The following is a 57,671-nucleotide window of genomic DNA, read 5'->3' on the forward strand; positions in this document are numbered from 1 at the left end:
GTAATCAATGATTATGATAAATATTCTGTACTGATAGAAGGTAACACAGATAATGCTCCATTAAATTCTACAAACCTGCCTAGAGATAACTGGGATCTTTCTGCATTAAGAGGAACTTCTGTTGCTAAAGTTCTTCAGACTCAGTTTGGAGTAGATCCTGCGAGAATGACAGCAGGAGGGCGTTCTGAATACAACCCTAAAGCTACAAACATGAGTGTTTCCGGTAGAGGGGAAAACAGAAGAACTGAAATCATCATTATGCCTAAGCTTGATGAATTTATGAAACTGATGGATATCGCTCCAAAGAAATAATTAAAACAATTATAATAAAAACAATAAATCCCGAAGAAATTCGGGATTTATTGTTTTTATGAAATAAGTTCATCTTTTTCAAAAGATGGATCTAAGGTTAATCAATAGATGTAATTATTTATAGCAAGCGTAATCTACATCTCTTTCTCTCAACTGCTTTATCATATACCCCACATAAAAAATCCCGAAGAGGCTCGGGATATTTTTTTTAATCAAATTAATTCTTCCTTTTTAAGAAGAGAAATAATTCTTTGCAAAAATGAATTGGATATTTCGGTCTTCGTTTTTTTTGAAGAAGAGCGTGTATTACCTTTCAGTAATACAGATTTTTGATTCTCACGGTTAGTTTGTTTCTCTTCTGCAATCATTTTTCGTAGTGTTTTTACCCTTTATCCTACACGCAAAATTATAACTATTGTGGTAGCGAAAACATCCGTATTTTCACGGTATTTTGTATGGGGTTTTCCCCGGCCGATTAATCAAATATATAGGCTTTTTTATAGATGAATTCCGGAAAAACAGAACTAACATGAAAAATGTATGCTCAATGCGTTTTTACGTAAAAAATCAATAAAAACACATGTGATTTATGTTTTTAATTATGTGATATCATGATATTTATTTAAAATAATACGTATATTTAAATCTCCATAAAAGGAAATAAATATAGAGGTATCCGAAAATCTTAAAGAGTAGGAAAATAATACTAAACAAAATAGATATGAAAAATTCAAAAAAACTTTCAAGAAGAGAAATGAAAACTGTACAAGGAGCTATTAATGGGTGTAATCCACAGATATTTTGTTCCAGTCCACAGACAAAGTGTTGCCCAGGATGGGTCTGTGCAGGTATAAGACAATATTGTATAGCCATATAATGATTTTTTACATAAAAATTAGATATGTCTAAAAAGAGAGGAATTAATTCCTCTCTTTTTTGTTTTGGATATGGAACAGAAACATGGGTTGTTCAAAAAAGAAATTTTAAAATCCTTAAATTTGTTTAAATTAAATTTTCTATGAGTTTTTTTGAAGAAAAGAATCCTGAAATGGACAGGTATTTGGAAGCACATGCTTCTTCAGAATCAGAAATACTGAAAAAGCTGAGAAGGGAAACCTATCAGAAAACAACACAGCCCCACATGATTTCAGGATATCAGCAAGGAAGACTTTTAACCATTATTTCCCAAATGCTGAAACCCAAAAATGTGCTGGAAATAGGAACATTTACAGGATATGCTACCTTGTGTCTGGCAACAGGTCTTGCTAAGGATGGAAAAATTACAACTTTGGATGTGAATGAAGATCTTGCATACCTGCCAAAGAAATATTTTGAGACGAGTGAATATGCCAGTCAGATTGAATTCAGGCTTCAGGATGCTAAAGAGTTTTTGAAAGAAACAGATGAGGTTTTTGACCTTATTTTTGTGGATGCTGATAAAGAAAATTATGCAGACTATTTTAGACTCATTAAACCGAAAACGAAATCCGGATCTGTAATTATGTTTGATAATGTCTTGTGGTATGGAAAAGTACTGGAAGAAAATCCAAAACAGAAATCTACACAGTCTATCAAAGAATTAAATGATTTAGCGGCAAAAGATGAAGATTTCGAAAATCTTATTTTACCTTTGCGTGATGGAGTAAATTTTCTGAGAAGAAAATAAATTAAAAGATTTAAAAATTAAGAAATTAAAAGATTTTACGGAATCTGATTCTTTAATCTTTAAATCATTCAATCTTTTAATCTTAATGAATGAATAAAGGAATTTGTATTGTTACAGTAGCGCCGGTCCGTGCTGAAAATTCTGACAAAGCGGAAATTGTCACGGAAATATTGTTTGGGGAAAGTGCTGATATTTTGGAGGTTAATAAAAACTGGACTAAGATAAAAATGCACTATGACGGCTATGAGGGATGGATGGATACGAAACAGATAAAGCCTGTAACAGATGAAGAGCTTGCTAACAGAAAAGTTACTATTGTTACTGAAGACTTCTCTTCCGTACTCATGAACGACGGTAAAACTTTGTTATCTATGGGTTCTGAGGTGGAATTTCCTGCTGTAGCCTCAAAAAGAAGTCATGACCTACGGGAAAGTATTGTCCTGGCTGCTCGTGAATTCATTAATGTACCCTATTTATGGGGTGGGAAAAGTTTCTTTGCCGTAGACTGTTCCGGTTTTACCCAGTTGGTTTATAAAATTCATGATATAAAATTACCCAGAGATGCTTCTCAGCAGGCTGAAGTAGGAGAAGCACTTACTTTTGTGGAAGAAACACAGCCTGGAGATCTTGCTTTTTTTGAAAATGCTGAAGGCAAGATTATCCATGTAGGTATTATGCTGGAAAATCAAAAAATTATCCATGCCTCAGGAAAGGTGAGGATTGATACGCTGGACTCTACGGGAATCTTCAATAAAGAAATGAATAAACATACCCATAAGTTGAGAGTACTTAAAAGTGTTATTTAAAATATGAAAATCTCCAGCATATTATTAATTGTAAATACGCTATTGCTTATTGTAATTTGGGCATTTACAGGAATTAAATATGCTGCATTACCAGAGGTGATTCCTACTCATTTTGACTTTCAGGGAAATGTAGATGGAGAATCTGGAAAAACTGCGATCTGGGCCCTTCCGTGTATTGCTACTTTTATTTCTGTTCTTTTTGTTGGAATATCCAGAGATCCCAATTCTACTTTACTGAATGTTCCTAAAAGTTTTCGTAATAAAGAGACTTTAGAATTGTATGTGTTTTCCCTGCAGCTTCCTGTAATGCTTTTATTTTTAGATATTATTTTAGAGAGCGTTCGGATAGCAGAGGGTAAGCAGACTGATCTCAGTAATGCTATTTTTATTATTCTAGGATTGCTGTTTACAGTGATTGGAGTAGGATTAGTGAAATCAATTCAGGAGAGCCTCACAAAGAAATCTAACGATAAATCAAATCAAAATTGAAACTGATTTACAACATATTTATTAGCCTTCTCATTTTCGGAATGAAGGCTTTCTCTTTGATTAATGATAAAACTAAAAAAGGCGTTGACGGCAGAAGACAATCTTTGGATAAAGTAAAAACTGCCTTTTCAAAAGAAGACAAGGTGGTCTGGATGCATGCCGCAAGCTTGGGAGAATATGAGCAGGGGCTGCCGGTTTTGGAAAAACTAAAAGAAAGACTGCCGGATCACAAAATTCTGGTAACGTTCTTTTCTCCGTCGGGTTATGAAAATGTTGTTAAAAAAAAGCATATAGCAGATGTGATCTGCTATCTCCCTTTTGATAAAAAACGTACTGTAAAAGACTTTACATCACAGTTTAATACTCAACTGTTTTTTACGGTGAAGTATGACTATTGGTATAATCTGCTGGCTGAGCTTAAGAGTAAAAATGCAAAGGTGTATGTGATTTCTGCATTGTTCTATGAAAGACAATCTTTCTTTACTTCCTATGGAAAGTGGTTTGTAAAACAACTTCAGCATAATGTAGATTGGTTTTTTCATCAGACTCAGTTTTCCCTTGCTCTTGCTAAAAGTGTAGGCCTGGTGAAATCTTCAGTAACGGGAGATACCAGGTTTGACCGTGTAAGACAGCTTAGGCTACGCGACAATCATGTAGATTATATTGCAGATTTTATAGGGAAAAATAAAGCAATTGTTTTTGGAAGCTCATGGCAGGCAGAGGAGAAAATTGCAGCAACGGTATTCCGAAAAAATTCCAGGTTAAAACTGATTATAGCGCCTCATGACATGAAAAGAGTGGAACATTTAAAAAGTATTTTCCCTGAGGCATTGTTGTATAGCGAAATGCAAACCTCTCAAGCCATAAATCTCAATACTCAACTCTTGATTATAGACAGCATAGGTTTATTGTCAAAGCTGTATTCCTATGCAGATATTGCTGTAGTGGGAGGAGGTTTCCATGATGCAGGGCTGCATAATATCCTGGAGGCAGCCACATTTGGTGTTCCTGTTATTTTTGGGAATCATTACAAAAAGAATCCTGAAGCAGATGACCTTATCTCTGTAGAAGGTGGGAGATCTTTTGCTGATGAAGCTACTGCTGCAGAATTTGTCTTATTTCTTACCAATGACGATAACAAAGAAGAATTGGCAGCAATGTCTCAGAATGCTGAGAAATTTGTTGACGGGAAGCCTAATGCTACAGAAATGATCCTTCAGAAAATCCTATCTTAAAAATCCCTGGCTTTTAATCTCTTTCATAATCGTTTCAATATTCTCGGGAATCTTTTCACATTCAAACCAGTTGAAATCAAGGCCATTATTGATACAGAGTTTTTGCAGGTAATGGTTTTCCAAGATTTTATTTTGGGTATCACTCAGGAGTTCATCAATTTCCATCCAGTAATCTTCATCCAGCTTTTTAGCTAAAATCAGATACTTAAATATTTTATTGATGATATAAAGATAGAGTTTGTAGACATTGTCAAACCTCTGCCGGCTGAGGTCATCATTATATTCTAAAATGGCATTGATCATCAGTAAATTAAGAGAGATGTCTCCAAATTTATCAGTGGTAATCTTTACATGCTCTGTAACTTCTGCGCTTATTTTGCGGATAATGGTCAGGAAATACTTCGCATTGCCAATATATTTTGAAGCTAAAAGAACCTTTTCGGCTACTTCCTTTTCCATTGCATTTCTTTTATCATCCGTGTTTTCAGGATCAATAAGTTCGAAATATAATTTTTTAGACAGCAGTTTGTCCTTTTTTAAAAGTCTGAAGATAAGTTTATCCTTTTCAGGGCCGGAAAAGGCACTCAGTGCTGCTTTAAATTCTTTTGAATACTCCATTAATTAAAAATTTTTGAATACTTTAAAAATCCGTTTACTGCCCAGTTGACAGTGTAATACAATGATTTTACAGTAGAAAAGCCCATAAAATCCTTATAGACCAGATATTGGTCTTTAATAATGTCCTTCTTCTTTCTGGAAACACTGTTTTCCCGCATTCTGTATTTCGCCATTGTTTTGTTGATGGGCATTCCTTCCGGAATTACTTTTAGAAGATTCAGCCACATTACGTGATCCTCACGCTTACTTTTTACGGGAAATAAAAATTTTCCCGCTCTTTTGGTGTCATACATCGTTGAAACCGGAGCTAGTCTGCATGTTTTCAGAAGGTTTGAAAAAGTAACTACCGTGTCAGCCATAAAATCCTTTAATATAGGCTTCAGATGTTCATCACATCGGGAATAATTGCAGTACACAAGCTCTGCATTATGTTCCTGCATATAATCAGTCATGGTTTCCAGATATTCCGGATACCAGTAATCATCAGAATCAAGAAAGGCAATATATCTTCCCTGAGCTCTTTCAAGACTTTTATTTCTGGCATTTCCTGCACCACCGTTTTTTTCCAGTACCAGTAATTTTATTCTGGGATCATTGTACTTTCTGAGGATTTCTACGGTATTGTCTTTAGAAAGGTCATCCGTGATCAGCCATTCCCAGTTTTCATAGGTCTGGTTAAGAACAGATTGTATTGTTTCTTCAATGAATTCTGCAGAATTATAACAGGGAGTGATGATGGAGACGAGGTCTTTCATTTGTGGTTTTAAATATATTCAAAATTATAAAAATCTTTTTTCATAAAAGTGCCAGGAGGAAACTCCTATTCCAATTACGGTCAGCATACAAATAATACCCATTACATAAGGGTTATAATCTTCAAAGAGCCCTAATGTCTGGAATACCCGGATGACAGGAAAATGAAATATGTAAATACCATACGTAAAGTCTCCGTATTTTCCGAAGTTATTCAGGAATTTAAAAGAGTAGGCAATATACAGTACAATAATACTGATCATGATAGGAGAGAATAGTTTTATTTTAAAAATAAGATCTATCCATACGGTGATCATAGCAATAATAAAAAGCGTATGCTTGTGTTGAATGAATTTATCAAAATTAAAATACAAAAGCATCCCGCCAATAAAATAACATAATGATCCGGGTAATTGTCTTGAGATGGCTGCCTTTCCTGTCATTTCAAAATAATTTAGAAATACCAGGGAAAGAAAATACAATACAATCAGACTGATATTTCTGTATCTATTGTTTTTTCCGAAGAATAAAAACATGAAGGGAACGGCAATATAGAAGCACATTTCTATTTTGAGAGTCCATAATGCACCATTTACAGCCTGATTGCCAAATACGCCGGGAAGCCATGGTGATTTAAAATTCATGAAAATCGAATTCCAGAACCAATACTTGTAGACCTGTGCATTGCCGAAATATTCAGAAAATGATAATTTACTGACAAGGCTTAGTAAGACTGTACAGAGAAATACCACCAGTAAATAGGCAGGAACAATCCTGTTGAATCTCTTTTTTGCATAGCTTTTTAAACTGGAAGATCTTTCATAACTTCTTGCAATTAAAAAACCACTGACGATAAAAAACGAAAAAACCGCGACTTCTACTGGGCTGTGTTCTAAAAATTTAAGTTGAGGAGAGACGCTTAAGGCGCCTAAATGTCCCACAAATACAATGAATGCCAGGAGAACACGGATAAAGTCAAAATTATTTTTCGTTATATCTTGCATTTTTTTCTTTCTTATCTACAAAAATAACTTTTTTAATAAAATAGAGGGCTTTTCGAAGGTTCAATATTTGTTAAATAAAGGCAATATCGTCCTTAAGTGTTTAAAAAAATGTATAAATAAAGGTTGACTCAATAATTTTTCACAAAAAATAGTAATATAAATCAAAAAAATTATAATTTTAGCCCTTGAAAAAATTGATCTATGAAGAAATTAGCACTACTATTTGCCGGGTTATCATTATTTGTAGCTACCGGATGTAATGATGATAAAGATCCTGTCATGGAGGCTCCTATTGTGGGGGTCTGGCAGCCTTTAAAGGAAGTGGTTACCACTGTGGAAGTGAATGAGCAGCCGATTTCGGATGTCATTACCTATTCTACATGTCAGAAAGAATCCAGATGGAGATTCAATACTGATGTTGTGGGTAAAAGAACTGACTGGGGAGATACAGCTACACCAGGGCAGTGTGCTATTGTTTCTGATAAAAACTTTACCTATACTTATGATAAAAGCAGTAAATCTGTGCAGATAAAGTATCAGGGAATTGTAGAACCGGTTACTGCAAAAGTGGTTACCCTGGATGATACAACGCTCAATCTTGCAGTAAGAGAAGAGACAGAGGATCCGACTGTATTTAAAACAAGAACCTATACTTTCAAGAGAATTCCTCAACCATAATAAGTATACTTCAAGATATAAAACAGATCTCATCCCAGGATGAGATTTTTTTGTTGGATATCGATTGGTAATTAATAATAAATTAAATTTTTATTTCTTTTAAAATCATTAATTTTGTGAATCTTGTTAAAAGAAAATGACATTCAATAGTTAAAGTCTAACATATAACATATATATAAAGTGTTTTACGATCATCAGCAGATAGAAAAAAAGTGGCAGAAATACTGGGAGGAAAATCAAACCTATAAAACCTCCAATAACACAGATAAACCTAAATTTTATGTACTCGATATGTTTCCGTATCCATCCGGGGCAGGGCTTCACGTAGGTCACCCACTTGGGTATATTGCTTCGGATATCTATGCAAGATATAAGAGACATCAAGGGTTTAATGTTCTCCACCCGGTAGGATATGATAGCTTTGGGCTTCCTGCTGAGCAGTATGCAATCCAGACGGGACAGCATCCGGCAATCACCACAGAACAAAATATCAACAGATATGAAGAGCAATTAAAAAAAATTGGATTTTCATTCGATTGGAGCAGAGAGGTAAGAACTTCTGATGCTTCCTATTATAAATGGACACAATGGATTTTTATCCAGTTGTATCATTCCTGGTATAATAAAAATACAGATAAAGCGGAAGCTATAGATACCTTAATCAAGCATTTTGAAGAAAAAGGTACAGAAGGACTGAATGCCAATCAAAATGATGAACTTAGTTTTACCGCAGAAGAATGGGTGAATGCTTCTGAAGTGGATAAAGAAGATATCCTATTAAATTACCGTCTTTCCTACAGAGCAGAAACAACAGTGAACTGGTGTCCTGCTTTGGGAACAGTATTGGCGAATGATGAGGTGAAAGACGGAAAGTCTGAAAGAGGAGGCTTTCCAGTATTCCAGAAGAAAATGATGCAGTGGAGCATGAGAATCTCTGCCTATTCTGAAAGATTATTACAAGGGCTTACTCAATTGGATTGGCCACAACCTCTGAAAGATGCCCAGGAATACTGGATTGGAAAATCTCAGGGTACCCAGGTGAAATTTCAGGTAGAAGGTCATGATGAAATCGTTGAAGTTTTCACCACAAGACCTGATACTATTTTTGGAGCTACTTTTATGGTGTTGGCTCCGGAGAATCCTTTAGTGGAAACAATTACTACAGCTGCACAAAAAGCAGCAGTAGATACTTATATAGAAGAAACTTCCAAAAAAACAGAAAGAGACAGGATGGCTGACGTGAAAAACGTGAGCGGAGCTTTCACCGGAAGTTATGCCGTGAATCCTTTCAGCAATGAGAAGATGCCGATCTATATTTCAGATTACGTATTGATGGGCTATGGAACAGGAGCTGTAATGGCTGTACCTGCCCATGACGAACGTGACCACAGATTTGCTAAGAAATTTAACCTGGAAATTAAAAAAGTGGTGGAGACTGAAGAAGACGTTCAGGAGAAGTCTTTTGATTCTAAAGATTCTGTTTGTGTCAATTCTGATTTCTTAAACGGACTGCATTATAATGAGGCAAAATCAAAAATTATCTCGGAAATAGAAAACAAAGGAATCGGTCATGGAACTACAAACTACAGACAGCGTGATGCCATTTTCTCAAGACAGCGTTATTGGGGAGAACCTGTTCCTATATATTATAAGGAAGGGATGCCATATACGTTACCGGTTTCTGCTTTACCATTGGAACTTCCAGAAGTTGAAAAATATTTACCTACTGAAGATGGAGATCCTCCATTAGGAAATGCAAAAGTATTTGCGTGGGATGAGGCAAACCAAAAAGTGGTCTCTACAGATTTAATTGATGATCAAACTATTTTCCCAATAGAATTGTCTACCATGCCGGGTTGGGCTGGAAGCTCATGGTATTTCCTTAGATATATGGATTCTCAGAATGACGGAGAATTCTGTGCAAAGGATCTTTCAGATTATTGGGGACAGGTAGATCTATATATAGGAGGTAGTGAACATGCAACGGGTCACTTGTTATATTCCCGTTTCTGGAATATGTTCTTAAAAGACAGAGGCTGGATCAGTCATGATGAACCTTTCCAGAAACTGATCAACCAGGGGATGATTTTAGGAATGAGTGCTTATGTATACAGAATAGACGGAACCAATCAATACGTTTCTAAAAATATTGCGGCCAATTATCAGACTCAGCAAATCCATGTTGATGTATCCTTATTAAAAGGAACCTCTGATGAATTGGATACAGAAGCATTCAAAACATGGAGACCAGATTATGCTAATGCAGAGTTTATTTTAGAAGATGGAAAATACATCACAGGCCGTGAAGTAGAAAAAATGTCCAAGTCAAAATACAATGTAGTTAATCCGGACGATATCTGTGAAGAATATGGAGCGGATGGTTTAAGACTGTATGAAATGTTCCTGGGACCATTAGAGCAATCTAAACCTTGGAATACACAAGGGCTTAGCGGAGTGTATGGTTTCCTTAAAAAATTCTGGAATCTGTATTTTAACGGCGATGTATTTGAAGTTTCTGAGGAAGAACCTACCAAGGCAGAATATAAAATTTTGCATACCTTAATAAAGAAGGTGGTTTTTGATATTGAAAACTTTTCTTTCAATACCTCGGTGTCATCATTTATGATCGCTGTGAACGAGCTGCAGAAAATAAAATGTAACAAACGCAATATATTGGAACCTTTAGCCGTTATCATTTCTCCGTATGCCCCTCACATCTGTGAAGAGCTTTGGAGTTTACTGGGACACGGTGCATCTATCGAATTTGAAAGATTTCCTGCATTAAATGAAGAATATCTTGTTGAGGACGAAATTGAATATCCGGTAAGCGTAAATGGTAAAATGAAGTTCAAAATTTCGCTTTCTGCTCAATTATCTGCTAAGGAGGTGGAAGATTTGGTGATTTCAAATGAAAAAATGCAACAGATTTTGGAAGGTAAAACCCCTAAAAAAATCATTGTAGTTCCTCACCGTATTGTGAATATCGTAATTTAAAAAAAAATTAACATTGGGAAATTAAAAAAAATGGGGTGCTAATTTTTTTGATTTTTTAACTCAAATGTTAAATTTGGAAAAAATATATAAAATATCTAAGAATAATTATTATTTTAAAATCGTATTAATTTTTCTTTATCAAAAAAAAGCAAAATGTTTAATTAAGACTCTTGCATTTTAATTAATTTTGCCTTTAATTTACACCCTGTAAAAATTTAAAACAATATAATTTAGTTAAATATGGAAATGAATGTTTCAAAAAATGATGAGCAAGTAGTTGCTAGAAAAGCGGGAGGTTTAAATCCAGCTGTTATTATTCCTATTCTATTTGCTATAGGAATTTGTATTTATTTATTCGTTCTTGGTAACCCAGGAAACTTTAAAGATGCAGACAAACTAGGTAGTGGTTCTGTAGCTTTCTCAAGTGTTGAAGGAAAAGACATTCACCCAGAGTCGTTTTTAGGTATTATCTACAAAGGAGGGGTTATTGTACCAATCTTGATTACTTTCATGATTACGGTAATTGTTTTCTCTTTTGAAAGATATTTCGTACTTGGTAAAGCTGCCGGAAAAGGAAACTTAGACAACTTCGTTGTACAAGTAAGAAGCTTATTAAACCAAAACAAAATTGATGAAGCTCTTGAAGAGTGCGACAGACAACAAGGTTCAGTAGGAAACGTAGTAAAAGAAGGTCTTACTACTTACAAAGCTCTTTCTCACGATACAACTTTAAATAAAGAGCAGAAAATGGTAGCTCTTAACAAAGCTATCGAAGAGGCTACTACTCTTGAGATGCCAATGCTTGAGAAAAATATGATGATCCTTTCTACTTTAGGTACGGTTGCTACGCTAATCGCTCTTTTAGGAACGGTAATCGGGATGATCAAGGCGTTCTTCGCATTAGGTTCAGGAGGAGGTACTCCAGATGCTGCTGCACTTTCTACAGGTATCTCTGAGGCATTGATTAACACAGCTTTAGGTATTGGTACTTCAGCAATCGCTATTATCCTTTACAACTTCTTTACTTCTAAAATTGATGGATTAACTTACAAGATCGACGAGATCTCTATGAGTATCCAGCAGTCTTTCGCTGAATTCAACTAAGAATTAGCAAGGTATTTGCATTGGCAATTAAAAGAAGTTTAATTAAAAATATTTTATAATAATGGCGAGAGTCAAACCAAAAAGACATGGAGTAGTGACGGACATGACCGCGATGTGTGACGTTGCGTTCCTACTACTTACATTCTTTATCTTGACCACTCAGTTTAAAAAACCTGACGTGGAGCAGATTAAACCGCCATCTTCAATATCAGAGAAGTTACTTCCTGACGCAAGTTTGATGACCATCAACGCTACTCCGGACGGAAAATTTTATTTCCAGCCAGTAGAGAATGCATCAGAGAGATTACAGCTTTTAGACAAAATGGGCCAAAAGTATAATATTACTTTTGACAACAAACAAAAAGCATCATTTCAGAAAGTACAAGCTATTGGGGTTCCTATGAACCAACTGAAAAGCTATCTCGATTTGTCAGATGAGGAGCAGAAAAATTTCAAGAGTCCTAAAGGGATTCCTATGGATAGTACAAATAAGCAGTTAGTTGACTGGGTACAGCAGAGTTTGAGCGTAAATCCTGATTACAAATTAGCAATCAAGGGTGATGTTACGACTCAGTATCCTAAAGTTAAAAGCCTATTTGAAGGTTTAAGAGATATTGATTTTCTTAAATTCTGGTTGATTACATCACAAGAGGGTAAACAATAATATATCATTAGAAATGGCAGAAGTACAAGTACAGGAAAAAGGCGGCAAAGGCGGCAAGGTACGTTCCAAGAAGCAGAATACCAGAGTCGATATGACTCCTATGGTGGACTTGGGTTTTCTATTGATTACCTTCTTTATGTTCACAACCACATTTAGCAAACCGAATGTAATGGATTTGGGTCTTCCGGCTAAACCGAAAGATGAAAAACAAAAACCACCTCCAACAGAGATTAAACTTTCTAACTCAATTTCTTTATTATTGGGTAAAGACAATAGGATTTTTTGGCATCAGCAGGATAATACTTCCTTAACTGATCAGAATCTTAATGAAACTTCTTTCGATAGAGAAGGGATTAGAAAAGTAATTGAGCAGGCAAAAGCAAACGCGGCAGATAAAACTAAATTTACTGTTATTATCAAACCGACTGACGATGCTGTATATAAGAACTTTGTAGATATTCTTGACGAAATGGCAATTACTAAAAGTGAGCAATACGGGGTAACCGATGTGAAGCCTTGGGAACAAGCTATTTATAATAAGAAGGTTGGTAACTCTGGAGCTCCTGCAGCACCAGCAACAAAGTAATTTAACCATAAAATTGTAAAAATCTATGGCAGATGAAAATGTATACAATCAAAATCTTACTTTAGACGAGATTGTATTTGAAAATAGAAACAAGGAATATGGTGCCTACGATCTTAGACATCAGTATCCGAGACTTCTGACAAAATCATTTATTGTTGGAACGGCATTATTCCTGGTTGCGGCATTGTCTCCTTTTATTTATCTTACCATTAAGAGACTTACTGAGCCGCCTAAGCAAGAAGTGAAGGCAGACTTGGTAGAAATTCTTCAGGAAGATAAAATTATTGAGCAGCCAAAAGAAGAAGAACCACCTCCACCACCTCCACCTCCAAAAGAAGAGGAGAAAATTGAGGTCATCCAGAACGTGGTTCCTGAGCCTGTAAAAGCTCCGAAAATTGAAACTCCACCACCACCGATTTCTAAGCAGTTGGAAACAACAACTGGTTTGAACAATCAGGAGGGGGTTAAAGCTCCGGCTTATACGCCACCACCGCCACCACCATCTACAGGTACTAAAGCTAGTACTGTGGAAGTAAAAGCGAATAATCCTAACGAGATCTACAAAGATGTAGACCAGTCTGCAGAATATCCTGGAGGTATGGGTGCATTAAGAAAGTTCTTAGGAGATAACTTCGATACTTCTCTAATGGAAGGAGGTGAAGGTACGCTTAAAGCTAAGCTTAAGTTCGTTGTAGAAAAAGACGGAACTGTTTCTGGAGTTACCATTGAAGAGAAATCTCCAAATGGCGACTTCAACAGTGAAGCGATTCGTGTAGTTAAGAAACTTAAAAAGTGGACTCCAGCGAAAAGAAATGGAGAAAGCGTTAGATCTTACTATAGCGTTCCATTTACTATGAACTTTGAATAATTAGACTTATTTATTCATAATATAAATAAAAAGAGAGGCATATGCTTCTCTTTTTATTTTTTTTGTATTTTTGTTACATGATGTTCAATTGGTTATCCCTGGTTACGGGATTGTTTTATATCGTTTTAGGAATTGTAGTCATTATCTATAAATTCTTTTTTACAATTTTGGAACCTGCTATTGCCTATGCAATGGGAACTGTTCTGATTATTTATGGAATATTCAGGATCTACAGGGCACTTTCAAAAATTAAAAAATCAAAGAATGAAGAATAGTTTTAAGATTGTAGTTGTTTTTATTCTGAGTATAATGCTCATCAACTGCAAAAAGGAAGAGAAATCTCCGTCTTACAATAAAGGTGACCTTACAATTTATACTGACGAATCTTTTCAAAGTGTTACAGAAGCATTAGCCGACGGCTATATGATCAACTATCCGGAAACACGTATTAAAGTGGCTACACAAAAAGAGGATTTAGGACTTCTTGACCTCCTGAATGGGAAGGCAAAGGTTATTGTAATGTCTAGAAACCTGACTACAGAAGAAGTGAAAACTTACGAAGAAAGAACCGATTTAAAGTTTTTACCTTCAAAGTTTGCTGCTGATGCTGTTGTCTTTGTGGTTCCTAAAAACTCTCCAAAAGAAAATATTTCAATGAATGAGATTAATGAGGGAATGCTATCTGAGAACAAGAATTTTATTTTTGATGGTACGAATTCCAGTAACTTGAATTTTGTTGCTGAAAAGCTGAAAAAACAGCCGAAAGATCTTAAGTTTTCAATTATTCCCGGGAATAAGAAAATCATAGAAGAATTAGCTCAGTATCCGGATAAAATTGGAGTAGTGGGGTTAAATACCTTTAGCCGTCCTTACGACAAAGCCTCTGAAAAGTTAAGAGAAATGGTTAAGGTGCTTCCTGTTGTACAAAATGGAAAACAGTATACGCCTGATTTTGAAAATCTTCGTTCAATGGAATACCCATTTACAAGAGTTCTTTATTTTCTGGCTAACGAAGGTAATTTTAACATTGCTAATGGCTTTATGAGATTTTCATGTACTCATTTAGGACAGAAAATTGTTCAGAAAGAAGGTTTACAGCCTTACAACGTATACCGTAGAGAGGTGCAGATGCGTTAAAAATTATTAAATTCGCAATATAGCTTCGCAAAAAGTGTTATTTTGGTCTGAAAATTGTGTATAATATAACTCAAATATTAGAAATTTAAAATGAAAGATATAATGAATATGAATGTAAAGAAGATTGCTTTTGGAGCAGCTGTGGTATTTTTTGCCGGTTTTACCTCTGCACAAACACTGCAGGATGGTATCAACAGTATAGACAGTGATAAATTTGCTCAGGCAAAAACTAATTTCACTGATATGATCACTAAAGAGCCTACTGCTGAGAACTACTTCTATTTAGGAAATACTTTCTTAAGACAGGGTGAGCCAGATTATGCTAAAGCTATTGAAAGCTTTAATAAAGGGATTGCTGCTGACGGAAAGAGTTATCTTAACAAGATTGGTTTAGCTGCTGTAAAATTAAGTAAAGGTGATAAAAGTGCTATCGCTGAAATCCAAAAAGCAGTTACTGATTCCAGAGAAAAAGATGCTGAAGTTCTATTCAGAGCTGCTGAAGCATTAACTTTATTTGAAAAAAACAGTTCTCCGGATCTTGCTATTCAGTTCCTGACCAAGGCTATTGAAAAAGCAGAGAGAAAGGGTGTGCCTGCACATTATTATTATACATTAGGAGATGCCTACAGATTGAAGAGAATGCCGGGAGAAGCAATGTCAGCGTATGATAAAGCTTTACCGTTAGCTAAAAATAAAGCATCTGTTTATACAAGAATGGCAACTTTATGGATGGCCGCTCAACAATGGCAGCAGGCTAAGCAGAATATTGATAAAGCTATTGCTGTAGATGCTACTTATGCTCCTGCTTATAAAGCATTAGCTTCTTACGATATCAGATATCAGCAAAATGCTAAGGCTACGCAAGACCTTATCAACTATACAAAATATGCTGATGAAGATCCATATACTCAATTGGAAATTGCTAAATTATATTTCACTAATGAAGATTATGTAAACTCTAAAACAGTATTGGACAAAATCTTTGATAAAATTGAAGATCCTATCAAATTCAAATTAAGAGCGTATCAGTCTTATGCTGATGGAAATTATGCTGAAGCAAAACAGAATATGGATACTTTTGTTTCTCAGGCAGAGAAAACCAGAGTATTACCTGCAGATCAAGGTTTACAGGGACTTATTGCTGCAGGATTGGCAAAAACAGAAACTGATGCTGCTAAAAAAGCTGCTTTAACTACTGAATCTCAGCAAAAAATTGCAATTGCAAAAGCTGCTAAAGATGAGACCATGAAGTGGGATCTTGAATTAGCTAACATTGCCGGAGGTGGAGGTGCTTCACAGGCAGAAGCGGATAAAGGACCAACTAATCCAACTATTGAAGGCTTGAAAAAGCAAGTTGCAGCTAATGCTCAGGATTCTGATGCTTTATTTAAATTAGCGACCGCTTATCAGGATGCTAAAAACTGGAATGGAGCAATTCTTACTTGGCAGAAAATGAGTGCACTTCTTCCGGATTGGGCACCAGCTTACTACAGCCAGGGGTATTCTTACCAACAGGCAGGAAATAATGAAGCGGCAAAAATTGCTTATGAGAAATTTATTTCTACTGTAAAACCTGCTGACCAGGAAGCTAACAAGCAGACTCTGGCTTATGCTTACTTTGCTGTAGCTTATATGAATAAAGATACTGATCTGGCAAAAGCTAAAGATTATGTAGCAAAATCTTTACAGCTGGATCCTACTTACCAGGATGCTATAAAATTAAATGCAGAAATCAATAAGTAATTTAAAATTTAAATTATAGATATTAAAACTTCCCATTCGTAATGTTTGGGGAGTTTTTGTTTTAAACCTTATATTTGAAGATATGAAAACTGATATACTTGCTTTTGGAGCACATCCTGATGATGTAGAATTAGGATGTGGCGGAACTATTGCTAAAATGGTTTCTGAAGGAAAAAAATGTGTTGTCGTAGATCTTACAAGAGGAGAACTCGGAACAAGAGGTACAGATGAAACAAGAAAAGCGGAAGCTGCAGATGCTGCCAACATTTTAGGTCTTTCCGCCAGAGAGAACCTCGGAATGAAAGATGGCTTTCTAGTCAATTCTGAAGAATATCAGATGAGGATTGTAAAAATGATCCGCAAATACCGCCCGGAAATCGTCTTAGCGAATGCAATTGATGACAGACATCCGGACCATGCAAAAGGAGCGAAATTAGTGTCGGATGCGTGCTTTTTGTCTGGGCTTAGAAAAATTGAAACAGTAGAGGAGGGTGAGATTCAGGAAGTATGGAGACCCAAGCATACTTTTCATTATATTCAATGGAAAGATATCAAACCGGAATTTGTAATTGATATCTCAGAACATCTTGATAAAAAACTGGCAGCCTGTATGGCATATAAAACCCAGTTTTATGATCCCGCTTCCAAGGAGCCTGAAACTCCAATTACGACAAAAGACTTTTATGAAAGTTTAACTTACCGTGCCCAGGATTTAGGGCGTTTATCGGGAGTGGCTTATGCTGAGGGATTTACGTCTGAGAAGTTAATTGCAATGAAAAATTTTGAAGGAATTGTTTGGTAATTAAAAAATCTTTCCTATATTTGCACTCACAAAACGGTGATTGTAGCTCAGTTGGTTAGAGCGTCGGATTGTGGTTCCGAAGGTCGGGGGTTCGAGACCCCTCATTCACCCAAGAAAAGTACACTTTTTAAAAGTGTACTTTTTTATTTTATACCTGTTTCTAAGGTTCAATGAGAGTGTTTTTTTCTTTTTTCTTAGAATATTTTTCCCACAATTCCTGCATATTCTTCACATCAGCGCTTAAAAAGGGTATTACCTGTTAGGAGTAGTTGCTTTTAGCGGGCTAATAATATAAGTAAGTAATAGATCAGGTGCAAAAGTTGGGGGTAATATAAACTTACATCAATACCCTTCTCTTTGATGTAAAGTTCTATTTTTATTACGCTTGATTTTAAGTGAGCCAAGAATGAATCGATTAGAAATCGATTTTGATTAAGCTATTTTTTTATATCGCTTATTGAGCGACAAAAGCAGCCTTTCTTGCTTTCTTAAAAATAGAGTATCCGAATTATTACTCCTTTGTGTAAATAAAGGTTATAAAGCAATCCGCATTTAAAAATTTCCCTCTGCTTTTCTTGATATTCATCATAAAATCTCAAATTGATCCAATAGCACTACAAAATTTCCCTATATTTATTCACACTAAGTTCAAATATGGAAATAAAGGTCACTGTAAGGCAGTTGGGGAAAAAACACCCTGTTCTTTCGGAACAAAAAATTGAGATCAGCTACAAAGATTCAAATATTACATTAGAGCATTTATTACAACTGATTGTTCAGCAGCAAGTGGAGGCATTCAATGCAAAATCATTTGAGCTGGAAGATCAAGATGATACTAAAATTCCTCGGGATAATTATCTCAATATTCTTACAGATACCGGAAAAGCAGGTTTTGGAAGTATTTATAACTTAAAAAAGGCTGATGTATACAAAGCCCGGGAAAATGCTATTCAGGCTTTTGAGGATGGAATGTTTGCTGTATTTTATAATGATAAGCAGCTCGAAGACCTTTCTCAAACCATAGACTTAAGCACACCTTATACCTTTACTTTCATCAGGCTTACATTTCTGGCGGGAAGTTACTGGTAATCTATTATACTAAAACATCAAAAACATGGAAATCAACGAAAAGTTAGAATCGAAAAAGGTTATAACAAATTATTATGAAAAAGTAAGAAAAGACCTGATAGAACAGTCAGAGAATGGCGTGTCTACTCACATTTTTCCGGATAGACCGTTACTTAAGAAAGAAGTAGCCGAATTAGGCTTATTGCTGAGTGGAAAACCTAATTCTTATGAGATTGTAACTTTAGGCTCTAAAACTGCCGAAAAACTTAAAGGACATATAAAATCGGATCTCTGGGAAGATCAGGACTATTATAATTTATTGGTTTATTTCTTTGGGGATAATGCAGACCTTGTGAAGCATGTATGGAATAAAATGCCCTATAAAATGTATCAGACGGGGTATTACCGCCGTTCGTTTCGGGCACCTCATCGTGAAGAATATATAGTACTGAATCAGATCAATTTAATAAGAGGGCTTTTACGCCTTCCGCAGCGGAATGCTTATGATCATGAATTTTATGACCTTTCATTAGAAGAACAGATTATATATGACAATGAAGTATCTAATAACAGCAGTCAGTTCTATATATGGTCGGCAGCTATTGATACAGGAAATACGGATATTTATCAACTGATTGAAGATATTATATTCAATAAACACACTCAGGGAAAAGTATCTTTGAATATGATCAAGGCTTTGCTCAACAGCGAGCAGAAACAGTGTTGGGAACTGGTGGAAAAACTTTTACTTGCTGCCCAACGTCAGGAAGGATTACGCCAGACGATATTAGAAGCCCTGGATGAAACAAGTGTTGGTGCTTTGGAATATATGACCCGTGTCATTGTAGAGCATAAACTTACTCGTTTTTCATCGGTTGTCCGGGCGGTAGATACCTGGACAGGTTTAGGCTGGGAAGCAGAGAAAGAATCTGTAGTGAAGAATATTGTATCATTGGCTCATACCTATTTTAAAAATCCTGAGTTGATTCCCGAAGCCATAAAAAGTAAGAATAATACTGAGGTTTATATGGCGCTTTGGGTACAGGCTGTATGGGATGTGGAAAAAACAGTACCTTATCTGCATCAGTTGTTTGACAAAGGTAATACCGAAAAAAAGTGTTTAGCAATAAAATTTGCAACAGAAACGCAGAATCCTTACATTCAGATGCCTCTGTATTATAAAGCTGTGCTGGAAGGAGATATACAGGTATTGGCATTCGCAGGTCATTCAATATCCGAATTATTAAGTGTCAATACAAAATCTAAATTTTTTATCAATAATAAAGATTATCCGGACTTTTTTGAAAAACTGCATGAGCTGACTCAAAAAACAGAGATAAAAGAGAAGAAATTTGAGGGAAAAGTATTCTCATGGCTTACTACTATTTTTAAAAAGAGTGATTTATATGCTTCTATGTTTTATCTGGTAGGAGAAGACAGTCATAAGCTGGATACTGTACTTTCTTATTTTGATCAGTTTGATCTTTCTTTACGGGAGCTGCTTACCCGAAATATTTTAGGTGATTTTTACTGTTATTCTTTATCTTATAATATTGGGAAACAAAAGAAGAATACGGTAACCCCTTTTCAAAAAGAGTTTGCCTTTAAGGTTATAAAAGACAGAGGTGAATCTCTGATCGCCTCAGGAATCAACGTTCTGCATCAGAATCCTTTACATAAAGAGGAAATAATGATTTTCTTTGATATGTTTAAAAGAAAAGGGGGAACTCTCCGTAAGACGCTTATAGAGCTGGTGCTTGCGCAGGATGACACCGAAATTACCCCATTGATTGATGAACTTACCACTAAAGGTGATATAGAGCAACGGGCTGCTTCTTTGGATATGATGCTTCAACTTCAAAAAAACAAGAGGTTGCCTGTTCAAATTACTCGCTGGAAACAGCAGTATGCCGAAAAGACAAAAGTGTCGGAAAGAGAACAGAGTCTGCTGGACCAGCTTCATCCTTCCGATGATAAGAAAATACTTTCTGCTGAAAACGGATTCGGATTTTATGATCCTTCGGTGATCTCAAAATACACATTACCAGCAGTGGAAGCCAGTTCGGTGTATGCACAGGCCATTAAAAAAGATAAATATGGATTTTCACAACCTCTTGCCCAGGTAAAAGAAGAATTAAAAAAACTTAATGATATATTTTTGCAGCATAAAGACTATGAGTATGAATCTGAAGACTGGAGTGGTTCAGTAACAGTTGAATTGATGGGAAATACTTTCCGTCAGATAAAAAACAATACCGATGGGTTTACTCCTCAGCAGCTCGCTGAAAATTATCCTTTGTCTGAAATCTGGGAACAATGGTATAAAGATTCTGGATTAGAGCCCAGAGATCTGTTTTTGCTGACCTTTGCGGATACTTGTGACCGGAAAGTATTCAGGGACTTTTTAGAAGATTATGTATTCTATAACCAGGGTGTTATTCCTAATCCTACGAAAGGAAACTATCATTGGGATAATGCGATTAATAAAATTCTTTATTTACTGCAGTATAAGTTTGTATTCGAGGAAAAAGTTGATTTCTTACTGGATGCCTGCAGTACGCTGTTTGCTCATCTTCCTGAAGATATTATTAACTATAAAGGAAAGGATAGTAAAGACTATTATTATTCGTATAAAGGGAATGGCTGGCAACAACTGAGCTTTTTTGATGTGTTTTTAAGAGCTGTACCATTGAAAAATCTTACCGAAGAACAATATCTTAAACAATGGAATTTATACCGATGGATGCAGTATAATGGATTGCCGGAAAATATAACAAATAGTGTTCCTCCCTTCCATGTATTCTGCAAAGCCTATGAATTGAAAGCCATTACCCGAGAAGAGCTCTATGAGGGAATCCTCACTGCTGATTCTGCAATCAGGGATCTTACCATCACCAAATTCTATCATCATAATGAGAAATATCTTGAGGTATTTCCGTTCTTAAAACCGATGATTGAAGAAATACAGGATAAATTCCTGGATATAGAGCTTATTCGTGGGGATGTCAACACAGCTGTTTCTCATTTTGTACAGCAGTTTCAGACGATATATGGAACACATCGTTTTATTCAGATTCTGAAAGGATTAGGGAAGTCCGGATTATATGCCAATTATATATACAGCTATACTGGGGAAAGTATGACGAAGCAGAAACTCTTTTCCTGGCTTATTTCGAATTGCTATCCTTTGGAGAATGATACACAGGAAGCATTTAACGAGATGGCGAAAAAAGAAAAGATTGCAGAACTTCGCCTGATACAGGCTGCAGTATATGCACCACAATGGCAAAAACTGATAAGTAATTATTTGGGTTGGAAAGGTTTGGATTCGGCGATCTGGTGGATGCATGCCCATACAAAAACAGGAGCTTATGAAGCACAGAATGCAAAACTGGAAAGCGAAGTTGCAAAATATTCCTCAGTAGATATTCAGGAATTTAAGGATGGAGCTGTAGATAAAGATTGGTTTACAAAAGCTTACAAAGAGCTAGGTAAAGCACGATGGGAAATGCTTTATGAATCTGCAAAATATATATCTGATGGTAACGGACACCGACGGGCGAGGCTTTATTCCGACACGCTGGCTGGCAGTTTAAAAATAAAAGAAGTAACTACAAAAGTAAAAGACAAACGTGATCAGGATTATTTACGTGTATATGGATTGGTACCATTGAGTAAAACTAACCCTGAGAAAGATGTCCTGAACCGGTACGAATACATCCAGCAATTTAAAAAAGAAAGCAAGGAATTTGGCTCTATGAAACAGTCGAGTGAGGCGCTTGCTATTCGGGTAGCATTAGAAAACTTAGCCCGAAATGCAGGGTATCCTGATCCGATAAGGCTGACCTGGGCTATGGAAACCAAACAAATTCAGGATCTTTTATCAAAAGAAACGCAGGTTACTATTGACGGTATTACAGTAGGTTTACTTATAGAAGACAATGGTAAAGCAGAACTTGTGGTGTTCAGAGATGATAAGCAGCTGAAATCTATTCCGCCAAAGATTAAAAAAGATAAAGCGATCATAGAGCTTGGGAACTACCGTAAAATCATGCGTGAGCAATGGACACGCTCCCGAAAAGGATTAGAGGAAGCAATGATCAGGGGAGATGAGTTCTTTTTTGCTGAAATCAAAAAACTTTTTGAACATCCTGTTATTGTAAAGCATTTAGAGAAACTGGTATTTATTTCCAATGATCATAAAATCGGATTTTTCCATGATGGAAACCTGATCAATACTGATGGTGAAATACAGGAGTTAAATGAGTATCATACGTTGCGTATCGCCCATTGTGTAGACTTCCATCAGCATTCAGTCTGGAATGATTACCAGCATTATTGCTTTAAAGAAAAACTTATTCAGCCGTTCAAGCAGATATTCAGAGAACTGTATGTTCCTACTCCTGATGAATTGAAAGAAAAATCTGTATCCCGTCGTTATGCAGGACATCAGATTCAGCCAAAGCAGACATTAGCTTTGCTTAAAACACGTGGATGGAAAGTAGATTATGAAGAAGGTTTACAAAAAGTGTATCACAAGGAAGGGTTTCAGGTGAAGCTTTATGCGATGGCCGATTGGTTTTCACCTGCCGATATAGAAAGCCCCACATTGGAAACGATAGAATTTCATTCTTTAAAAGATGCTAAGAATATTCCTTTTGAAGAGATCAATCCAAGGCTGTTCTCAGAAGTGATGCGTGATGTGGATCTGGTAGTATCGGTAGCTCATGTGGGAGGTGTAGATCCGGAAGCCAGCCAGTCTTCTATTGAGATGCGGACTGTACTGATGAAAGAAACTGCCCGTTTATTTAAACTTGAGAATATAAAGATTGAAGGTTCACACGTATTGATAAAAGGAAGTATGGCAGAATATAGTGTGCATTTGGGAAGTGCTGTAGTACATCAGGTTCCCGGACATTATCTCTCCATACTGCCTGTTCACTCTCAGCATAGAGGCAGGTTGTTTTTACCTTTTGCGGATGATGACCCAAAATCCGCTGAAGTATTGTCTAAAGTACTGTTATTATCTAAAGACAATGAAATACAGGGCCCAACGATACTTTCGCAGATAAAACGGGAGTACATATAAAAATACAGAAAGTACACTTTTCAAAGGTGTACTTTTTTGTTTTTCAAACTTTAAATTTGCTAAGCCATAAGCCATAAGCCATAAGCCCAATTTTTTGCACAAAAAAAGCATCCTTTTTCAGATGCTTGTGTTTTTAGATATTCTTTTTTAAACTTCGTCGTCAGAATCAATCGTAAAAGATTTGCTTTTGAAGTCTTTGTCATGTTTTTCAGAAATTACATCCTCCCCCTTTTCATTAATGATGAAATCTGTGGACTCATTAAACATCTCCTGAAAACTTTTAAAATCTTCCTTATAAAGGTAAATTTTATGCTTCTCGAATGTAGCTTCCCCATTCTCTCCGAAATTTTTCTTACTCTCAGTGATTGTAAGATAATAATCTCCTGCTTTCGTCTCGCGCACATCAAAGAAATAAGTTCTTCTCCCTGCTTTTAACACCTTAGTGAAAATTTCATTTTCATGGCGTTCCTTGTATTCACTCATTGTTAGATATTTTTTAATCTTGTTAAGAACAAATATAAAAGAATTCTTTTAATCACAAAATTTTTTTTATGATTTATTTAACAATTGAGAACGAAACGGCTAAGCGGTTACAGAATTGGCAATTTCCGTGAGGTTAATGATTTTGTCTGCTTTTTGAGCGCTAGACTCTCTGTGCGTGATAATTATGGAAGTCGCATTGCCTATTTTTTTATCAATATTTTCAAGAATATTCTGCTCGGTCTCCGTATCCAAAGCCGATAAAGAATCGTCAAAAATAATGATATTTGGGTCCTTAATTAAAGCCCGTGCAATACAAATTCTTTGCTTTTGACCTCCCGAAAGCATGACCCCACGTTCACCCACCAGTGTTTTATATTGCTCTTTAAACTCGACAATATTTTTGTGAACATCGGCAATTTGCGCATATTCTACCACTTTTCCGTGAGAGGGATGATCAATAGCAAAACCAATGTTATTTTCGATAGAATCAGAGAATAAATAGCTTTCCTGAGGAATGTATCCTATAAAATCCCTATAGTTACTGAGATTGTGTTCTTTAAGGTTTTTACCGTCAATAAGAATCTCACCTTCCGTAGGATCAATCAGCCTGCACAGAAGAAGAGCTATGGTAGATTTTCCACTTCCTGTTTTCCCCATAATAGCTAAGGATTCGCCGGCATTGATGGTAAAACTCAGGTTATCCAGTGCTTTGATTCCCGTATTTGGATATACATAAGAAACATTTCTAAACTCTATATTGCCCCGGATAGGATAATTCTCAAAGTTTGAATTTACAATTTCAGATTTCTTATCCATAAATTCATTAATCCTCTGCATAGAAGCTTCAGCTCTCTGATTCACAGAAGTAACCCAACCTACCATTGAGAATGGAAAAATTAAGGTATTTATATACATGAAGAAATCGGCAATTTTACCTATACTTAATTCTCCTGCAATATATTTTTCACCGCCAATCCAAATAACGGCAACATTCAGTAATCCGATTACAAATAAAATAATGGTAAAGAAATAGGCTTCAGTTTTGGCAAGATCCAGTGCTTTGTTCTGATAATCTGTTACCTTGATTCCGTAATTCTTCTTGATGTATTTTTCTTTTGCAAAAAATTTCACCACCCGGATTCCCGAAAAGCTATCCTGAACAAAAGTTGAAATGGCAGACTGACTTTTCTGCATCACTTTAGACTTTTTATTGATAATGGAACTTACCTTATAAATAGCAAAAGATAAAATAGGAAGCGGCAGCAATGTCCATAAAGTCATGGAAGCATCTGTTTTCACCATATAAATAGAAGTGATGACAACAAGGACAATGAGATTGGCTACATACATTACACCTGGCCCAAGATACATCCTTACGGCTACAACATCTTCACTTAACCGGTTCATTAAATCCCCGATGGTGGTTTGTTTATAATCCGTTAAAGATAAATCCTGATAATGCCGGTAGATTTTATTTTTAAGTTCATACTCAATTCTTCTGGAGGCAACAATAATCGTCTGCCTCATCATGAAGGTGAAAAATCCGGTCAACAGTGAGCATCCCACAATGATAGCAACATAAATAAGAACCTGGTTATTGAAGCCAAGGTTCCCGTTTTTAGTGAGTTCATCCACGGATTTACCTACAAACTGAACTTTATAAATATTAAAAAAGTTACTGGCAATGATAAATAGTACTCCCCAAAACAATAGTATTTTGTGTTTCCAAAAATAAGGGTTTAAGGTTTTTAGAGCTTTCATATAGTTTTACAAAATTACGAAAATGTCATCACACTACGAATTCCATCAATTTTAAATTTTGTATCTTTGCACGCATAAAAAGCTCTTTGAATGTTAGGAAGACGACAAATCCGTGAAAAATTAGTACAAACAGTGTATTCGTACTATCAAAATCCTGTAAAGTTTGATGTTTTAGAGAAAAACATGTTCTCTGGAATAGAGAAAATCTATCACCTTTACATCTACCAGCTGAATTTTTTGGTGGCACTAAAAGATTTGGCAGAGCATCAGATCGAAATCGGAAAAAATAAGTATCTGAAAACAGATGCTGATATTAATCCTAACCAAAAATTCATCAACAATCAAGTATTAAAGAAGCTGGAAGAAAATCCTGAGAGATTATTTTTCACAGGTCAGCACAAGCAATTGAAGTGGGATATGCACGATGATTTGTTGGTAAAAACTTTCCAAAGAATTACAGCAGGAAAACGTTATCAGGATTTTATGAAAGAAGATGGATATTCTTTTGAAGATGATCAGAAGTTTATCGGTAAATTATTCCTGAGATATATTGCTGAAAACGATGATTTTCATGATTATTTAGGAGATAAAGAACTTTCATGGTATGATGATATTCATATTGCCAATTCAATGGTACAAAAAACCATAGGTTTCCTGAGAGAAGATGAAGAAAGCAGAACTTTAATTAAGATGATTAAAGATGAAGAAGATAAAAGTTTCGCAGCTAAATTATTGAGAGATACTTTAAACAACTGGGAGAACAACGAGGAGAAACTGAAAGAGAGACTTGAAAACTGGGATTTGGAAAGAGTTTCTTTAATGGATAAAGTTATTTTATCAACAGCAATTTCAGAGCTTGATAATTTTCCGTTTACACCTTCAAGAGTTATTATTAATGAATATATTGAAATTGCAAAAGTATTTGCCACAGACCGTTCCAATATTTTCGTTAATGGTATTTTAGATAAATATTGTAAAGATCAAAATAGAATATAAAAATGAAAAAGACGTTATCAATTATCGCCTTATCTATCATAGGCTTGGGATTAGTTTCTTGTAAAAAAGAAAACAAAGAAATTCAAAGTGCTGAAACAGTAGCTGCTGATTCTACAGCAATAACAGCTCCTGCAACAGCAGATTCTACAGCAACTCCTGTAACAGGTGAAGCTCCTTCTGCTCCTGCTTCTAACGAACCTTCTACTTCTATTGCTTTATCTGAAAGCAACTTCGATTTTGGAAAAATCAAAAAAGGAGATAAAGTAGAGCACGTTTATGAAGTAACGAACACCGGAAAAAATCCTTTGATTATTTCTGAAGTTAAGCCTGGATGCGGATGTACAGCTCCTGATTTCACAAAAGAACCTATCATGCCAGGTAAAAAAGGGAAAATTACACTACATTTTGACTCTTCAAACTTCGACGGAAATGTTCAGAAGTATGCAGATGTTTTTGCAAACGTAGAGAAAGCTCCAATCAAACTAACGTTCACTGCGAACATCCAACCATAATTTTAAAAATATGTTGACATTATTTTTACAGACACAACCACAGGGATCTTCATCTATGATGCTGATCATGATGGGGGTAATGTTTGTAGGGTTTTATTTCTTAATGATAAGACCTCAGATGAGAAAACAAAAACAGGAGAAGAATTTCCAGGAAAATCTAAAAGTAGGAACAAGAGTTGTACTTACTTCAGGACTTCACGGAAGAATTGCTCAGGTTCAGGATGACGGTTTTGTTATCGAAACATTATCAGGAAAACTGAAATTCGAAAAAGCGGCTATTTCAAGAGAAATGACAGAAACCCGTTTCGGAGATAAAGCAAAAGCGGCTGATAAAACAGCAGACAAAAAAGAAACAGAAACTGAAGAAAAGAAATAATTCAGACTGAAAATAGACTGAATCGGCGGGTGAACGAAGTTCACCCGCCGATTCTTTTTTATAGAATACACTAAGCAGTTGATGTAATAGTTATTTGAATAATCATTAATTTTCATTTTGAAAAAAGAAATTATCTTTGCCGGATGGATCAAAACGCAAGTAAAACTGTTCTTATTTTAGGAGCCAATTCAGATGTCGCCAAACAATGTCTCAAGCAATATGTTGAAAAAGGACTTTCTGTAATTGCGGCTTCCAGGAATACCCAATCTCTGAAAGATTTTGTCTCTGAGAATAATTTGAATCAAAACAAAATCACAGTTTTATCTTTTGATGCCACAGATTTTAATTCACATCAAAAATTTTATGATCAACTCGCTGTAAAACCTCATATAGTAGTATATGCTGCCGGCTTTTTGGTAGATAATGAAAAAGCATTAGCTGATTTTAATGGGGCTAAACAAATGATGGAAGTCAATTATATGGGAGCCGTATCTATTCTCAGTATTATTGCAATGGATCAAAGCAATAATCGTCTGGAAAGAATTGTAGGACTCTCTTCATTATCCGGTGTAAGAGGACGAAAAAGCAATTTTGTATATGGAAGTACAAAAGCTGCCTTTACCCAATATCTGGCAGGGTTAAGACAGGAACTGGCTTCCAGGAAAATTATTGTCAATGCTTTGGTAATTGGATATATCAGAACAAAGATTAATGCCGGATTAGAACTTAATGAATCCTTGATGATGGAGCCTGATTACGTAGCCGGATTTATTGTCAATGCCGGTAATTCCTTTACTATTGTTCCGAATTTTAAATGGAAAATTATTTATCATATTTTGAGACTTTTGCCGGAAGGTTTAGTCGCGAAATTACCGTAATGTTTTGAATATTAGAATTTAAAATAGTCTGTGCGATGAATTTTTTCATCATTTTCTCTGCTTGTTATGTATAATAATGAGAACCTTATTTCTTTAAAAAGGGAGTTCGGTATCCTCTTTGCTATTATAAAACCCAAAATTATTTCTTCGTACTAAGATTCAATTTTTGAAATGATCATTGAGTAAGCCAAACCATTCTGTTTCGCAATCAATTTATTTTCATGGATAATACTTCTACTTTAACTCTAAAGGGTTAAGGCTTGCTTCTTTTTGGAACCTGATTATACTATGGCTCATTTTCATTTTAAATCTTGTACAGGAGCCCATAATAGATATACAAATATTAAAATAAGCAGCAGAAAAATGAACGATTTAGAATTAAGCAACATTCAGAAACACTGGGATTCTTTACTATCTTCAGCAATTTCATGGACACCAAGAATTATCACAGCAGTAATTTCTGCAGTACTGATCTACCTGATTGGTTCATGGATGATAAGAATGATTAAAAAGCTGGTTGCAAAAGCTTTTAAAAAGCGTAATATGGAAGTTTCTTTACAGCTTTTCCTTTTAAATATTATTAATTGGGGGCTTAATATTCTTCTTTTTATTGTCGTGGTTACCCAATTGGGAGTGCAGACTTCAGCTTTTGTAGCGATGATTGGTGCTGCCGGTCTGGCGATAGGTTTAGCATTACAGGGATCACTGACTAATTTTGCAGGTGGAATTCTTATTTTACTGCTAAAACCATTTAAAATAGGTGACTTTATTTCTACCAATTCCGGTGTTTCAGGAACCGTTCAGGCTATTGATATTTTTCATACAAAACTGGTTACTCCACAAAATCAATTAATTGTGATCCCAAATGGAGTAGTATCCAATAACAGCATTACCAATTTTACGCAATTAGGTTCCCGAAGAACTTCTCTGGATATAGGTGTGGCTTATGATGCAGATCTTAAACAGACCAAAGAAATATTAATGCGAGTAATCAACAATAACCAGTACGCTTTTACAGAACCTGCACCACAGGTAGTGGTAACAGAACTTGGAGACAGTGCTGTAAACTTATCCGTACGGGTGACCACCTCAAATGAAAATTTCTGGAAAATGAATGAAGAGTTGATCATCAACTGTAAAGAAGCTCTTGATAAAGCCGGAATAGGAATCCCTTTTCCACAAAGAGATATTCATGTTTACAATAAATAATTATATTTGAAAATGATAAAAAAGAGGCTGTCTCACAACTCGTGAAAACGGCCTTTTTTATGAAATTTTCCTGTACCCCTAGGGTTTTCGTTTAAACGATTCTCAACCCACATCGTCTAGTTGTGATACACCTTCTTTTTATAGTATGCCTGTATCAATCAATATTCTGCATTGTGTCCAGAGCTTTCATCATATCAATACCCTTACCCAGGGTGGGTTTAAACAAATCTCCTTTTTCCTTTATTCTTTCCAGGCTATTATCAATAGTAAAATCAGTAGGCTTCAATCCCGGTCTCAGCTCCTCCCATTCCACTGGCATGGAAACAGATGCTCCCTGTTTTGGCCTCAGACTATATGCGCTTGCCAGAGTTTGTCCGGTTCGGTTTTGGAGATAGTCCAGATAAATTTTTTTATGATCCCTTTTTTGAAGGCTTCTTTCTAAAGTAGTAATCTTCGGTAACCTGTCATTCACCTGTTTCATGAGTAGCTGCGCGAAATCTTTTACCTGGTCAAACTCGTACTTGCCACCCATCGGAATATAAATGTGAATCCCTGTACTCCCTGAAGTTTTGCAATATCCTTTTATTTTGATAGCTTGTAAAACTTCATTCACCTGAAGTGCCGTCTCAATAACCTCATCAAACGTGTTTTTTGCTGAAGGATCGAGATCCAAAACCAGGTAATCAGGATGTTCCAGATCCGGCAGAGAGCTGTTCCACGGATTGAGGTCTATGCATCCTAAATTATTGAGATAAGCTAACGTTGCCTTGTCGTTACAGTAAATATAATCAATGTACTTATCATTCGATTCGGAGTATACTTTTGTGGTTTTTATCCAGTCGGGAATATGATCCCCGGCGTCTTTCTGATAAAAACCCTGTTCTTCAATTCCATTGGGAAAACGGTTGAGGGATAATGGTCTGTTTTTTAAGTACGGTAAAATATAATCTGCTACCGATTGATAATAATCGATCACATCACCTTTAGTAATACCATCTTTTGGAAAATAGATCTTATCCTGATTAGTGAGTTTTACATGATGCTTGTTCAGTGTCATCTCAGTTTCTTTTTCAGAAGGTTCATTTCTTTTAGAAGTGGCTTTTGTTTTCATTCCTTTAGGTTTTTCGTTTTGATTGCTCAGGCTTTTAATTTCTTCAGGTTCTTTATCTTCACGAATGGCAATAAAAACCGGATGCCGGAAAATTCCGTCTTTAGTAATTTCGGAATATTTAATCTCACCTACCAGCTCGGGTCTTATCCATGTTACCGGCATATTCGTTTTAGGTATACTTTCAAAAGGTGGAGATTTTATAATCAATTTCTGAAGCCTTTCGTAAAGTTCTTTTAAAGAATTTTGATTGAATCCCGTTCCTGTATGGCCGCAATAGGTAAGCTTATGGTCAATATATTTTCCTAAAATTAAGGCTCCAAAACCCTTGCGTGAGCCTCTTGGTTCCGTAAAACCGCAGATAATAACTTCATCCGTATTGGTGAATTTTATTTTAAGCCAGTCGCTGGTTCTTTGATTTTCTATATATTGGCTGCTGGCCCTTTTAGCGATCATCCCTTCCAGCTTCAATTTTTTCATCTGATCAAAAAACTCAATTCCTTTTTCAGGGATATGATCACAGTATTTAATGGTTTCAGTTTCAATCAGGGCTTCTTTTAAAAGCTCCTTTCGCTGGATAAGAGGGAGTTCCTCTGTTGAGTGGCCATTGAGCCATAGGATGTCAAAAACCTGATAAGCAAGTGCTAAATTGGGATTATCACCAATTTGCTGTAAAAGTTGAAAACTGGGCTTTCCCTGATCGTCATAGGCCACAATTTCCCCATCCAGAATCATAGGATGCTTTTGTTTTTTGAAATCACGGGCTACGCTTTTAAATTTTGATAAAAATGAAATTCCGTTTCTGGAATAGAAGAGAGGTTCTTCATGGCTGAGATCTGCTATCGCTCTGTAGCCATCCCATTTTATTTCAAATACCCAGTCCTTATCGTTAAAAGCTTCTTCAGAAAGCTTCGCCAGCATAGGCCTGATAAAGGTTTTTAATTTTTTTTCGTTGGTTAAAGAATTAAAGCTTCTGAAAGGTTTCTCTGAAGTTATGACTTCTTTTTTGCGTTTATTTTCAGGCTTTTTTTTTCCTCTAAAAATTGGGTGACTAAAGATTTTGAGGAAGTATTTTCTTCGGCATCATAAGGACTTTCAGCAAATTCGTCTTTATGTTTAATTAATAGCCATGCATTATTTTCTGCATTTTTCATCTTAACCAAAGCAAACTCACCTTTCAGTTTTTTACCGTGTAAGATAAACTTTAATGACCCGGAATGGAGTTCTTTCAACAGTTCCTTTTCGTCAGAAAGCTTAGTGTTTTCTTCCAAAGGTTCATAAGTTCCGCTGTCCCATACTTCCACTTGCCCTGCTCCGTAATTTCCTTCGGGAATATTTCCTTCAAAATCTTTGTAGTCATAAGGATGATCTTCCACCATCATCGCCAGGCGCTTATCTTGTGGATCTAATGATGGGCCTTTAGGCACCGCCCAGCTTTTCAAAACCCCTTCCATCTCCAACCGGAAATCATAGTGAAGCCTTGTTGCTGCATGTCTCTGAATCACAAAAATCAATTTGTTTTTGCTCTTCTTTGTTTTTCCCTTAGGTTCACTGGTTTCATCGAACTTTCGTTTTTTATGATAATCTTTGAGAGCCATTATGATGCAGATTTAGATTTAGAATTATTCAGACTGGCTTTCAATTGGGCCATCAGGTCAATCACTTTACCTTCTTTAGCAGGCTGAGCTTTGTGAGCTTTTATATTTTTACCTTTCGCTTTCTGTTTAATAATCTTCATCAGATCATCAGAATACGTATCTTTATACATAGCAGGATCAAAATCCTGTGAAAGCTGTTTGATAAGGCTTACCGCCATTTTTAGCTCTGCTGGTTTCGGAGCTTTAAGAGCAGGAATTTTTAAATCGGAATAGCTTCTTATCTCCTGATCGAATCTCAGGCGGTTCAGAACCAGAATATCATCATTATATGGGCGTATCATTCCGATTGTTTCGCTTTCGCGGAGAACGAAAGTTCCTATTCCGACCATTTTTGTTTCTTCAAGTGCTTTTAGCAATAACCTGTATGCATTTTCACCATTTTTCTGAGGTTCCAGATAATAGGGAGTTTCAAAATAGACACTGTCTACTTCCACTTCCTTTACAAACTGGTCAATAGAAAGTATTTTTGTCTTTTCGGGACTTGCAGCTTCATAATCTTCTTCATCCAGAATGATGTATTTGTCATCCATGAGATAGCCTTTGACAATATTTTCCCATTTGACTTCTTTTCCCGTATTTTCGTTCACTCTTTTAAATCTAATATTGGAAAAATCAGATTTATCGAGCATATCAAGGTCCAATTTGCTGGTTTCCGTGGCAGAGTAAATCTTAACGGGGATGTTTACTAAACCGAATCCAATGGCGCCATTCCAAATTGCTTTCATTGTCTTACGTTTTTAAAAATCAAGCAATTAATATGCCGTTGAAAGCTCATGTGGTATGTGTTTGTATGCTTTTTGTCAATGACAATTGTTTTACAGATATACTTTTATACCTTTATATTTTCCAATTTGTGGGCAAATAATCATGGATGAACTTTTTAATTACATCAAAAAATTTGGCGTACTGAGTGATCAGGAAGAACTTCTCATCGCTGAAGGAGTCCAGGAGATTACCGTAAAGAAAGGTGACAGTTTTGTAGAAGCAGGAAAAGTAAGTAAAAAGATTGCTTTTGTGAAGGAAGGAGTCTTCAGGTCTTTGTATTATAATAAGCAGGGTGATGATTTTACCCGGTATTTTATCTATGAAGGACGGTTCATTGGAGATTTCCAGGGTTTTACAGACCAGGTTTCTTCTCACGAATATATTGAAGCGGTAACCGATGCTGTACTGTTTGTTATTGATTGGGATCATTTTAAAATCCTGGAAAAAGAAATTGCAATATGGCCTGTCCTATTTGCGAGAATTCATGTCTTTGTAGCGGAAAATAAACTTAAGGTAGCGAGTATCATGCTGAACCAGGATGCCAAAGCCCGCTACATTCATTTTTTAAACCATTATCCCGGCCTGGCTAACAGAGTTCCTCAATCTATGCTGGCTTCTTACCTCGGGATTACACCCTCTTCCTTAAGCCGGATCAGAAGAAATATTTTATAGTATTTAAGCAGATAATACCTATTTCCATAGGAAGCAGAATATAGGTCGTCTCCTACAATGATCAATCACTAGACTTTATTTAAAACAGACGTACATTATACATTATACAATTTAAAATCCACGCTTTTTGCCAAATGACAATGGCCTTGCTGTCCGGCTGGTCTAATTTTGCAGTATAAAATTAAAAATATGGATATTGTATTAGGATTACAGTGGGGTGATGAAGGAAAGGGAAAGTTTATTGACCTTATCAGTGAAAACTATGATATTACAGCACGTTTTAATGGAGGTTCCAATGCTGGACACAGCATACAGCGAAACGGAAAAAGAATTACCCTTAAAATGATTCCTTCGGGGATCTTTATGAAAACAGTACAGAATGTTATTGGAACTGGAACCGTTCTGGATCCTGTAAGTTTTAAAAAAGAAATACTGAATCTTCAGGTATTTGACCAAACCTTACAGCCGGAAAAAAATATAATTATTTCCAGAAAAGCTCATTTGGTATTACCCACTCATAAATTTCTGGATATTTTTATGGAGGAAAGCCCGGAATATACCACGATAGGTACAACAAAAAATGGAATTGCGCAGGCTTATTCCAATAAAATACTAAGACAAAATCTTAGGGTTGGGGATGTGTTTTCATCAGATTTCCAAACGAGAATAATACATATTTTAGAGAGAGACTATAAAATGCTGACAGGCAATGGGATGGTTTTACCTTCTTTTGAGGAGATGAGCAAAGAGTTCTTTGAAGCGGTAGATTTTCTTAAGAGATTCAACTGTACAGAAACTGAAATCTATTTAAATACCGCTTTAAATGAAGGGAAAAGTGTATTGGCAGAAGGGTCTCAGGCATCCATGCTGGATATCGATCACGGTACTTATCCATACGTAACCTCTTCGTCTACTACGGCGGCGGGAGCCTGCAGCGGATTAGGTATTTCACCGAAAAAAATGGGGGAGATCTATGGGATTGCAAAAGCCTACTGTACAAGGGTAGGAAATGGAATGTTTCCTACAGAGCTTTTTGATGAATTGGGGGAAGAGATCAGGATAAAAGGAAATGAATTCGGTTCTAATACAGGAAGGCCACGCAGAATTGGCTGGCTAGATTTACCTGCTTTACAATATGCTGTAATGATCAATGGAGTTACCCAACTGGTGTTGACGAAAGCTGATGTTTTAAGCGGATTAAAATCAGTAGCTATTTGTACACACTATGAACTGGAAGACGGAACAACAGAAAAGGTTTCCGCAATACTTCCGGATAATGCAAAACCGGTACTGAAATGGATGGAAGGATGGAATGCAGATTTTCACAATATGCAAAATACCTCCGAACTGCCCAAAGAATTAAATGATTTTGTATCGTTTTTAGAGGCAGAATTGGGTATTCCGGTAGCGTATCTTTCTATAGGCCCGGGAAGAGAGCAGATTTTGAAAATGAAATAAACTGGACTAAGATCTTAATTTAATGCAATGATTTTCAAAGTGTTTGTAATTTTGACTTATCCCTGAGATAGCTAATGGTTCTATCATAATTATTTTCGGGAATATTTGATTTATCTAAAATGAAATTCAGTTGATAAGGATTTGATGTTATATAAATATATTGGTCATCCAGAATGCAATAGGTTATCATTTCCCAGTTGAATATAAATTCAGCTTTATAATTTTGAAATCTGAAATATGTTTCAGTAAATTCCCATAGTACATCTTTGGAATTTAGATTAAGATCCTTCGTTTCTTTATCTAATATTTGGCTGAAAGTCTTTTTGTGTTTCCGGTACGTTACAATATAGTTGATACACGAGAAAATATAAAACAAACCAAAACCAAGAAATAGGAATCCGAAAAAATCTTTGCGGAAGAGCATAAATGAAGCCAATATTGTGAAGAAAATTCCCCAGATAAGATTCCTGTTATTTTTAGATAAGTTTTTTTTCCAAATTCTTACGAATTCATACTGATTAATTTGTTGTAGAATTTCTTCAGAATTAGGTGTGTTATAGCTAAGAGTTTCTTTCATTATTATGAGTCTTTGTACGAGATAAAAAAAGCGGGGCATTTACCCCGCTTTATATTTATGCTTTTAAATTCAATTTAATTTCAAGCTCATCGAGCTGTGCATCAGCAATGGACGCCGGTGCGTCTATCATCACATCACGTCCTGAGTTATTCTTAGGAAAGGCGATATAATCTCTGATCACCTCATTTCCGTCAAGGATAGCCACTAAACGGTCAAATCCGAATGCCAGGCCACCATGTGGAGGTGCTCCGTACTTGAATGCGTTCATCAGGAATCCAAACTGAGCTTCAGCTTCTTCTTTTGTGAACCCTAACAGATCAAACATTTTAGACTGTAAATCTCTGTCAAAAATTCTGATTGATCCACCCCCGATTTCATTTCCGTTCAATACCATGTCATAAGCATTGGCTCTTGCTTTACCAGGATCAGTTTCCAATAAGTGGATATCTTCCGGTTTTGGAGAGGTAAACGGATGGTGCATTGCATGGAATCTTTCAGTGTCTTCATCCCATTCCAATAGAGGGAAGTCAACCACCCAAAGAGGAGCAAATACATTTCCTTTTCTTAACCCTAAACGGTTTCCAAGCTCCATTCTTAAAGCAGAAAGTTGCGCTCTTACTTTATTTTCATTTCCGGAAAGGATTAACATTAAGTCCCCTTCCTTAGCTCCGAACTTTTCAATGATCTTCGCAAGATCTTCCTCATTGTAGAATTTGTTCACGGATGAGGTCTTCACACCATCATTCTGGAATTTTGCCCACACCATTCCTGAAGCACCAACCTGTGGACGCTTTACCCAGTCTACAAGCTCATCAATCTGTTTTCTTGTATAGTCTGCACATCCTTCTACATTAATTCCCACAACCAGCTCAGCTTCATCAAATATTTTGAAATCTTTTCCTTTTACCAGCTCATTAAGCTCTACAAACTCCATCCCGAAACGGATGTCCGGTTTGTCGTTTCCATATTTTCTCATCGCATCTGCGAAAGTCATTCTTGGGAAATTTCCAAATTCCTGACCGGTAATATCTTTTATAAGAGTTTTAGTCATTCCTTCAAAAACATTCATTATGTCTTCCTGTTCTACGAAAGCCATTTCGCAGTCTATCTGTGTAAATTCCGGCTGTCTGTCTGCTCTTAAATCCTCGTCACGGAAACATTTTACAATCTGGAAATATTTATCCATTCCACCTATCATCAAAAGCTGTTTGAAAGTTTGTGGAGACTGTGGTAATGCATAAAACTGCCCCGGATTCATTCTGCTTGGAACCACAAAGTCTCTGGCTCCTTCCGGCGTAGATTTAATTAAAACAGGAGTTTCCACTTCAATAAAACCTTCATCAGATAAATAATTTCTTACTTTCTGTGCCATTTTGTGACGGAAGATCAGCTTTTCTTTTACCGGATTTCTTCTGATATCAAGATAACGGTATTTCATTCTTAACTCTTCCCCACCATCTGTTTCATCTTCAATCGTAAAAGGCGGAAGTTGTGAATTATTAAGAATCGTCAGCGTTTCTACTAAAAGTTCAATTTCTCCTGTTGGAATATTGGGATTCTTACTTACCCTTTCAATGACTTTTCCGGAAACCTGAATTACAAATTCGCGGCCTAATTTCTTAGCTTCTTCCATTAATTGTGCTGAAGAGCGATCCTGGTCAAAAACCAGCTGAGTAATGCCGTAACGATCTCGAAGATCTATCCAAATCATAAATCCTTTATCACGGATAGTCTGTACCCATCCTGATAGTGTAACTTGTTCATTCAGATTTTTTAGAGATAGTTCTCCATTGGTGTGTGATCGAAACATAATTATTTGTTTAAAGTTCAATGTTTAAGGTTCCTATCCGAACCTTGTTTTTTTCGAGGGCAAAGATAAGGTTTTTACAGGTTTTATAAACAAAAAAACTTCCTTTCGGAAGTCTTGTATATTTTTAATGAATGTTAATTTTTTACTGCCCCATGCTCTATCAGGAGTTTGGCTGTTTCTTCAGTTTTTCCTATTTCTGCTAATTCCAGTGGAGTTTTGTCTTTACATTTCTTATTGATATTTACTTTATTGTCCAGTAGAAACTTGACAAGAGTTCTGCTTCCATATAATGAACTGAATCCAAGTGGGCTATATGCTTCTTGGCCAATTGTAAAACACTTATTGTAATCTCCGGGAGCAAACTGTTTTTTAAATGCAGCTATATTATCAGAATTGATTGCTCTCATTTTCGCTTGGGAAAGTTGTTGTGCAGAAAGCATACCTGCAGATAATGATATTCCAAATAGAAAGAGTGTAGAGATTATTTTTTTCATAAGAACTATTTTTAAGAATATACAAATCTAACTAAATTTTATTATCAATTGCTAAGTTTTATTAATAATTATACTGTCTTATATAGCGTATTGATTAGAAAATAATAAAAATATTTATGTAAAAAAAACCTTTCTTTATTGTCATCTGGAAATGTTGAATAAAAAGAAAACTTTCCCTATGCTAAGTCTTAATTGTTTTTGAATTGATATTTTTGTCAGGTAAACCCAAAATATAATGACAAAATATATCAATTTCATAAAAAAAGCCCTTAGCGGAGAAGAAGTAGACTATACGAAAGTGAGTATAAGAAGTGCTGTGCTTTTTTTAGCGATACCTATGATGCTGGAAATGGCAATGGAATCTGTATTCGCTTTAGTTGATCTGTATTTTGTCGGACATTTGAAAGAGAGCGGTTTTGCCATTCAGACGGTAGGCCTTACAGAATCTGTACTTTCTGTAATGTATTCTATTGCTATCGGAATGAGTATGGCAGCAACAGCACTGGTGGCGAGACGAATTGGAGAAAAAAATCCGGAGCAGGCTTCCAGAAGTGCTGCACAGGTTTTATTGGTTTCGTTTGTTATAACATTTGTTTTAAGCCTGCTAGGTGTTATCTATGCAGAAGAAATTTTAATCCTGATGGGCTCGAAACCTGAAGCAGCTGCTTATGGTAAAGACTTTACGAGAATTATGATGGGAAGCAGTACAGTCATTATGCTCTTGTTTTTAATTAACGGGATTTTCAGAGGGGCAGGAAATGCTATGATTGCCATGAAAAGTTTATGGATCGCAAATATAGCCAATATTATCCTTTGTCCTATTTTAATTAAGGGATTGGGACCGGTTCCGGCAATGGGACTTACCGGAGCTGCATTAGCCACAACAATAGGGCGAAGTATCGGAGTACTGTACCAGCTGTATCATCTTTTGATTGCAGACACCCAGATCAGGATTAGGATGCATTATTTTAAACCGGATCTGGCTTCTATAAAATCTATTATAAAGATTGCAACACCCGGAATTTTTCAATTTGTGATTGCTTCATGCAGCTGGATTTTTCTTGCAGAGCTGGTAGCCACCACGGGAGGGGAAAATGCTTCCGCAGGCTATCAGACAGCACTAAGGCTGATGATGTTTTTTATGCTTCCGGCCTGGGGGCTAAGTAATGCTGCTTCTACTCTGGTAGGGCAAAATATGGGAGCCAATGAAATGGTAAGAGCAGAGCAGGCGGTCATGAAAACGGTGAAGTATAATGTAATTTTCATGTTAGCCGTCAGCTTGATATTCCTTTTAATGGGTAATTTTTTGGTGAGTTTCTTTACTCAGGAAACCGAGATCATGGAATTTGCAAAGAATGCCCTTCACATTATGAGTATAGGATTTATTTTTTACGGAATAGGTATGGTGATGATCAATGCCTTTAATGGAGCCGGAGATACCTGGACACCCACATGGGTTAATCTTTTTGGATTCTGGCTGTTTCAGATTCCTTTGGCTTATTTTCTTGCCAAGCATTTTGGATTGGGACCAAAAGGAGTTTTTATTTCAATTCCGGCAGCAGAAACGCTTATTACCATTGTAGCCTTTATTTTATTTAGAAGAGGAAAATGGAAAAACGTTAAAGTATAATAAACATGAAGGAATATAGCTGGATTTTGGATTGAGCGAAATCCGGTTTTATCAGTTTTTAACATTGTAACCGATTGGAATTTAATAGTATATTCCCTATATTCGTAGAACAACAAATATTTAATACTATGGGAAAAGGAGACAAAAAATCTAGAAGAGGTAAAATTAATTCAGGAAGTTATGGGAAAAAGAGACCTAGGAAAGCTTCAAGATCTATTGTAGCCTCTGAAGAAAAAGCTAAGAAATAGTATAAGTAAAAAAGACCGGAGAAATTAATCTCCGGTCTTTTTTTATAACAAATTAAACTAATTATTTTCCAAAAATATTTCCAAGAATACTTCCCAGGCCTCCTTGCTGTTGTTGGTTATTACCTCCGCCACCAAGTACACTTCCCAGTATATCATTCAATGGATTTCCTGATGATTGAGATTGTCCGCCATTCCCCAGTACGCTGCCAAGAATGTCATTTAAAGGACTTGATTGCTGAGTCTGCGCCTGGTTGGATGCATTTCCAAGAATTCCACCCAGAAGATCACCTAAACCTCCGGCACCTACATTGTTTTGTTGCTTTTGTTGGCCAATATATCCCATTACTACAGGAGCTAGCATTGCCAGGATTGGTCCCAGTTTGTCTATTGAAATTCCAGTATTTTGGGAAAGCTGATTTTCTACAGTACTTTTTTGTCCTCCAAAAATGTGATCAAGAATAGACCCACCTTCAGCCTGTCTTGCTTCAACCTGTGAGGCATCATCTAAAATACTACCATTATGATCTTTATCAAGAGCATTGTTTAAAGCTTCCGCTTCCTTAGCATCCTGAGATTTATTTCTTAAATAAGAAATGATAAGAGGAGTGGCTACTGCCAATAAGGCGATGACCTGATTTTTGCTGATTCCAAATTTGTTTTCAGCCTGTTCAGCAACCTGGTTGCTGGTGTTCCCTGTAAGTAGGTCGATTAAGCTCATTTTTTGTGTTTGTTTAAAGTATTAACTATCTCAAAGTTATCAAAAAATATGGTTCATAAAATTTCTTAAGGTCATAATTATTGTTAAAGTTTTCTGATCTCTTTTTCAGTAAAACCTTTGCTTTTTAGAAGCTCAATATATATTTCGGCTTCTTCGGTCATCCAGAACATGATGTCGGGAGCTTTTCTCCGATCTATTGTGAATTCCAGAATCCCCACATTATTATTCATCCATGGAAACATATAATATTTCAGTCCGCCTTTATAGTTTTTATAGTTACCAAAATCCTGTCCTTTTTCAGTTGATGAAACAATCTGAAGAGCTACTACATAGAAAAGAGGAATGAAAAGACATACCCATGAAAGTTTTTTCACCCACGGATATTGTACCTGAGATAATCCATAGCCTATGGATAATGCAAAAATCATGTTGAAAGGGATAAAGAAAACGTAATTATCCGTGACAGCATAAAATGTTGCAAAACCATACACGCATAGCGACGCAGTAAAGAAAACAAAAAACATTTTCTTATTTGACCGGTATAAAAAATAGATCCCGGCAATACCGAAAAGTGCAAACACATTAAAATTATAAACGATGTAGACTACAGACTTGATGAGGTCCTGAAGGTATTCTATAAAAGTTTTTTTAAATGAATTGGAAAGCCAATCGCCACGTTCAGAAAAATAAGGTGAACTTAAAGATAGCCCCTGAGAAACATTCAGAACGGTAATGGAGCCGAAAATCAGTAAAAAAATCAATAAAGATGAATAAACATACTTACTTTCTTTTCTGAAATAATAGAGAAATAATATAAAAGCAGGAATAAGCAGGATATTCTGAATATGCACCCAAAGGCTGATAGCAAAAAAGAATCCCGCTAAAATGATGTGTACGTTCTTTTGCTCTATAAAACTTTTGACCAGGGAGAAAAAGAAAAGACTTAGCCACAGTGAATTATAGGTATACACCTCTACAATTTCTGCATTTTTCCAAAACGTAAAACTAAAACCAAAAATAAATGCCGCCGCAACAGAAGCCCATTCCAGTTTTGTAATACTTTTTACGGTAAGATAGATCACTGAAACAGTAAGTGCTCCTGAAGTAATAATTAAAAGCCGGCTGGCTTCTATAGCATTAAGCCCTGTAATATTCTTAATGAAAATAGCGGTATTGAGATAGAGAAAATGAGTGGTAGCCGTAGCCGTTGTCTCAAAATCACCCTGTTCTACAGGAAGAACAAAACCAATAGCATCAGCAAAAGGTATTCTCGTAAAACTGCCGAGATAGTAAATAAGTAAAAAAATGAAAAATATAAAACCTGCAGATAAATATTTATTCATGCTTAGTTCTTTACAATAGGGACATTAGAGCATGCTTCTCCAAACATCAGTGATTTTACAAGTGGTTTTAGCTGCTCTACCAGCTCGATATAGGCATTTTCCGGAATTTCTTTATCTGAGCATCCTTTTACTAAGACTCTTTTTCCTCTCATATCCTCAAAATCATAAGTCTGAATAGCATTGTGCATCAGAATTACTTCCAGGTCCTCACGGTTCCCGAAAACTATTTTTTTAGCAACATCTGTAATCCTGGCTGTCAATACAAAATAAGCCCAGAGAGGAATAATTGTATCTACAGAATTATAGATGTAAATATAAGCATCCTTGTATTCTTCAACATTGATGAGTTCTACTTTTTCACGGAAATCTTTTTCTTTCAGGATCATTTCCTGGAACAAAAAATCTTTAAGGTCAATGCCCTTTCTCTGTCCTTTTGGAACCAAGGTACTAAGGTCAAAATTGACAAGGCCGCTTTCCGCAACTTTATTTCGGATTTCAAATTCTTCTGACATTTTTATCATTATCTTTGAACAAATTTACAAATTAAGATCAATATATATTTTAATTTGTTCTCTATCCTTACCATAGAAACCGCCCATGATTCATAATGATCCGATAATGGAAGGGGTGTCGTGAGGTATTAAAAAAACAAATAATAAAGATTTCGGAAGAAATGAAATATTACATTATTGCAGGAGAAGCTTCCGGTGATCTGCATGGGAGCAATTTGATGAAAGCTTTAAAACAAAAAGATCCGGATGCGGAATTTCGGTTTTGGGGCGGAGATCTGATGGAAGCTCAGGGTGGAACACTGGTTAAACATTACCGTGATCTTGCTTTTATGGGCTTCCTGGAGGTGGTTATGAATTTAAGGACCATCCTGAATAATATTGCATTCTGCAAAGAAGATATCAGAAACAACAGACCGGATGTTTTAATATTGGTAGACTATCCAGGTTTCAATTTAAGAATTGCCAGATTTGCCAAGGAATTGGGAATCAAAGTGATCTATTATATTTCTCCACAACTTTGGGCCTGGAAGGAAGGTCGTGTGGAAACCATCAAAAAATATGTAGATGAAATGATGGTTATTCTTCCGTTTGAAGAGGATTTTTACAGAAAACATGGTGTTCATTCCCATTTTGTAGGACATCCTTTGCTTGATGCTATTTCCGATCTTAAAGAAATCAGTACTGAACAGTTTAAGAAGGAAAACGGACTGAATGACAAAGAAATTATAGCCCTTCTGCCGGGTTCCAGAAAACAAGAGGTGGAAAAAATGCTTGAAATAATGCTTTCAGTAAGACCTCATTTCAAAAACTACCAGTTTGTGATCGCCGGAGCGCCAAGTCTTCCGAAAGAGTTTTATCAAAAATATGTGGATGACAATGTTCATTTTGTCTCTAACAGAACTTATGACGTATTGAGGTGTTCAAAAGCAGCTCTTGTAACTTCCGGAACGGCTACCCTGGAAACAGCCCTGCTGAATATTCCTGAAGTAGTCTGCTACCGGGGCAGTACAATTTCTTATGCCATCGCCAAAAGATTAGTGAAAAATATCAATTACATTTCTTTAGTCAACCTGATTATGGACAGGGAAGTGGTAAAAGAACTGATCCAAAATGACCTGAACACTAAAAATCTGGTGGACGAACTTACCAAAGTTTTAGAAGGAGAAAAGAGAGAGCAGGTCCTGAATGATTATAGTCTTTTAAGAGAAAAGCTAGGAGGTAAAGGAGCCAGTGACCATGCGGCTGAGGTGATTTTGAAAATCTGAAACTTCATATAACGAATTCTTTTGAGAATTTAAATTACTTTGTGAAAATGAATCATTTTAAAAACTTTTTCTTACTTTTTGTATGTACATTTTTGTTCTCAAAAAGCTTTGCTCAGGAGAATATTCCAAGAGATAAAGTTCAGATATTCTATTATGGCTGGTATGGAAATCAGGCAGCAGATGGTGGCCTTCAGCATTGGAACCATGAAATTATCCCTCATTGGAGTAACCCCAAATGGAATAATCTGGGACATTATAAAGGAGGTGATGATATTGGAGCCAATTTTTATCCTGCTTTAGGAAACTACAGCTCTAATGATGTCAAGATCATTGAGAAACATATGAAAATGATCAAAGAATCCGGTGCTGGTGTTGTGGTTATCAGTTGGTTGGGTAAGGATTCTTTTACCGATAAAAGTGTCTCAAAATATTTAGACATTGCAGATCGTTTTAATCTGAAAATAGCATTTCACATAGAGCCGTTTTATAAAACAATTACGGAGCTCAGAGATCAGCTTTCGTACCTTGTTGAAACCTATTCTCCCCATCATGCCTTTTATAAAAAAGACGGTAAACCGATGTTTTACGTTTATGACAGTTATAAAATAGCTCCGGAAGAATGGGCAAAGCTTCTTTCTAAGAATGGAGAAAAAACAGTACGTGATACGGATCTTGATGCTCTTTATATTGGGTTATGGGTAGAGGAAAAGGATGCTGCTTTTTTTGAAACTTCCGGATTTGATGGTTTTTATACTTACTTTGCGAGTGAAGGTTTTGTATATGGAAGCACTACTTCAAACTGGGATTTTCTTTCCAGATTTGCCAAAGACCATAAGCTGATTTTTATACCCTGTGTAGGACCGGGATATTCTGACACCAGAATAAGACCATGGAATGAAGCTAATTTTAAAAGCCGTGGAAATGGAAAATATTATGAAAATATGTTTGATGCTGCCATAAAAGTAAAGCCTGAGTTGATAGGAATTACATCTTTTAACGAGTGGCATGAAGGCACACAAATAGAACCTGCGATTCCTAAAAAGACCGGAAATTTCAAATATGAAGATTATGGTAAAGATCCATGGTTGTACATTAAGGAAACAAAGCGTTTAACGGATAAATTTTTAAAAGAAAAATAAAAAACTTTTTATATAAAGACGGTTTTATAGCAAAAAAACAAGCGCTCTGTTAATCTCTTTAATGAGATATAGAGCGTTTTTCAGTGATCACAGAGTTGATGTTCAATTGATTTAATTCCCTACTTTGGTAATACAATTGATTGAAAAATGTGAACAAACAGCCTCTTCTCATTGTAACATTATGTTTTATCCTTGGAATTCTTTTTCAGGATAATTTTCCGTTAGGCAGTATTGCAGTTTATTACGGCATTGTTCTTTGCGTTGGAATTTTAATTTCCCTGTTTTTTTATTCCTATTTTTTGAACAAATCTAAACCGGTTTTGCTGTGCTTGCTGTTTTTTGGACTGGGAATCATTTTTCATTTTTTCAATACCTTTTCTTCTGTTACAGAATTAACTGTCAGGGAAAAGGAAACCGTTATTTTCAATATTTCCCAGAAATTAAATACAACAACGAAGTATAAAAAGTATGAAGGAGTAGCCATGGTGGGAAAAAACAGCTTCAATACCATTTTATATATTCCAAAAGACACTCACGAGCTTGATTTTAAACATTATTACAAAGCTGAAGCTTACCTGGCAAGAATAAAACCTCCGAAGTATGATTTTCAGTTCAATTACGCACGGTATCTCAAGCGGAAAAATATTGAATATCAGTGCTATCTTTCAAAAGGTATTTCTTCAGCTGAAAAAAAAGGCGTAAGTTTTTTTGATAGAGTAAAGCAGCAGAGACTCGAGATCCTACAAAGAATTGATAACACCGGAATGTCTGAAAAAGCAAAAACTTTTTTAAAAGGGATTATCCTTGCAGACCGCACAGAAATTGATGCCGAAACAGTCCGGGATTTCAACAGGTCCGGTCTGATTCATTTACTGGCTATTTCAGGAACTCATATTGTGGTGATCTTTGGGATGTTTTATTTTTTACAGGTCCGGTGTATACCTTTGCGTTTAAGAAGATATGCTATCATTTTCAGTTTGGTTTTTATCTGGCTTTTTGCAGGCTTTATAGGCTTTGGAAACTCTGTTTTACGGTCCTGTATGATGCTGACGATATATTTTATGTACGTTTTGCTTCAGAGAAAACCGGATCTGCTGCATGCATTGGGGTTATCGGCATTTATTATTCTTGTTTTTGATACCCGGCAGTTTTTCGATATAGGATTTCAGCTTAGCTTTTTGGCTGTTTTAGGAATTTTTTGGTTAAATCAGCCTCTTTTGAATAGATTTCCAAAGCAGGATCAATATTGGAAAAAACTAATTTTTAATACGGTTACAATTTCTATTGCTGCACAGCTTGCCACACTTCCTTTGGTTTTATATTATTTTCATCAGTTTTCCCTTATTTCGGTCATTGCCAATTTTATTATTGTTCCTTTTTCGGAAGTCATTATTGTATTTTCATTTTTAATGACGGTTCTTATTGCTTTTAAGGTTGATTTTATGTTCATTAATACGGTGTATGACAATGGTATATTGCTGTTACTAAAGGTGATCCATTGGTTTGCAGAAGTAGATGTATTGTTTTTTGAAAATATACCGGTGAATCTGATGGAAGTAGTATCAATGTTGGGAGTAGTATACTTGCTAAGAGCTGTGATTTTACATTGTAATTTTAAAAGTTTGATGAGGCTTTCAATGTCTGTTTTCGTCTTTTTCATAATAAGAACGGGGAGCAATGTGTTTGAAAACCAGAGAGAAGAAGTGTTGTTTCACGATTTTAATACTAATAAAGTGTTTCTGGTGAAGAATGGAAATAAGGCCTGTTTTTGGATTTCGGATATATCTGATCAGGAAAAGGTGATCCGATATTTTATCAATCCTTACTGTTCATCAAGGAGGATCGTACATTTTGAGATAAAAAGCCTGCCTCCATCTGTCCGGAAAATCGTTTTTCAGGATCATATTTATGAAATAAAATAGGATGGTGTCTTCATGTTTCATTATGCTCTGTTTATCGTTGCGTGCTCTTATTTAGAAAGATTACAAACTGGTTATATGTGAGATTTCTCACTTTTCAATATTGTTAACATTCCTTAATTTTGTGGGAAATTCAAATTTAAACTTATATGGCAGGTTTAACGAGTTCTACGATAGGTAGAAAATATGCTATGGCATTATCAGCTATGTTTTTGCTGATTTTTCTTATACTGCATTTGACGACCAATTTGTTATCAGTTCTTAATAAGGACGCCTTTAACACGGCATCTGACTTTATGGGCTATAATCCTTTTGTGCAGTTCTTAATGCAGCCTATTCTTGGTTTTGCAGTAATTTTCCATTTTGCGATGGGGTTTGTACTGGAAATTAAGAATAATAAAGCGCGTCCGGTAAAGTACGCAGCAAACAATGCTTCTGTGAATTCTTCATGGATGTCCAGAAATATGATTATTTCCGGTGCTGTTATTTTAGCTTTCCTGGCGCTTCACTTGTATGATTTCTGGCTTCATGAAATTAATTACAAGTATGTGGAAGGAATAGCTCCTGATGCAGAACGTTTCTGGCCTGAACTTCATGAGAAGTTTGCTGACCTTTGGAGAGTGGCTCTGTATGTGATCTCTTTTGTACTATTAGGATTACACTTAGCTCACGGATTTCAGTCTTCATTCCAGTCTGTAGGAGCAAGACATCCAAAGTATACGCCGGTGATTAAAGCTTTCGGGAAATGGTATTCAATCCTTATTCCTGCAGGGTTTATTTTAGTGGCTGTTTTTCATTTTATAACTCAATAATATCAATATACTAGTATGAGTAAATTAGATTCAAGAATTCCAGCGGGTCCTCTTAAAGACAAGTGGAAAAATCATAAAGACCATATGAACCTTGTTGCACCAAACAACAGAGATAAGATTGATATTATTGTTGTAGGTACAGGTTTGGCAGGAGGCTCTGCTGCTGCTACTTTAGCTGAGCAAGGGTACAATGTGAAAGCATTCTGCTATCAGGATTCTCCAAGAAGAGCGCACTCTATTGCGGCTCAGGGAGGGATCAATGCTGCTAAAAACTATCAGGGTGATGGTGACTCTACCTATAGATTGTTCTATGATACAATCAAAGGGGGTGACTATAGAGCAAGAGAAGCTAACGTTTACAGATTAGCTGAAGTTTCTGCAAATATTATTGACCAGTGTGTTTCTCAGGGAGTTCCTTTTGGTAGAGACTACGGTGGCCAGTTAGATAACCGTTCATTTGGTGGGGTTCAGGTAAAAAGAACCTTCTATGCAAAAGGGCAGACGGGACAACAGTTGTTATTGGGTGCATATTCTGCAATGAGCCGTCAGATCGGTAAAGGAAGAATTAAAATGTACAACCGTCATGAAATGCTGGACCTTGTTATTGTTGACGGAAAAGCAAGAGGTATCATTGCAAGAAACCTGGTAACAGGTGAAGTTGAAAGACATTCTGCACACGCTGTAGTAATTGCTTCAGGAGGTTACGGAAACGTATATTTCCTTTCTACCAACGCGATGGGATCAAACGTTTCTGCAGCATGGAAGATCCACAAAAAAGGAGCTTACTTTGCAAACCCTTGTTATGTACAGATTCACCCGACTTGTATTCCTGTTCACGGAACACAGCAGTCTAAACTGACGTTGATGTCTGAATCATTAAGAAACTCCGGAAGAATCTGGGTTCCTAAAAAACTTGAAGATTCAGTAGCGATCAGAGAAGGTAAATTAAGACCTGAAAATATTAAAGAAGAAGATAGAGATTATTATTTGGAAAGAAGATACCCTGCATTCGGTAACCTTGTGCCTAGAGACGTTGCGTCAAGAGCGGCTAAGGAAAGATGTGATGCCGGTTTCGGAATCGAAAACAATGATACTAAAGAAGGTGTTTACCTGGATTTCTCCACAGAAATCATGAAGAAAGGTAAAGAAGCCGCTATCGAAAAACATATTCATAACCCAACTGACCAGCAGCTTTATGATTTGGGTAAAAGCTGGGTTGAGGAGAAATACGGTAACCTATTCGTAATGTATGAAAAGATTACGGCTGATGATCCTTACAAAACTCCAATGAAAATTTATCCGGCAGTTCACTATACAATGGGAGGTGTTTGGGTTGATTATAACCTTCAGTCTACCATTCCTGGATGTTTCGTAATCGGTGAAGCTAACTTCTCTGACCACGGAGCCAACAGACTGGGAGCTTCTGCTTTGATGCAGGGTCTTGCTGATGGATATTTCGTGCTTCCTTATACTATTGCAGATTATCTTTCTGCAGATATCAGAACAGGAGAAATTCCTACCAATTCAGGAGCATTTGATGAAGCTGAAAAGGGAATTAAAGAGAAAATTAATTTCTTCCTGAACAATAAAGGAACGCATTCAGTAGATCACTTCCATAAACAATTAGGACACATTATGTGGAATAAAGTAGGTATGGGAAGAACTCCTGAAGGATTAAGAGAAGCAATCAAAGAAATTGAAGAAGTAAGAAAAGACTTCTGGAAAAATGTAAAAGTTCCTGGTGAAGGAGAAGGGATGAACACTGAGCTTGAAAAAGCATTCAGAGTAGCAGACTTCCTTGAATTAGGACAATTAATGGCTATCGATGCACTACACAGAAATGAATCTTGTGGTGGACATTTCCGTGAGGATCACTCAACTCCAGATGGAGAGGCGGAAAGAGATGACGTAAATTACAAATACGTCGGAGCTTGGGAATATCAGGGAGAAGATATCAACGCGGAAGTGTTGCATAAAGAAGATCTGATATATGACAACATCGAGGTTAAAACTAGAAGTTACAAATAATCTCCAACCTATAAATAAAAAATTATGAGTGCAAAAAAAGGCTTACATCTTACGCTGAAAATTTGGAGACAAAAAAATAGTAAAACTAAAGGTCAGTTTGAGACCTATAAAATATCAGATGTTTCCACAGATTCTTCATTTCTGGAGATGCTGGACATCCTGAACGAAAATTTAATTAACGAAGGAAAAGAGCCGATCGCTTTTGACCACGACTGTCGTGAGGGGATCTGCGGAATGTGTTCTCTTTACATCAATGGTAGAGCACACGGCCCGGACACGGGGATCACTACCTGCCAGCTTCACATGAGAATGTTCAAAGACGGTGAGACCATCGTTATTGAACCGTGGAGAAGTGCTGCTTTCCCGGTTATTAAAGACTTAATGGTAGACAGAAGTGCATTTGACAGAGTAATGGCTGCAGGTGGTTTCGTTTCTGTAAATACTTCAGGAAATACATTGGATGCGAATGCTATTCCGGTTCCTAAAGAAGATGCAGACAGAGCTATGGATGCTGCTGCCTGTATCGGATGTGGAGCTTGTGTAGCAACATGTAAAAACGGATCTGCAATGTTATTCGTGGGAGCTAAAGTCTCTCAGTTTGCTTTACTTCCTCAAGGTAGAGTAGAAGCGAAAAGAAGAGTGCTGAACATGGTGAAAGCTATGGATGAAGAAGGGTTCGGAAACTGTTCAAATACCGGAGCATGTGAAATAGAATGTCCTAAAGGTATTTCTCTTGAGAATATCGCAAGAATGAACAGAGAATATATGGCTGCTCTTGTAGACCAGGGATAGAATTGATTCAAATACATAAAAAGTCGTCTCCATCCGGGGACGACTTTTTTTATGCCGGATATTTCTGCTGTTAAAGTTTGTTAACTTATTAATATGCTTTGGTATTCTTTGTTTAATAAGTCTATATTTGGTGGGTAATAGAATTGCTTAATAAACAATTCTGAGACATTGTAAAGAGATTAATTGTGCCTGAAACAGAATCTGAAAAGCCTGTTTTTATAGGGCGTAAGAAAATTTCTAAAAAAAAATAGTAGTGTTAATTAAGAAGCCTTAAAAAGCGTATTTTTGTGTAAAATTTAAAAATTGAAATGAAAAAATATCTTTTATTGTTTATCATCGCGATTTTCGTGATGTCTTGTTCAAAAAAAGTAGAAGTAAAAGGGAAAATTACCGGTGGTGCTCCATTAGAGAGAATTGAATTTGTAGAAGCTTCAGGAGTAGGAACCCTACCTTTAATTAATATAGGTTTAGATAAAGACGGAAATTTTTCAGGAAGCTTCGAAGCTCCTAAAGATGGAATGTATGTTATTAATTATGCTAACAGACAAAACCTGATCTATCTTGAAGGAGGACAAAATGTAAATATCTCAGGAAATGGAATGACTTTCCCAAATGAATTTGTTATAACCGGAGATGCTAAAAAGAACAATGATTTTCTTCAGGCTACCCAAAAATTTTTAGGTGAGTATGGAAGTAAGCTAAACCTAAACCAATTAATGGCTGGTGATGAAGCTTCATTTTTGAAAGGAATCCATAAAGTAGAAGCTGATATCAACAAAAATGTAGATGACCTGGCTAAGAAAAATAATCCTAGTAAAGGGCTTATCACCTGGAAGAAAAATGATATTAAAGTAACGATCCTTAATTTATTGGCTAATTACGAAATGTCACATGGTCCAATGGCTGGGAATATGTCATATAAAGCTTCAAAGGCTTTTAAAGACTATGAAGTAAAGCTAGAAGATGATAAAGAAGCAATGGTAAAAACAATACCGCTTTACAGACAGTATTTACTTGTAAAAATGACACCTGATTTCCAAAAGTATGCGGAAGCTAACAGTAAAGGAAAAACTGATATTACCACTTCAGAATTGTTTGCTCAGTATCTGAAGACTAAAAAGGATATCTCTCAGACTGCAAAAGACTACCTTTTAGCTTTTGTAATGGCTCAGACTGATATTCATCCGACGACTCCTGCCAAGAGAATCGATAAAATCAAAAAAATTATTGATTCAGATATTAAAGATGCTACCATTAAAAGTGATCTTCTTAAAATGCAGATGGCTATTACAGGACTTAAAATTGGAGATGCTGCTCCTGAAGCTCCTTTGGTAAAACAGGACGGAAAGTCTTATAAACTTTCTGAAAATAAAGGAAAACCTTATATGCTATTCTTTTATGCATCATGGAATCCTTACATCAGCGAAGCTACAGTACCTGTACTGAAAGAAGTTGTAAATTTTTATAAATCTAAAATGAACTTTGTATTTGTGAATGTAGATGATACAAAAGATCAGTTTGTAAAAACCAGCAATTCTCTATTGAAAGGTATTCAGGGAGTAAATGTTTACGGAGAAAAAGGAATGGAATCTGAGATCGCTAAAAAATATGGCGTATATGGATTTAAGTTACCTTGTTTTGTAATCATAGACAAAGATGGTAAAATTGCCAGCAGATCTTTTGTAAACCTGGGAGAGCAGGAATTGGTAACTATTTTGGATAAATTGACAGGTCTTGCAGCGCCAAGAGTAGATCAGGCTCCACAACAAATGCCAGAAGGATTGCAAGTGGATCCGTCTGCACAGCAACAGTCTCCACAGCCGGCAAATCCACAGCCAGCTCAGACGAAATAATAAACTTTAACATAGATGGAAACCTTATCTTCGGATAAGGTTTTTTTTTATTGTATTTTTGCAGAATTAAACCGGAAGTTTCTTTCGGCTGTATTAGAAAAAATAGAAATAGAGATGTAGGAATGAAGCCTTCCGGTTTCGTCCTGCTATTAAAAGAAATTGAGTTTACGGATGAAAAAGAAGAAAGATATAATTCTTGAAAATATTAAGTTATTCGGAGCAGGGGCAAAAGGTGTCGCGATTGGAAAAACGGAAGAAGGAAAAACAGTATTGGTCTCAGGAGCGGTCCCGGGAGATGTAGTCAATGCAAGAGTGAAAAAATCCAAGTCCAAATACTATGAGGCAGAAACTGTAGAAGTGGTGGAGCCTTCAGCCTTCAGAGTAGAACCTAAATGTATTCATTTTGGAACATGTGGGGGATGTAAGTGGCAGAATATGAGCTACGAAAAACAACTGGACTTCAAGCAGGAAGAAGTATATAATAATATTAAAAGAATCGGGGGTATTGACGACTTTGAAACCGTTCCGATCTTAGGTGCTGAAGAACAGTATTTTTACAGAAATAAAATGGAGTTTTCTTTCTCCAATGCGAGATGGCTTACTCAGTATGAAATAAGCTCTGAAGAAAATTTTGGCAGTAAAGATACCCTGGGCTTCCATATTCCGGGGATGTGGAGTAAAATTCTCGATCTTAAAGAATGTTTTCTTCAGGAAGATCCTTCCAATGCAATAAGACTTGCCGTAAAACAATATGGTGTCAATAACGGACTGGATTTCTTTGATGTGAGAAATCAGGAAGGTTTCTTAAGAATCTTAATGATGAGACAAAACTCTAAAGGGGAATGGATGGTATTATTCCAGCTTTACAGAGAAGAAAAAGAAAACAGAGAAAAGCTTTTTGAATTTTTATTGGAGAAGTTTCCGCAGATCAAAACTCTGGTATATGCTATTAATCCAAAACAGAATGATTCAATCTATGATTTAAATATCAATGTTTATTTCGGAGAGGGATATCTGATGGAAGAAATGGACGGGCTGAAGTTTAAGATCGGGCCGAAATCATTTTTTCAAACCAACTATAAACAGGCTTTAGAGCTATATAGAAAAACATTGGAATTTGCTGATCTGAAAGGGCATGAAGTGGTTTATGACCTTTATACAGGAACAGGGACTATAGCACAGTATGTAGCAAGAAATGCAAAACAGGTTATAGGAATAGAATCTGTGCAGGAAGCTATAGATGCGGCCATAGAGCATGCTGAATTAAATGGCCTTACCAACTGTACCTTCTATTGTGGTGATATGAAAAATGTTTTTAATGATGAATTTATGGAAAATCATCCTAAAGCAGATGTTTTAATCACGGATCCGCCAAGAGATGGAATGCATCAGAAAGTAGTAGAGCAAATCTTAAAGCTTGCCCCGGAAAAAGTAGTCTATGTAAGCTGTAATTCAGCAACACAGGCGAGGGATCTTGCACTGATGAAAGATCATTATACGTTGGTGAAAATATTACCGGTAGATATGTTCCCACAAACTCATCATGTGGAAAACATTGCTTTATTGGTTAAAAAATAAATTTATTTAAATTTGAATCTCAAATCTTAATATGAAGTATTTTAAAATTCTCATAATGACCTGTTTTCTGACAATGCTTTGGTCCTGTGGTGGAGATGATGATATCTGTGAAAGCGGAGAGGGGACACCAAGAATGAAGGTGGCATTTAAGTCGATGGAATCTGGAAAAGCAAGAACATTAGATTCCCTAAGTGTGGCTGTAGACTATGGATCCGGTAAAGTAGATCTGGGATGGCAGACAAAAATAGAATCAAGGCTTATTCCATTGAGAGTAGATGATTCTCCTTATACGGATGTGTATTTTAAGGTATCTGCCAAAGGAGCGGAATCTAAAGTTAGGATCAAATATACGACCCAATCTACCTATGTATCTCCAGGATGTGGGATCAAAAAAGCATATGAGAATTTAACCTCAGAATTAATAACTCCCAATCCTGTTCAAAATCTGGAAGCCGGACAAAATCAAATAGAGAATGAAGACAAGACTAATCTTTACCTTCTTTTTTAGTATACTAGGAATACTGAGTTGGGCACAGGATAAGAAAGAGACAAAGAAGGAACCCCTAAAATACGAACCTAATTTTATGATTGGTTTTGATGTTCTGAATACAGGGGCTGCTTTCTTTTCGGACAGAAAATTATATCAGGGATTTATTTCTTCAAAAGTAAGAGGTAATGTTCATGCTGTTGCTGAAGCAGGATTTGAGAAAAATATATATCAGAAAAATGGATATGATGCTAAAGTAAATGGTCCCTTTGTGAAATTGGGTGCATTTTATATGTTGGCGAAAGATGCAGAAAACGAATTTAACGGCTTCTATGCGGGAGGAAAAGTAGGCGGATCATTTTATAAACAGGAATATATGGCCATACCGGTGCGTGGATTTGGGGGAAGTAGTTCTTCAGTAGCGTTTCCTTCTTCATCACAGTCTTCTTTCTGGCTGGAAGGAACATTGGGAGGCAGGGTACAGCTCTTTGAGTCTAATTTCTATATTGATGTGAATCTGCAGCCCCGCTATTTAGTATATACTACAAAACAGGACGATATATCCCCCATGATTATCCCCGGATTTGGAAGAAGTTCTTCTAAATTCAATATGGGATTTGCCTGGAATATAGCATACAAATTTTAAAAGGAGCGTTAAGCTCCTTTTTTTGTGATTACATTTTATCAGGCAGTAAAATAGACTGTGCCCGGATTAATTTTAAGAAGAAGTGAATTATGATATCACGATAATATATTCGGTCGAAGTACTATGTTTATTGTGAAAATTTTTATTTTTTGTCTATATTATAAAACTAAATATTTAAATTATTTTTGTGTTATTATAACGTATTTTACTTTTGATTATGGTATTTGTTTTAAATAATGATTAAAATTTAATAATTAGTAGTATAAAATAATTATATTTGGAAAAAAATATAATTAACTTTTTATGAAAAGACTACTTACTACTTTGATGTGTGCTTTAGTAGGGGGGACAGCGTTCGGACAGTGGACGCCCGCTACTATTAAGGTAGACAGCAAAAAAAGAGCAGTGGATATGAAGGCCACTAACGTAGGATCTAATTTCAAATTGGACTTGAATCAGCTAAGAGCTCAGTTAAAAGGTGCTCAGGAAATGGGAGCTAATGCTAGGCCTGTTGTTATTTCCATCCCAACCTTAAGTGGTAAAATCGAGAGATTTAATGTGTACAGTTTTCCTGTGGTTGTAAAAGAACTTGCAGATCAGTATGAGCTTGGTTCATACATAGGAACTTCTGTTGAGGACCCTACTCAGCAAATCAGATTCTCTGTAGCTCCAAATGATTTCCAGTCTATGTTATTTAAAGATGGAAATTATGAGTTCGTTGAACCTGTTGACAAAGCAAACGGAATATATTCTCTACAGCTTAAAAAGAACAAAACAGGAGACAAGCCTTTTGTATGTAGCACAATGGAAGAACCAGGTGCTGTAAAAGACCTTGAGAATTTATACAATAGCGGAAAATCATTTGCCCACAATCCAGGGGCTTTCAATAAAAATTCTGACAGAAAATACCGTACAATGAGAGTAGCAATCTCAACTACTTCTGAGTATACGGCCTATTTTGGAGGAGTTCCGGGTGCATTAGCACAGGTTAACGCTACCCTTACCCGTGTGAATGCTGTTTTTGAAAAAGATTTTGCACTGCATTTAAATCTACAGGCTTATCCAAGTTTGATTTATACGAATGCTGCAACAGATCCATATTCTCCGGCTGCACAAATGAACAACTGGAACGTTCAGCTACAGCAAACGCTTACCAGTGAGGTAGGAAATGAAAACTATGATATCGGACATTTATTTGGAGCTACCGGTGGTGGTGGAAATGCCGGATGTATCGGTTGCGTATGTATAGATCCTGCTACTCCAACTTCTAAAGCAAAAGGGTCAGGATTTACATCTCCTGCAGATGGTATTCCAATGGGTAATAATTTTGATATAGATTATGTAGCTCACGAAATGGGACACCAGTTGGGTGGTAATCATACATTCTCTCATGGGATTGAAGGATCTGGGGTAAATGTTGAGCCGGGATCAGGATCTACTATTATGGGATATGCAGGGATTACAGGAGCAACTACAGATGTACAGGCGCATTCTGATCCTTATTTCCACAGAGCAAGTATTGGCCAGATTCAAACCAACCTAATCAGTAAAACGTGTGACGTTGAAACCAGTGTTGCGAATAATACTCCTGTAATCGCAGCGCTTTCACCTTATACAATTCCTAAGAAAACAGCATTTGTACTTACAGCTAACGTTACGGATGCTGACGGGGATCCAATGACATATACATGGGAAGAGATGGATAGTGGTATGACTGCTGCCCAGACTATTGATAAAAATAACTTGGGACAAACAACCTATGGAGCATCGTTCAGATCGCTTTCTCCTTCTACTACTCCAACCAGATATTTCCCTAAGTTCTCTTCAGTACTTGCAGGAGCTTTAGATAATTCATTAAATACTTGGGAATCTACTTCACAGGTAGCCAGAACTTCTAAATTTGCCATTACAGCCAGAGATAACAATGCTGATGTAACACAGCAGCAGACTAATTCTGCACAACAGACTATTACAGTTGGAAATGACGGGCCATTCCAGATTACTCAGAATTTCCTTTTTGCCAATGCACCTTCAGATTTAACTTGGGATGTTGCCAATACATCATCAGCTCCTTATAACGTTGCTAATGTTAAAATTGACTATTCTACAGATAATGGAGTAAACTGGACAGTTCTTTCTGCTTCAACTCCTAATGACGGTTCAGAATCTTTTACAATACCTTCGTCTTTAAACGGACAAACTATTGTGGTAAGAGTTTCTTCTATTGGAAACGTTTTCTATACTCTTAAGAAAATTCCTGTAACCAACCAGGTAGCATGTGGTGGCGCTCCTATTGGTTTGGTAGCTCAAAATATTACACTGAATGGT

51 protein-coding genes and 1 tRNA gene (2 of these 52 running past the window's edge) are annotated in these 57,671 nt (G+C 36.2%); 38 read left to right on the plus strand and 14 right to left on the minus strand.

All coding sequences use genetic code 11. The features are described from left to right. The 5 genes from LQV47_RS12860 to LQV47_RS12880 form a co-directional block, all read left to right on the plus strand. Window positions 1–312, plus strand: partial view of an OmpA family protein gene (locus LQV47_RS12860; RefSeq protein ID WP_230037468.1) — the final stretch only. It extends 522 nt beyond the left edge of the window; the window shows 312 of its 834 coding nt (coding positions 523–834); the start codon falls outside the window, past its left edge; its stop codon occupies window positions 310–312. A 1,018-nt stretch (window positions 313–1,330) separates the two neighbouring features. Then, a complete protein-coding gene (locus LQV47_RS12865) occupies window positions 1,331–1,978 on the plus strand; it encodes a class I SAM-dependent methyltransferase (protein ID WP_230037470.1) in 648 nt (215 codons plus the stop codon). 89 nt (window positions 1,979–2,067) lie between these two features. Beyond that, window positions 2,068–2,784 carry a C40 family peptidase gene (locus tag LQV47_RS12870; RefSeq protein ID WP_230037472.1) on the plus strand — a complete coding sequence of 239 codons (717 nt, stop codon included), beginning with the start codon at window positions 2,068–2,070 and terminating at the stop codon, window positions 2,782–2,784. 3 nt (window positions 2,785–2,787) lie between these two features. Next, a complete protein-coding gene (locus tag LQV47_RS12875) occupies window positions 2,788–3,273 on the plus strand; it encodes a DUF1648 domain-containing protein (RefSeq protein ID WP_230037474.1) in 486 nt (161 codons plus the stop codon). Further along, window positions 3,270–4,508, plus strand: a complete 1,239-nt coding sequence (locus LQV47_RS12880; protein ID WP_230037476.1) for a glycosyltransferase N-terminal domain-containing protein — start codon at window positions 3,270–3,272, stop codon at window positions 4,506–4,508. The genes LQV47_RS12875 and LQV47_RS12880 overlap by 4 nt, the downstream gene beginning before the upstream one ends. Here the strand turns inward: LQV47_RS12880 and LQV47_RS12885 are convergent. Genes LQV47_RS12885 through LQV47_RS12895 form a run of 3 tightly spaced genes read right to left on the minus strand, consistent with a single transcriptional unit; the run spans window position 4,500 to window position 6,883 of the window. Next, window positions 4,500–5,126 (minus strand): deoxyuridine 5'-triphosphate nucleotidohydrolase, encoded by a 627-nt coding sequence (locus tag LQV47_RS12885; RefSeq protein ID WP_230037477.1) that lies wholly within the window; start codon window positions 5,124–5,126, stop codon window positions 4,500–4,502. The two genes, LQV47_RS12880 and LQV47_RS12885, sit on opposite strands and share 9 nt — an antisense overlap. Then, window positions 5,126–5,881, minus strand: a complete 756-nt coding sequence (locus LQV47_RS12890; protein ID WP_230037479.1) for a glycosyltransferase — start codon at window positions 5,879–5,881, stop codon at window positions 5,126–5,128. The genes LQV47_RS12885 and LQV47_RS12890 overlap by 1 nt, the downstream gene beginning before the upstream one ends. A 24-nt stretch (window positions 5,882–5,905) precedes the next feature. Then, a complete protein-coding gene (locus LQV47_RS12895; protein ID WP_230037480.1) occupies window positions 5,906–6,883 on the minus strand; it encodes an acyltransferase in 978 nt (325 codons plus the stop codon). A 201-nt stretch (window positions 6,884–7,084) separates the two neighbouring features. Between LQV47_RS12895 and LQV47_RS12900 the strand changes: the two genes are divergently transcribed. From LQV47_RS12900 to LQV47_RS12960, 13 genes are all read left to right on the plus strand, one after another. Beyond that, a complete protein-coding gene (locus tag LQV47_RS12900) occupies window positions 7,085–7,561 on the plus strand; it encodes a lipocalin family protein (RefSeq protein WP_230037482.1) in 477 nt (158 codons plus the stop codon). Window positions 7,562–7,741: 180 nt separating this feature from the next. Further along, window positions 7,742–10,555, plus strand: a complete 2,814-nt coding sequence (leuS, locus tag LQV47_RS12905) for a leucine--tRNA ligase (protein ID WP_230037484.1) — start codon at window positions 7,742–7,744, stop codon at window positions 10,553–10,555. 240 nt (window positions 10,556–10,795) lie between these two features. Then, window positions 10,796–11,659: a MotA/TolQ/ExbB proton channel family protein gene (locus tag LQV47_RS12910; protein ID WP_047488818.1), complete on the plus strand. Its 864-nt coding sequence runs from the start codon at window positions 10,796–10,798 to the stop codon at window positions 11,657–11,659. A 61-nt stretch (window positions 11,660–11,720) separates the two neighbouring features. After that, a complete protein-coding gene (locus LQV47_RS12915; RefSeq protein ID WP_230037486.1) occupies window positions 11,721–12,323 on the plus strand; it encodes a biopolymer transporter ExbD in 603 nt (200 codons plus the stop codon). Window positions 12,324–12,336: 13 nt separating this feature from the next. Further along, window positions 12,337–12,909 (plus strand): biopolymer transporter ExbD, encoded by a 573-nt coding sequence (locus tag LQV47_RS12920; protein ID WP_230037488.1) that lies wholly within the window; start codon window positions 12,337–12,339, stop codon window positions 12,907–12,909. Between the two features lie 25 nt (window positions 12,910–12,934). Then, window positions 12,935–13,777 carry a TonB family protein gene (locus tag LQV47_RS12925; protein WP_230037490.1) on the plus strand — a complete coding sequence of 281 codons (843 nt, stop codon included), beginning with the start codon at window positions 12,935–12,937 and terminating at the stop codon, window positions 13,775–13,777. Between the two features lie 77 nt (window positions 13,778–13,854). Continuing rightward, on the plus strand, window positions 13,855–14,052 hold the full coding sequence (locus LQV47_RS12930) for a DUF308 domain-containing protein (protein ID WP_230037492.1): 198 nt from the start codon (window positions 13,855–13,857) through the stop codon (window positions 14,050–14,052). After that, a complete protein-coding gene (locus tag LQV47_RS12935) occupies window positions 14,042–14,914 on the plus strand; it encodes a substrate-binding domain-containing protein (RefSeq protein WP_230037493.1) in 873 nt (290 codons plus the stop codon). Before LQV47_RS12930 ends, LQV47_RS12935 begins: the two co-directional genes overlap by 11 nt. Window positions 14,915–15,004: 90 nt before the next feature. After that, window positions 15,005–16,657, plus strand: a complete 1,653-nt coding sequence (locus tag LQV47_RS12940; RefSeq protein WP_230037495.1) for a tetratricopeptide repeat protein — start codon at window positions 15,005–15,007, stop codon at window positions 16,655–16,657. An 82-nt stretch (window positions 16,658–16,739) separates the two neighbouring features. Continuing rightward, the gene (gene bshB1 / locus LQV47_RS12945; protein ID WP_230037497.1) at window positions 16,740–17,459 is read left to right on the plus strand and encodes a bacillithiol biosynthesis deacetylase BshB1; all 720 of its coding nucleotides are present in this window, start codon (window positions 16,740–16,742) and stop codon (window positions 17,457–17,459) included. Window positions 17,460–17,494: 35 nt separating this feature from the next. Beyond that, a tRNA-His gene (locus LQV47_RS12950) sits at window positions 17,495–17,570 on the plus strand. Window positions 17,571–18,113: 543 nt separating this feature from the next. Next, window positions 18,114–18,548 carry a hypothetical protein gene (locus LQV47_RS12955; protein ID WP_230037499.1) on the plus strand — a complete coding sequence of 145 codons (435 nt, stop codon included), beginning with the start codon at window positions 18,114–18,116 and terminating at the stop codon, window positions 18,546–18,548. A gap of 25 nt (window positions 18,549–18,573) precedes the next feature. Next, window positions 18,574–23,616, plus strand: a complete 5,043-nt coding sequence (locus tag LQV47_RS12960) for a DUF4132 domain-containing protein (protein ID WP_230037501.1) — start codon at window positions 18,574–18,576, stop codon at window positions 23,614–23,616. Between the two features lie 147 nt (window positions 23,617–23,763). Here the strand turns inward: LQV47_RS12960 and LQV47_RS12965 are convergent, their stop codons facing one another. Together LQV47_RS12965 and LQV47_RS12970 are read right to left on the minus strand one after the other, a co-directional pair. Beyond that, on the minus strand, window positions 23,764–24,099 hold the full coding sequence (locus LQV47_RS12965) for a DUF3276 family protein (protein WP_034701927.1): 336 nt from the start codon (window positions 24,097–24,099) through the stop codon (window positions 23,764–23,766). A gap of 99 nt (window positions 24,100–24,198) precedes the next feature. After that, window positions 24,199–25,860 carry an ABC transporter ATP-binding protein gene (locus LQV47_RS12970; RefSeq protein WP_230037503.1) on the minus strand — a complete coding sequence of 554 codons (1,662 nt, stop codon included), beginning with the start codon at window positions 25,858–25,860 and terminating at the stop codon, window positions 24,199–24,201. 90 nt (window positions 25,861–25,950) lie between these two features. Here LQV47_RS12970 and nusB point away from each other — a divergent pair, with 90 nt between their 5' ends. From nusB to LQV47_RS12995, 5 genes are all read left to right on the plus strand, one after another. Further along, window positions 25,951–26,856 (plus strand): transcription antitermination factor NusB, encoded by a 906-nt coding sequence (nusB, locus tag LQV47_RS12975; RefSeq protein ID WP_230037505.1) that lies wholly within the window; start codon window positions 25,951–25,953, stop codon window positions 26,854–26,856. A gap of 2 nt (window positions 26,857–26,858) precedes the next feature. After that, complete coding sequence (locus LQV47_RS12980) at window positions 26,859–27,368, plus strand: DUF1573 domain-containing protein (protein WP_230037506.1); 510 nt, start codon at window positions 26,859–26,861, stop codon at window positions 27,366–27,368. A gap of 10 nt (window positions 27,369–27,378) precedes the next feature. Then, complete coding sequence (gene yajC, locus LQV47_RS12985) at window positions 27,379–27,744, plus strand: preprotein translocase subunit YajC (RefSeq protein WP_230037507.1); 366 nt, start codon at window positions 27,379–27,381, stop codon at window positions 27,742–27,744. Between the two features lie 143 nt (window positions 27,745–27,887). Further along, a complete protein-coding gene (locus LQV47_RS12990; protein ID WP_230037508.1) occupies window positions 27,888–28,622 on the plus strand; it encodes an SDR family NAD(P)-dependent oxidoreductase in 735 nt (244 codons plus the stop codon). A gap of 363 nt (window positions 28,623–28,985) precedes the next feature. Then, window positions 28,986–29,831 carry a mechanosensitive ion channel family protein gene (locus LQV47_RS12995; protein ID WP_230037509.1) on the plus strand — a complete coding sequence of 282 codons (846 nt, stop codon included), beginning with the start codon at window positions 28,986–28,988 and terminating at the stop codon, window positions 29,829–29,831. Window positions 29,832–29,985: 154 nt separating this feature from the next. Here the strand turns inward: LQV47_RS12995 and ligD are convergent, their stop codons facing one another. The 3 genes from ligD to LQV47_RS13010 form a co-directional block, all read right to left on the minus strand. Next, window positions 29,986–31,860 carry a DNA ligase D gene (gene ligD / locus LQV47_RS13000; RefSeq protein WP_230037510.1) on the minus strand — a complete coding sequence of 625 codons (1,875 nt, stop codon included), beginning with the start codon at window positions 31,858–31,860 and terminating at the stop codon, window positions 29,986–29,988. A gap of 71 nt (window positions 31,861–31,931) precedes the next feature. Beyond that, window positions 31,932–32,537, minus strand: a complete 606-nt coding sequence (locus tag LQV47_RS13005) for a DNA polymerase ligase N-terminal domain-containing protein (RefSeq protein ID WP_230037511.1) — start codon at window positions 32,535–32,537, stop codon at window positions 31,932–31,934. Next, window positions 32,537–33,322, minus strand: coding sequence for a Ku protein (locus LQV47_RS13010; protein ID WP_230037512.1), 786 nt, complete (start codon window positions 33,320–33,322; stop codon window positions 32,537–32,539). The genes LQV47_RS13005 and LQV47_RS13010 overlap by 1 nt, the downstream gene beginning before the upstream one ends. A 142-nt stretch (window positions 33,323–33,464) precedes the next feature. On the opposite strand from LQV47_RS13010, the gene LQV47_RS13015 reads away from it, so the two are divergent. Next, window positions 33,465–34,034, plus strand: a complete 570-nt coding sequence (locus tag LQV47_RS13015) for a Crp/Fnr family transcriptional regulator (protein WP_230037513.1) — start codon at window positions 33,465–33,467, stop codon at window positions 34,032–34,034. Between the two features lie 189 nt (window positions 34,035–34,223). Beyond that, window positions 34,224–35,492, plus strand: a complete 1,269-nt coding sequence (locus LQV47_RS13020; protein ID WP_230037514.1) for an adenylosuccinate synthase — start codon at window positions 34,224–34,226, stop codon at window positions 35,490–35,492. A 34-nt stretch (window positions 35,493–35,526) separates the two neighbouring features. On the opposite strand, the gene LQV47_RS13025 is transcribed toward LQV47_RS13020, so the two are convergent. From LQV47_RS13025 to LQV47_RS13035, 3 genes are all read right to left on the minus strand, one after another. Continuing rightward, the gene (locus LQV47_RS13025; RefSeq protein ID WP_230037515.1) at window positions 35,527–36,069 is read right to left on the minus strand and encodes a hypothetical protein; all 543 of its coding nucleotides are present in this window, start codon (window positions 36,067–36,069) and stop codon (window positions 35,527–35,529) included. 55 nt (window positions 36,070–36,124) lie between these two features. Next, complete coding sequence (gene aspS, locus LQV47_RS13030) at window positions 36,125–37,879, minus strand: aspartate--tRNA ligase (protein ID WP_230037531.1); 1,755 nt, start codon at window positions 37,877–37,879, stop codon at window positions 36,125–36,127. 134 nt (window positions 37,880–38,013) lie between these two features. Then, window positions 38,014–38,373: an ankyrin repeat domain-containing protein gene (locus tag LQV47_RS13035; RefSeq protein ID WP_230037533.1), complete on the minus strand. Its 360-nt coding sequence runs from the start codon at window positions 38,371–38,373 to the stop codon at window positions 38,014–38,016. 235 nt (window positions 38,374–38,608) lie between these two features. On the opposite strand from LQV47_RS13035, the gene LQV47_RS13040 reads away from it, so the two are divergent. Both LQV47_RS13040 and LQV47_RS13045 read left to right on the plus strand, forming a co-directional pair. Next, window positions 38,609–40,003: an MATE family efflux transporter gene (locus tag LQV47_RS13040; RefSeq protein WP_230037534.1), complete on the plus strand. Its 1,395-nt coding sequence runs from the start codon at window positions 38,609–38,611 to the stop codon at window positions 40,001–40,003. Window positions 40,004–40,131: 128 nt separating this feature from the next. After that, on the plus strand, window positions 40,132–40,251 hold the full coding sequence (locus tag LQV47_RS13045; protein WP_230037537.1) for a 30S ribosomal protein THX: 120 nt from the start codon (window positions 40,132–40,134) through the stop codon (window positions 40,249–40,251). Window positions 40,252–40,312: 61 nt separating this feature from the next. On the opposite strand, the gene LQV47_RS13050 is transcribed toward LQV47_RS13045, so the two are convergent. The 3 genes from LQV47_RS13050 to LQV47_RS13060 form a co-directional block, all read right to left on the minus strand. Further along, entirely contained in the window at window positions 40,313–40,969 is a 657-nt protein-coding gene (locus tag LQV47_RS13050) for a DUF937 domain-containing protein (RefSeq protein WP_230037539.1), read from the minus strand. An 83-nt stretch (window positions 40,970–41,052) separates the two neighbouring features. Beyond that, entirely contained in the window at window positions 41,053–42,312 is a 1,260-nt protein-coding gene (locus tag LQV47_RS13055) for a DUF2723 domain-containing protein (RefSeq protein WP_230037541.1), read from the minus strand. A 2-nt stretch (window positions 42,313–42,314) separates the two neighbouring features. Further along, window positions 42,315–42,824, minus strand: a complete 510-nt coding sequence (locus LQV47_RS13060) for a DUF2480 family protein (protein ID WP_230037543.1) — start codon at window positions 42,822–42,824, stop codon at window positions 42,315–42,317. 161 nt (window positions 42,825–42,985) lie between these two features. Between LQV47_RS13060 and lpxB the strand changes: the two genes are divergently transcribed. The 11 genes from lpxB to LQV47_RS13115 all read left to right on the plus strand — a co-directional run. After that, on the plus strand, window positions 42,986–44,089 hold the full coding sequence (gene lpxB / locus LQV47_RS13065; RefSeq protein WP_230037545.1) for a lipid-A-disaccharide synthase: 1,104 nt from the start codon (window positions 42,986–42,988) through the stop codon (window positions 44,087–44,089). A 47-nt stretch (window positions 44,090–44,136) separates the two neighbouring features. Beyond that, a complete protein-coding gene (locus LQV47_RS13070; protein WP_230037547.1) occupies window positions 44,137–45,228 on the plus strand; it encodes a glycoside hydrolase family 99 protein in 1,092 nt (363 codons plus the stop codon). 149 nt (window positions 45,229–45,377) lie between these two features. Next, window positions 45,378–47,150 carry a ComEC/Rec2 family competence protein gene (locus LQV47_RS13075; RefSeq protein ID WP_230037549.1) on the plus strand — a complete coding sequence of 591 codons (1,773 nt, stop codon included), beginning with the start codon at window positions 45,378–45,380 and terminating at the stop codon, window positions 47,148–47,150. Window positions 47,151–47,296: 146 nt separating this feature from the next. Next, window positions 47,297–47,959 (plus strand): succinate dehydrogenase cytochrome b subunit, encoded by a 663-nt coding sequence (locus LQV47_RS13080; RefSeq protein WP_047488924.1) that lies wholly within the window; start codon window positions 47,297–47,299, stop codon window positions 47,957–47,959. Window positions 47,960–47,974: 15 nt separating this feature from the next. Next, entirely contained in the window at window positions 47,975–49,987 is a 2,013-nt protein-coding gene (locus LQV47_RS13085; protein WP_230037551.1) for a fumarate reductase/succinate dehydrogenase flavoprotein subunit, read from the plus strand. A 24-nt stretch (window positions 49,988–50,011) separates the two neighbouring features. Next, the gene (locus LQV47_RS13090; RefSeq protein ID WP_047488931.1) at window positions 50,012–50,779 is read left to right on the plus strand and encodes a succinate dehydrogenase/fumarate reductase iron-sulfur subunit; all 768 of its coding nucleotides are present in this window, start codon (window positions 50,012–50,014) and stop codon (window positions 50,777–50,779) included. 308 nt (window positions 50,780–51,087) lie between these two features. Continuing rightward, window positions 51,088–52,632, plus strand: coding sequence for a TlpA disulfide reductase family protein (locus tag LQV47_RS13095; protein ID WP_230037553.1), 1,545 nt, complete (start codon window positions 51,088–51,090; stop codon window positions 52,630–52,632). Between the two features lie 171 nt (window positions 52,633–52,803). Next, a complete protein-coding gene (rlmD, locus tag LQV47_RS13100) occupies window positions 52,804–54,210 on the plus strand; it encodes a 23S rRNA (uracil(1939)-C(5))-methyltransferase RlmD (RefSeq protein ID WP_230037555.1) in 1,407 nt (468 codons plus the stop codon). Between the two features lie 55 nt (window positions 54,211–54,265). Further along, a complete protein-coding gene (locus tag LQV47_RS13105) occupies window positions 54,266–54,718 on the plus strand; it encodes a DUF6452 family protein (RefSeq protein ID WP_230037556.1) in 453 nt (150 codons plus the stop codon). Next, the gene (locus LQV47_RS13110) at window positions 54,684–55,343 is read left to right on the plus strand and encodes a DUF6048 family protein (protein ID WP_230037558.1); all 660 of its coding nucleotides are present in this window, start codon (window positions 54,684–54,686) and stop codon (window positions 55,341–55,343) included. The genes LQV47_RS13105 and LQV47_RS13110 overlap by 35 nt, the downstream gene beginning before the upstream one ends. 303 nt (window positions 55,344–55,646) lie before the next feature. Then, window positions 55,647–57,671 carry the 5' portion of a reprolysin-like metallopeptidase gene (locus LQV47_RS13115; RefSeq protein WP_230037560.1) on the plus strand. It continues 957 nt past the right edge of the window, so 2,025 of the gene's 2,982 nt are visible here — the first part of the coding sequence; it begins with the start codon at window positions 55,647–55,649; its stop codon lies beyond the right edge, outside the window.

Source organism: Chryseobacterium sp. Bi04 (genome assembly GCF_918698085.1).
Classification (GTDB): Bacteria; Bacteroidota; Bacteroidia; order Flavobacteriales; family Weeksellaceae; genus Chryseobacterium.

What these genes read in the sequence shown, in the direction of transcription:
- LQV47_RS12865 (WP_230037470.1), top strand. Translation starts at nt 1,331, where the DNA reads ATGAGTTTTTTTGAAGAAAAGAATCCTGAAATGGACAGGTATTTGGAA.
- LQV47_RS12870 (WP_230037472.1), top strand. Translation starts at nt 2,068, where the DNA reads ATGAATAAAGGAATTTGTATTGTTACAGTAGCGCCGGTCCGTGCTGAA.
- LQV47_RS12875 (WP_230037474.1), top strand. Translation starts at nt 2,788, where the DNA reads ATGAAAATCTCCAGCATATTATTAATTGTAAATACGCTATTGCTTATT.
- LQV47_RS12885 (WP_230037477.1), bottom strand. Translation starts at nt 5,126, where the DNA reads ATGGAGTATTCAAAAGAATTTAAAGCAGCACTGAGTGCCTTTTCCGGC.
- LQV47_RS12890 (WP_230037479.1), bottom strand. Translation starts at nt 5,881, where the DNA reads ATGAAAGACCTCGTCTCCATCATCACTCCCTGTTATAATTCTGCAGAA.
- LQV47_RS12895 (WP_230037480.1), bottom strand. Translation starts at nt 6,883, where the DNA reads ATGCAAGATATAACGAAAAATAATTTTGACTTTATCCGTGTTCTCCTG.
- LQV47_RS12900 (WP_230037482.1), top strand. Translation starts at nt 7,085, where the DNA reads ATGAAGAAATTAGCACTACTATTTGCCGGGTTATCATTATTTGTAGCT.
- LQV47_RS12910 (WP_047488818.1), top strand. Translation starts at nt 10,796, where the DNA reads ATGGAAATGAATGTTTCAAAAAATGATGAGCAAGTAGTTGCTAGAAAA.
- LQV47_RS12915 (WP_230037486.1), top strand. Translation starts at nt 11,721, where the DNA reads ATGGCGAGAGTCAAACCAAAAAGACATGGAGTAGTGACGGACATGACC.
- LQV47_RS12920 (WP_230037488.1), top strand. Translation starts at nt 12,337, where the DNA reads ATGGCAGAAGTACAAGTACAGGAAAAAGGCGGCAAAGGCGGCAAGGTA.
- LQV47_RS12925 (WP_230037490.1), top strand. Translation starts at nt 12,935, where the DNA reads ATGGCAGATGAAAATGTATACAATCAAAATCTTACTTTAGACGAGATT.
- LQV47_RS12930 (WP_230037492.1), top strand. Translation starts at nt 13,855, where the DNA reads ATGATGTTCAATTGGTTATCCCTGGTTACGGGATTGTTTTATATCGTT.
- LQV47_RS12935 (WP_230037493.1), top strand. Translation starts at nt 14,042, where the DNA reads ATGAAGAATAGTTTTAAGATTGTAGTTGTTTTTATTCTGAGTATAATG.
- LQV47_RS12940 (WP_230037495.1), top strand. Translation starts at nt 15,005, where the DNA reads ATGAAAGATATAATGAATATGAATGTAAAGAAGATTGCTTTTGGAGCA.
- bshB1 (WP_230037497.1), top strand. Translation starts at nt 16,740, where the DNA reads ATGAAAACTGATATACTTGCTTTTGGAGCACATCCTGATGATGTAGAA.
- LQV47_RS12955 (WP_230037499.1), top strand. Translation starts at nt 18,114, where the DNA reads ATGGAAATAAAGGTCACTGTAAGGCAGTTGGGGAAAAAACACCCTGTT.
- LQV47_RS12960 (WP_230037501.1), top strand. Translation starts at nt 18,574, where the DNA reads ATGGAAATCAACGAAAAGTTAGAATCGAAAAAGGTTATAACAAATTAT.
- LQV47_RS12965 (WP_034701927.1), bottom strand. Translation starts at nt 24,099, where the DNA reads ATGAGTGAATACAAGGAACGCCATGAAAATGAAATTTTCACTAAGGTG.
- LQV47_RS12970 (WP_230037503.1), bottom strand. Translation starts at nt 25,860, where the DNA reads ATGAAAGCTCTAAAAACCTTAAACCCTTATTTTTGGAAACACAAAATA.
- nusB (WP_230037505.1), top strand. Translation starts at nt 25,951, where the DNA reads ATGTTAGGAAGACGACAAATCCGTGAAAAATTAGTACAAACAGTGTAT.
- LQV47_RS12980 (WP_230037506.1), top strand. Translation starts at nt 26,859, where the DNA reads ATGAAAAAGACGTTATCAATTATCGCCTTATCTATCATAGGCTTGGGA.
- yajC (WP_230037507.1), top strand. Translation starts at nt 27,379, where the DNA reads ATGTTGACATTATTTTTACAGACACAACCACAGGGATCTTCATCTATG.
- LQV47_RS12990 (WP_230037508.1), top strand. Translation starts at nt 27,888, where the DNA reads ATGGATCAAAACGCAAGTAAAACTGTTCTTATTTTAGGAGCCAATTCA.
- LQV47_RS12995 (WP_230037509.1), top strand. Translation starts at nt 28,986, where the DNA reads ATGAACGATTTAGAATTAAGCAACATTCAGAAACACTGGGATTCTTTA.
- ligD (WP_230037510.1), bottom strand. Translation starts at nt 31,860, where the DNA reads ATGCTGGCGAAGCTTTCTGAAGAAGCTTTTAACGATAAGGACTGGGTA.
- LQV47_RS13005 (WP_230037511.1), bottom strand. Translation starts at nt 32,537, where the DNA reads ATGGCTCTCAAAGATTATCATAAAAAACGAAAGTTCGATGAAACCAGT.
- LQV47_RS13010 (WP_230037512.1), bottom strand. Translation starts at nt 33,322, where the DNA reads ATGAAAGCAATTTGGAATGGCGCCATTGGATTCGGTTTAGTAAACATC.
- LQV47_RS13015 (WP_230037513.1), top strand. Translation starts at nt 33,465, where the DNA reads ATGGATGAACTTTTTAATTACATCAAAAAATTTGGCGTACTGAGTGAT.
- LQV47_RS13020 (WP_230037514.1), top strand. Translation starts at nt 34,224, where the DNA reads ATGGATATTGTATTAGGATTACAGTGGGGTGATGAAGGAAAGGGAAAG.
- LQV47_RS13025 (WP_230037515.1), bottom strand. Translation starts at nt 36,069, where the DNA reads ATGAAAGAAACTCTTAGCTATAACACACCTAATTCTGAAGAAATTCTA.
- aspS (WP_230037531.1), bottom strand. Translation starts at nt 37,879, where the DNA reads ATGTTTCGATCACACACCAATGGAGAACTATCTCTAAAAAATCTGAAT.
- LQV47_RS13035 (WP_230037533.1), bottom strand. Translation starts at nt 38,373, where the DNA reads ATGAAAAAAATAATCTCTACACTCTTTCTATTTGGAATATCATTATCT.
- LQV47_RS13040 (WP_230037534.1), top strand. Translation starts at nt 38,609, where the DNA reads ATGACAAAATATATCAATTTCATAAAAAAAGCCCTTAGCGGAGAAGAA.
- LQV47_RS13045 (WP_230037537.1), top strand. Translation starts at nt 40,132, where the DNA reads ATGGGAAAAGGAGACAAAAAATCTAGAAGAGGTAAAATTAATTCAGGA.
- LQV47_RS13050 (WP_230037539.1), bottom strand. Translation starts at nt 40,969, where the DNA reads ATGAGCTTAATCGACCTACTTACAGGGAACACCAGCAACCAGGTTGCT.
- LQV47_RS13055 (WP_230037541.1), bottom strand. Translation starts at nt 42,312, where the DNA reads ATGAATAAATATTTATCTGCAGGTTTTATATTTTTCATTTTTTTACTT.
- LQV47_RS13060 (WP_230037543.1), bottom strand. Translation starts at nt 42,824, where the DNA reads ATGTCAGAAGAATTTGAAATCCGAAATAAAGTTGCGGAAAGCGGCCTT.
- lpxB (WP_230037545.1), top strand. Translation starts at nt 42,986, where the DNA reads ATGAAATATTACATTATTGCAGGAGAAGCTTCCGGTGATCTGCATGGG.
- LQV47_RS13070 (WP_230037547.1), top strand. Translation starts at nt 44,137, where the DNA reads ATGAATCATTTTAAAAACTTTTTCTTACTTTTTGTATGTACATTTTTG.
- LQV47_RS13080 (WP_047488924.1), top strand. Translation starts at nt 47,297, where the DNA reads ATGGCAGGTTTAACGAGTTCTACGATAGGTAGAAAATATGCTATGGCA.
- LQV47_RS13085 (WP_230037551.1), top strand. Translation starts at nt 47,975, where the DNA reads ATGAGTAAATTAGATTCAAGAATTCCAGCGGGTCCTCTTAAAGACAAG.
- LQV47_RS13090 (WP_047488931.1), top strand. Translation starts at nt 50,012, where the DNA reads ATGAGTGCAAAAAAAGGCTTACATCTTACGCTGAAAATTTGGAGACAA.
- LQV47_RS13095 (WP_230037553.1), top strand. Translation starts at nt 51,088, where the DNA reads ATGAAAAAATATCTTTTATTGTTTATCATCGCGATTTTCGTGATGTCT.
- rlmD (WP_230037555.1), top strand. Translation starts at nt 52,804, where the DNA reads ATGAAAAAGAAGAAAGATATAATTCTTGAAAATATTAAGTTATTCGGA.
- LQV47_RS13105 (WP_230037556.1), top strand. Translation starts at nt 54,266, where the DNA reads ATGACCTGTTTTCTGACAATGCTTTGGTCCTGTGGTGGAGATGATGAT.
- LQV47_RS13110 (WP_230037558.1), top strand. Translation starts at nt 54,684, where the DNA reads ATGAAGACAAGACTAATCTTTACCTTCTTTTTTAGTATACTAGGAATA.